46 protein-coding genes, 1 tRNA gene and 2 pseudogenes are annotated in these 43,491 nt (G+C 70.8%); 28 read left to right on the top strand and 21 right to left on the bottom strand.

Going from position 1 to position 43,491, the window contains the following annotated elements:
- A pseudogene (locus AB0J40_RS37960) lies at nt 1-421 on the top strand (glycosyltransferase family 2 protein); the annotation flags it as partial.
- 52 nt (nt 422-473) lie between these two features.
- Here the strand turns inward: AB0J40_RS37960 and AB0J40_RS37955 are convergent.
- Nucleotides 474-719, bottom strand: coding sequence for a hypothetical protein (locus AB0J40_RS37955; protein WP_364463422.1), 246 nt, complete (start codon nt 717-719; stop codon nt 474-476).
- 105 nt (nt 720-824) lie between these two features.
- Here AB0J40_RS37955 and AB0J40_RS37950 point away from each other — a divergent pair, with 105 nt between their 5' ends.
- From AB0J40_RS37950 to AB0J40_RS37910, 9 genes are all read left to right on the top strand, one after another.
- Nucleotides 825-1,589, top strand: coding sequence for an ESX secretion-associated protein EspG (locus tag AB0J40_RS37950; protein ID WP_364463419.1), 765 nt, complete (start codon nt 825-827; stop codon nt 1,587-1,589).
- 131 nt (nt 1,590-1,720) lie between these two features.
- On the top strand, nt 1,721-2,143 hold the full coding sequence (locus AB0J40_RS37945) for a hypothetical protein (RefSeq protein ID WP_364463416.1): 423 nt from the start codon (nt 1,721-1,723) through the stop codon (nt 2,141-2,143).
- A gap of 10 nt (nt 2,144-2,153) precedes the next feature.
- Nucleotides 2,154-2,729: a DUF3558 family protein gene (locus tag AB0J40_RS37940; protein WP_364463413.1), complete on the top strand. Its 576-nt coding sequence runs from the start codon at nt 2,154-2,156 to the stop codon at nt 2,727-2,729.
- A 10-nt stretch (nt 2,730-2,739) separates the two neighbouring features.
- On the top strand, nt 2,740-4,218 hold the full coding sequence (locus AB0J40_RS37935) for a hypothetical protein (protein WP_364463410.1): 1,479 nt from the start codon (nt 2,740-2,742) through the stop codon (nt 4,216-4,218).
- Nucleotides 4,219-4,322: 104 nt separating this feature from the next.
- The gene (locus AB0J40_RS37930; RefSeq protein WP_364463407.1) at nt 4,323-4,823 is read left to right on the top strand and encodes a YbaB/EbfC family nucleoid-associated protein; all 501 of its coding nucleotides are present in this window, start codon (nt 4,323-4,325) and stop codon (nt 4,821-4,823) included.
- Nucleotides 4,824-4,831: 8 nt separating this feature from the next.
- Nucleotides 4,832-5,638 (top strand): WXG100 family type VII secretion target, encoded by an 807-nt coding sequence (locus AB0J40_RS37925; RefSeq protein WP_364463404.1) that lies wholly within the window; start codon nt 4,832-4,834, stop codon nt 5,636-5,638.
- A gap of 1 nt (nt 5,639) precedes the next feature.
- The gene (locus AB0J40_RS37920; RefSeq protein WP_364463401.1) at nt 5,640-6,980 is read left to right on the top strand and encodes a hypothetical protein; all 1,341 of its coding nucleotides are present in this window, start codon (nt 5,640-5,642) and stop codon (nt 6,978-6,980) included.
- Entirely contained in the window at nt 6,964-7,374 is a 411-nt protein-coding gene (locus tag AB0J40_RS37915) for a hypothetical protein (protein WP_364463398.1), read from the top strand. Before AB0J40_RS37920 ends, AB0J40_RS37915 begins: the two co-directional genes overlap by 17 nt.
- On the top strand, nt 7,371-8,339 hold the full coding sequence (locus AB0J40_RS37910) for a hypothetical protein (protein ID WP_364463395.1): 969 nt from the start codon (nt 7,371-7,373) through the stop codon (nt 8,337-8,339). Before AB0J40_RS37915 ends, AB0J40_RS37910 begins: the two co-directional genes overlap by 4 nt.
- Here AB0J40_RS37910 and AB0J40_RS37905 read toward each other — a convergent pair.
- Genes AB0J40_RS37905 through AB0J40_RS37895 form a run of 3 tightly spaced genes read right to left on the bottom strand, consistent with a single transcriptional unit; the run spans nt 8,333 to nt 11,016 of the window.
- Nucleotides 8,333-9,241, bottom strand: a complete 909-nt coding sequence (locus tag AB0J40_RS37905) for a glycosyltransferase family 2 protein (RefSeq protein WP_364463392.1) — start codon at nt 9,239-9,241, stop codon at nt 8,333-8,335. The genes AB0J40_RS37910 and AB0J40_RS37905 overlap by 7 nt on opposite strands.
- Complete coding sequence (locus AB0J40_RS37900; protein WP_364463389.1) at nt 9,241-10,056, bottom strand: ABC transporter ATP-binding protein; 816 nt, start codon at nt 10,054-10,056, stop codon at nt 9,241-9,243. Before AB0J40_RS37900 ends, AB0J40_RS37905 begins: the two co-directional genes overlap by 1 nt.
- Nucleotides 10,057-10,062: 6 nt before the next feature.
- A complete protein-coding gene (locus AB0J40_RS37895) occupies nt 10,063-11,016 on the bottom strand; it encodes an ABC transporter permease (protein WP_364463386.1) in 954 nt (317 codons plus the stop codon).
- 144 nt (nt 11,017-11,160) lie between these two features.
- Between AB0J40_RS37895 and AB0J40_RS37890 the strand changes: the two genes are divergently transcribed.
- The 4 genes from AB0J40_RS37890 to pseI are packed head-to-tail and all read left to right on the top strand — an operon-like array spanning nt 11,161 to nt 13,784.
- Nucleotides 11,161-11,787 (top strand): hypothetical protein, encoded by a 627-nt coding sequence (locus AB0J40_RS37890; RefSeq protein ID WP_364463451.1) that lies wholly within the window; start codon nt 11,161-11,163, stop codon nt 11,785-11,787.
- 32 nt (nt 11,788-11,819) lie between these two features.
- Entirely contained in the window at nt 11,820-12,254 is a 435-nt protein-coding gene (locus tag AB0J40_RS37885) for a hypothetical protein (protein ID WP_364463383.1), read from the top strand.
- 1 nt (nt 12,255) lies between these two features.
- Nucleotides 12,256-12,708, top strand: coding sequence for a GNAT family N-acetyltransferase (locus AB0J40_RS37880; protein WP_364463380.1), 453 nt, complete (start codon nt 12,256-12,258; stop codon nt 12,706-12,708).
- 26 nt (nt 12,709-12,734) lie between these two features.
- Entirely contained in the window at nt 12,735-13,784 is a 1,050-nt protein-coding gene (gene pseI, locus AB0J40_RS37875) for a pseudaminic acid synthase (RefSeq protein WP_364463377.1), read from the top strand.
- On the opposite strand, the gene AB0J40_RS37870 is transcribed toward pseI, so the two are convergent.
- Both AB0J40_RS37870 and pseB read right to left on the bottom strand, forming a co-directional pair.
- Nucleotides 13,781-14,911 carry an aminotransferase class I/II-fold pyridoxal phosphate-dependent enzyme gene (locus AB0J40_RS37870; RefSeq protein WP_364463374.1) on the bottom strand — a complete coding sequence of 377 codons (1,131 nt, stop codon included), beginning with the start codon at nt 14,909-14,911 and terminating at the stop codon, nt 13,781-13,783. The two genes, pseI and AB0J40_RS37870, sit on opposite strands and share 4 nt — an antisense overlap.
- Nucleotides 14,904-15,887 (bottom strand): UDP-N-acetylglucosamine 4,6-dehydratase (inverting), encoded by a 984-nt coding sequence (gene pseB / locus AB0J40_RS37865; RefSeq protein WP_364463371.1) that lies wholly within the window; start codon nt 15,885-15,887, stop codon nt 14,904-14,906. The genes AB0J40_RS37870 and pseB overlap by 8 nt, the downstream gene beginning before the upstream one ends.
- Nucleotides 15,888-15,928: 41 nt before the next feature.
- Between pseB and AB0J40_RS37860 the strand changes: the two genes are divergently transcribed.
- From AB0J40_RS37860 to AB0J40_RS37850, 3 genes are read left to right on the top strand one after another with little or no spacing between them, the layout of a single operon-like run.
- Nucleotides 15,929-16,675, top strand: coding sequence for a glycosyltransferase family protein (locus AB0J40_RS37860; protein WP_364463368.1), 747 nt, complete (start codon nt 15,929-15,931; stop codon nt 16,673-16,675).
- Entirely contained in the window at nt 16,672-17,631 is a 960-nt protein-coding gene (locus AB0J40_RS37855; protein WP_364463365.1) for a spore coat protein, read from the top strand. The genes AB0J40_RS37860 and AB0J40_RS37855 overlap by 4 nt, the downstream gene beginning before the upstream one ends.
- A 16-nt stretch (nt 17,632-17,647) precedes the next feature.
- Entirely contained in the window at nt 17,648-18,793 is a 1,146-nt protein-coding gene (locus AB0J40_RS37850) for an epoxide hydrolase family protein (protein ID WP_364463362.1), read from the top strand.
- 115 nt (nt 18,794-18,908) lie between these two features.
- Here AB0J40_RS37850 and AB0J40_RS37845 read toward each other — a convergent pair.
- The 3 genes and pseudogenes from AB0J40_RS37845 to AB0J40_RS37835 form a co-directional block, all read right to left on the bottom strand.
- A pseudogene (locus AB0J40_RS37845) lies at nt 18,909-19,069 on the bottom strand (IS30 family transposase); the annotation flags it as partial.
- Nucleotides 19,042-19,284, bottom strand: coding sequence for a helix-turn-helix domain-containing protein (locus tag AB0J40_RS37840; RefSeq protein ID WP_364463449.1), 243 nt, complete (start codon nt 19,282-19,284; stop codon nt 19,042-19,044). The gene AB0J40_RS37840 and the pseudogene AB0J40_RS37845, both read right to left, overlap by 28 nt.
- A gap of 366 nt (nt 19,285-19,650) precedes the next feature.
- Nucleotides 19,651-20,226, bottom strand: a complete 576-nt coding sequence (locus AB0J40_RS37835) for a bacterial proteasome activator family protein (protein WP_364463359.1) — start codon at nt 20,224-20,226, stop codon at nt 19,651-19,653.
- Nucleotides 20,227-20,360: 134 nt separating this feature from the next.
- On the opposite strand from AB0J40_RS37835, the gene AB0J40_RS37830 reads away from it, so the two are divergent.
- On the top strand, nt 20,361-21,560 hold the full coding sequence (locus AB0J40_RS37830; RefSeq protein ID WP_364463356.1) for a cysteine desulfurase-like protein: 1,200 nt from the start codon (nt 20,361-20,363) through the stop codon (nt 21,558-21,560).
- On the opposite strand, the gene AB0J40_RS37825 is transcribed toward AB0J40_RS37830, so the two are convergent.
- On the bottom strand, nt 21,557-22,534 hold the full coding sequence (locus AB0J40_RS37825; RefSeq protein ID WP_364463353.1) for an NAD(P)H-quinone oxidoreductase: 978 nt from the start codon (nt 22,532-22,534) through the stop codon (nt 21,557-21,559). The two genes, AB0J40_RS37830 and AB0J40_RS37825, sit on opposite strands and share 4 nt — an antisense overlap.
- 82 nt (nt 22,535-22,616) lie before the next feature.
- On the opposite strand from AB0J40_RS37825, the gene AB0J40_RS37820 reads away from it, so the two are divergent.
- On the top strand, nt 22,617-24,158 hold the full coding sequence (locus tag AB0J40_RS37820) for a M28 family metallopeptidase (RefSeq protein WP_364463350.1): 1,542 nt from the start codon (nt 22,617-22,619) through the stop codon (nt 24,156-24,158).
- A gap of 49 nt (nt 24,159-24,207) precedes the next feature.
- On the opposite strand, the gene AB0J40_RS37815 is transcribed toward AB0J40_RS37820, so the two are convergent.
- Entirely contained in the window at nt 24,208-25,137 is a 930-nt protein-coding gene (locus tag AB0J40_RS37815; RefSeq protein ID WP_364463348.1) for a neutral zinc metallopeptidase, read from the bottom strand.
- A 509-nt stretch (nt 25,138-25,646) separates the two neighbouring features.
- Between AB0J40_RS37815 and AB0J40_RS37810 the strand changes: the two genes are divergently transcribed.
- Nucleotides 25,647-26,120: a MarR family transcriptional regulator gene (locus AB0J40_RS37810; RefSeq protein ID WP_364463345.1), complete on the top strand. Its 474-nt coding sequence runs from the start codon at nt 25,647-25,649 to the stop codon at nt 26,118-26,120.
- 36 nt (nt 26,121-26,156) lie between these two features.
- On the opposite strand, the gene AB0J40_RS37805 is transcribed toward AB0J40_RS37810, so the two are convergent.
- From AB0J40_RS37805 to AB0J40_RS37795, 3 genes are all read right to left on the bottom strand, one after another.
- Nucleotides 26,157-26,243: transfer RNA gene (locus AB0J40_RS37805), tRNA-Ser, on the bottom strand.
- A 518-nt stretch (nt 26,244-26,761) separates the two neighbouring features.
- On the bottom strand, nt 26,762-27,601 hold the full coding sequence (locus AB0J40_RS37800) for a patatin-like phospholipase family protein (RefSeq protein ID WP_364463342.1): 840 nt from the start codon (nt 27,599-27,601) through the stop codon (nt 26,762-26,764).
- Nucleotides 27,602-27,631: 30 nt separating this feature from the next.
- Nucleotides 27,632-27,913, bottom strand: a complete 282-nt coding sequence (locus AB0J40_RS37795) for a DUF2277 domain-containing protein (RefSeq protein WP_364463339.1) — start codon at nt 27,911-27,913, stop codon at nt 27,632-27,634.
- A 102-nt stretch (nt 27,914-28,015) separates the two neighbouring features.
- Between AB0J40_RS37795 and AB0J40_RS37790 the strand changes: the two genes are divergently transcribed.
- A complete protein-coding gene (locus AB0J40_RS37790; RefSeq protein WP_364463336.1) occupies nt 28,016-28,957 on the top strand; it encodes an Ldh family oxidoreductase in 942 nt (313 codons plus the stop codon).
- On the opposite strand, the gene AB0J40_RS37785 is transcribed toward AB0J40_RS37790, so the two are convergent.
- Complete coding sequence (locus AB0J40_RS37785) at nt 28,954-29,178, bottom strand: RNA-binding S4 domain-containing protein (protein ID WP_364463333.1); 225 nt, start codon at nt 29,176-29,178, stop codon at nt 28,954-28,956. The genes AB0J40_RS37790 and AB0J40_RS37785 overlap by 4 nt on opposite strands.
- Before the next feature lie 7 nt (nt 29,179-29,185).
- Nucleotides 29,186-29,989 carry a trypsin-like peptidase domain-containing protein gene (locus tag AB0J40_RS37780; RefSeq protein ID WP_364463331.1) on the bottom strand — a complete coding sequence of 268 codons (804 nt, stop codon included), beginning with the start codon at nt 29,987-29,989 and terminating at the stop codon, nt 29,186-29,188.
- Nucleotides 29,990-30,126: 137 nt separating this feature from the next.
- On the opposite strand from AB0J40_RS37780, the gene AB0J40_RS37775 reads away from it, so the two are divergent.
- Nucleotides 30,127-30,945, top strand: a complete 819-nt coding sequence (locus tag AB0J40_RS37775; RefSeq protein ID WP_364463328.1) for an SDR family NAD(P)-dependent oxidoreductase — start codon at nt 30,127-30,129, stop codon at nt 30,943-30,945.
- A 91-nt stretch (nt 30,946-31,036) separates the two neighbouring features.
- Entirely contained in the window at nt 31,037-31,660 is a 624-nt protein-coding gene (locus AB0J40_RS37770) for a hypothetical protein (protein ID WP_364463325.1), read from the top strand.
- A 4-nt stretch (nt 31,661-31,664) separates the two neighbouring features.
- On the opposite strand, the gene AB0J40_RS37765 is transcribed toward AB0J40_RS37770, so the two are convergent.
- Together AB0J40_RS37765 and AB0J40_RS37760 are read right to left on the bottom strand one after the other, a co-directional pair.
- Nucleotides 31,665-32,324 (bottom strand): response regulator, encoded by a 660-nt coding sequence (locus tag AB0J40_RS37765; RefSeq protein WP_364463323.1) that lies wholly within the window; start codon nt 32,322-32,324, stop codon nt 31,665-31,667.
- Complete coding sequence (locus tag AB0J40_RS37760; RefSeq protein WP_364463446.1) at nt 32,321-33,904, bottom strand: sensor histidine kinase; 1,584 nt, start codon at nt 33,902-33,904, stop codon at nt 32,321-32,323. Before AB0J40_RS37760 ends, AB0J40_RS37765 begins: the two co-directional genes overlap by 4 nt.
- A gap of 192 nt (nt 33,905-34,096) precedes the next feature.
- Between AB0J40_RS37760 and AB0J40_RS37755 the strand changes: the two genes are divergently transcribed.
- The 4 genes from AB0J40_RS37755 (at nt 34,097) to AB0J40_RS37740 (ending at nt 37,771) form a co-directional block, all read left to right on the top strand.
- Nucleotides 34,097-34,903: an ABC transporter ATP-binding protein gene (locus AB0J40_RS37755; protein WP_364463320.1), complete on the top strand. Its 807-nt coding sequence runs from the start codon at nt 34,097-34,099 to the stop codon at nt 34,901-34,903.
- Nucleotides 34,893-35,777, top strand: a complete 885-nt coding sequence (locus AB0J40_RS37750; protein WP_364463317.1) for an ABC transporter permease — start codon at nt 34,893-34,895, stop codon at nt 35,775-35,777. The genes AB0J40_RS37755 and AB0J40_RS37750 overlap by 11 nt, the downstream gene beginning before the upstream one ends.
- Before the next feature lie 13 nt (nt 35,778-35,790).
- A complete protein-coding gene (locus AB0J40_RS37745) occupies nt 35,791-36,840 on the top strand; it encodes an ABC transporter substrate-binding protein (RefSeq protein WP_364463314.1) in 1,050 nt (349 codons plus the stop codon).
- Nucleotides 36,841-37,060: 220 nt separating this feature from the next.
- Nucleotides 37,061-37,771, top strand: coding sequence for a G1 family glutamic endopeptidase (locus AB0J40_RS37740; protein WP_364463312.1), 711 nt, complete (start codon nt 37,061-37,063; stop codon nt 37,769-37,771).
- A gap of 1 nt (nt 37,772) precedes the next feature.
- On the opposite strand, the gene AB0J40_RS37735 is transcribed toward AB0J40_RS37740, so the two are convergent.
- Together AB0J40_RS37735 and AB0J40_RS37730 are read right to left on the bottom strand one after the other, a co-directional pair.
- Nucleotides 37,773-38,381, bottom strand: a complete 609-nt coding sequence (locus AB0J40_RS37735; protein ID WP_364463443.1) for a hypothetical protein — start codon at nt 38,379-38,381, stop codon at nt 37,773-37,775.
- Between the two features lie 91 nt (nt 38,382-38,472).
- Nucleotides 38,473-41,382, bottom strand: coding sequence for an AAA family ATPase (locus AB0J40_RS37730; protein WP_364463310.1), 2,910 nt, complete (start codon nt 41,380-41,382; stop codon nt 38,473-38,475).
- A 446-nt stretch (nt 41,383-41,828) separates the two neighbouring features.
- On the opposite strand from AB0J40_RS37730, the gene AB0J40_RS37725 reads away from it, so the two are divergent.
- Complete coding sequence (locus AB0J40_RS37725) at nt 41,829-42,932, top strand: S1 family peptidase (RefSeq protein ID WP_364463307.1); 1,104 nt, start codon at nt 41,829-41,831, stop codon at nt 42,930-42,932.
- Nucleotides 42,933-43,028: 96 nt separating this feature from the next.
- Here AB0J40_RS37725 and AB0J40_RS37720 read toward each other — a convergent pair whose 3' ends face one another.
- Nucleotides 43,029-43,433 carry an SsgA family sporulation/cell division regulator gene (locus AB0J40_RS37720; RefSeq protein ID WP_364463304.1) on the bottom strand — a complete coding sequence of 135 codons (405 nt, stop codon included), beginning with the start codon at nt 43,431-43,433 and terminating at the stop codon, nt 43,029-43,031.
- Nucleotides 43,434-43,491 lie beyond the last annotated feature (58 nt).

Below are 43,491 nucleotides of genomic sequence, written 5' to 3'. Positions count from 1 at the left end.
CATCCGCGACGCCTACCCCGAGACCAAACGCTACAAGGCCACCGACGTCCCGGGCATCGCCTCCAACGACATCGGCATCATCAACAGCGCACCGCGGCCCAGCATGCAGCGCCTGGTGCTGATCAAGCGGATCCTCGACCGCGTGCTCGGCCGCAGCCGCTTCGGCCTCGGCGCGGTGCCGATCGACGAGGCGAACTGGTGGCACATCGCGCTGTTCGACACGGCGGTCGTGACGGACGCGAACCAGGAAGGCGTCCGCGTCCGCTCGTACGACAAGGTCAAGATGTTCGACCTGGCCAAGCGCGGCGCGAAGGTGGTCCAGCGGCTGCGCAAGGAAGGCGCGGCGGTGCAGGAGCAGTACAAGCGCGCCATGCCGGAGCTGACCTCGCGCGAGAACTGGAAGCGCCTGTACAAGCTCTGAGCTTCCGGCCGAAGGCCGCCTCACGTTCGTCGTGAGGCGGCCTTCGCCGTGTCTAGCCGTGCATGCCGAAGACGGTGCTCTTGCGGGTGAGGTCGTCGACGTACGCGGCGGCGACGTGGGCGAAGTTGATCGCGACCGCCGAATGGTCCTTGGTGGTCACCGTCTCGACCGCGCCGGCCTTCACCAGCTGGGTGAGCCGGCCCGCCAGCTTGGCGGATTCCTCGGTCGTCAGTGCGAACAGCAGCGGCTCCCCGCCGGTGGCGAGGTGCAGCACGAGTGCGGGTTTCGGATCGGCCATGCGTCCATCGGACCAGCGGCGATCTCGCCCGGGCAAGCGGGTTCGCCGAGAGCGGATGGACTACCGTTTCGGCAAGTCCGGATGAACCGCGGGGGGATGGAAGCGATGCCGCACTCGTTCTCGCTGTCACTGGCAGCGGTGGACATCCTGCTGGAGCAGCTCGGCCTCGGTCGCGCGCCGACGCCGTTCGAGGTCCCGCACGTCGGCACGACGGTCGAGCAGCGCGCGATGATCCGCGACGCCGTCGTCCGCGACCTGAACGGGCGCGGGCTGTGGAGCCGCGGCCGCCTCGACGCGGACGCGGAGCTGGCGCTGGCGACGTTCGTCCGCGGCAGCGTGGCGATCAACGCGGCGGCCGAGCTGGGCGACCGCCACCTGTTCGCCCGCGTCGCGTCCGACGGCCAGTTCGCGGTGCTGGCCAAGCAGGAGGAGAACCTGATCGTCTTCGAGGAGGTCCGCCCGACGGGCATCGTCCCGGCGATCGTCGACCTGCTGCCCCTGACCCCGGCGGCGCCCGGCCAGTCGGTCACCATTTCGCGGCCGGCGGAGCAGCCCCGCCACCAGCGCCGCGACGACGCGTACGACCCGTTCGCGGGGGTGAGCGGCCCCCGCTCCAGCGGTGGCGGCGGCGGTCCCCAGCTCCGCATGATCGAGCGGGTGTTCCAGGAGCCGAAGAAGCGCGTGGGCCAGTTCACGGCCCAGACGCGCGGCGGGACGTTCCCGCCGTTGGCCTGGTTCGACACGGAGTCGGGCCGCTGGCTGATGTCGTCGAGGGCGGCCGCGGACGGCCAGCGCTGGATCACGTACGCCCCAGCCGACAACGCGCGGCTGGCCCAGCAGCTGTACGCCCAGCTCGAGGGCCAGTTCTGACGGTCCGGGAACCGGCGGTGGGCGTTCGACGTCCAACGGTGAAGATCGGTGAACAGCCGTTGCGCAGGGTGCCCGGCTAGTAGACTTCCGGGTGCACACGCACGGGCGAAGCGATACGGGGTGGAACAGCGATGTTGATGGCCGATGGCGGTGGCGGCGGCTCGTTCGCGGACGTCATGAACCTCGGCGCCATCCAGGGCGTCACGGCGGAGACGCAGAAGCTGGTGGACGCGGCCAAGGGCGGCGGCTTCAAGATCACCCCGGAGGGCGTCAAGCCGATCCGGGACGCCCTGACCGACCTGGTCAACGACCTCGCGGACCTCCAGTACAAGAGCTTCGTGCTCGACCAGGAGCCGCAGCTCGGCAACCACCCGTACGGGCACACCGTCGCCAAGCACGACCAGAAGAGCGCGTCCCAGGCCGAGGGTTCGGCCACCCGTGTCCTCCAGCAGCTCGCGCAAGTCGCGAAGCAGGCTGATGAAGCGCTCGCCAGGGCCGCGGGCCTGTACAAGGAAACCGAGAACCAAGCTTTCACTTCGCTCCAGACCAAGTAGGCCCTGAGGTATGTCGAAACTTCTCGTTCGCGTTGTTCTTCCGCTGGTCGCCGGTGGTGCGTTGCTGGCCGGGTGCACCACCACCCAAGAAGGAACGGCGTCGCCCGCTCAGTCGCCTTCGGCGAGTGAGCCGAGCTCACCGGAAAGTTCCTCCTCGGGTGGCGGCGGGACCCAGTCGATCACCGACGCCTGCTCGCTCCTCGAGATGAGCGACCTGAGCAGCTACGGGAAGTTCCACGACCCGGTGAAGCAGACGATCGGCGGCGCGCGGTCGTGCAGCTACCGGCAGGAGATCGCCTCGGCGAGTGACGATTCCAAGGTGATCGGCGTCGGCATTCGCGATACCGCGTCGGTCGCGCAGGTGAACGACAACGGTGGCGGCGTGGTCGACAAGGACATCAACGGCAGGAAGGCGAAGGAGGCGCCCGGCGACGCGACCTTGCCCGCCTGCACGCTCGCCATTCCGGTGGGCGACGCGTCGCGGGTGGACGTGTCGCTGACCGGTGCCGATTCCGCGGAAGAAGCCTGCCAAATCGCCGAAGCGGTCGCGAAGGCCGCTGTCGAACCGCGGCTGCCGAAGGGATAGGGGAACCCAGATGACGACGCGACAGGGTCCGCCGCCGAAGACCGCGGACAAGACGCCGCAAGAAGTCCAGGACATGGCGCCCGCGGAGCGCGACGCCTACCTGCAGCAGAAGGCGGAAGAGGGCGTCGACCCGGGCAGCTGGTTGTTCGGTCCGGTGCAGCAATGGATCGCGCAGGCCAAGGCGAAGAACCAGTCCCAGGAGATGGGCGACAAGAACGTCGCGGACGCCACCAAGGGCCGGGATGTCGAGTACGTCCAGGGCCTGAACGCGCCGAACGCGGACTACAAGGGCACTGACCACACGCAGCTGCAGGCGTTCCTGCAAAGCAATCTCGACGTCGATCAGGTTTCCGAGGTTTCGACCGCGTACCACGAGGTGCACAAGGTCTTCGAGAAGTTCGCGACGTCGATGAACACCGCGGTCAACGCCTCCAAGGGAACCTGGGAAGGCGCCGCGGCGCAAAACGCCCAGCAGTACTTCACGACGCTTGGCAAGTGGTCCGACGCCAACTCGCAGAACGCGAAGCTCGCCTCGGAGACCATCTACGACCAGGGCCAGGCCGCGGCGACGGCCAAGAACTCCATGCCGGCCCCGATCCCGTTCAGCTGGAGCGACGAGTTCAAGTCCTGGGCGACGTCGAACCCCTTCAGCCTGCCCGACAACGTCGACAAGTCCCTGCAGAAGCAGAAGGACAGCCAAGCGGCGCACGACCAGGCCGCGAGCGTCATGGCGACCTACGACAAGAACCTCTACGAAGCCGCGTCGAAGCAGCCGGCCTTCGCGCCGCCGCCCAGTTTCAGCACCGGTGGGGGCTCCGGTGATCCCAACGGCACCGGGGACAAGAACGGCATCGACAATCCGGGCAGCGTGAACATGCCGGGGTCCAACTCGGTGAACACGCCGAGCGGCAGCAACAACTTCGCCACCGGCAACATCCCCGGCAACCTCGGCGGGCCGGCCGGCCACCTCTCCGGTCCCGGCTCGACGACCGGTGCCGGGCTTCTCCCGGCCGGCACCACCACGCCGTCGAGCTTCACACCGGGGACGATTCCCGGCGGGTCGACGTCGAACCCCAACCAGTCGTTCGGTGGCATGCCGCCGATGAGCCCGATGCCCATGGGCGGGATGAACTTCGGCGGGGACGAGGCCTACAACTCCAAGGTCGGCGGGGGCGCCGGCCGGGGCGGTGGGTTCGGTCCCGGTGGCTCGGGCGCCGGCAACGCCACCGGCGCGGGTGCCGCGTCGGGGGCGGCGCGGCCGGGTGGCATCGGTGCCGCCGAAGCCGCCGCCGGGCGCGGGATGGGCGGGCTCGGCTCGGGCAGCGCCTCCGGACGCGGCGGGATGGGCGCGGGCGGCATGGGCCGCGGCCAGAAGGGCGAGGGCGACGAGGACACGGAGCACTCGCGGCCGACCTACCTCGTCGAGGGCGACCCCGACGAGGTCTTCGGCACGGACCTGCGCACCGCGCCGCCGGTCATCGGCGAATAACGGACATAACGGAAACGGCCCCGGTGAACCGGGGCCGTTTTCCCTTTGTGCTGGTCGTGGAACCAGTAGCCTTCGCCTCGCGTCGGACACCGCGGAGGCGAGCGATGACACCTGAGGAATGGCTGGCGGGCTTCGAAACGAAGATCGCGGACGTCCAGGCTAAGGCCGAACAGTTCCGCGTCGGGCTGGAGGCCGCCGGGACGACCGTCGCCTCGCCGGACGGCACCATCCGCGTCGGCGTCGCCCCGAACGGTTCGCTCACCGACCTGCAGCTCACCGACTCCGCGCTGGCCGGCAAGTCCGGCGCCAAGCTCGCGGAAGAGATCCTCAAGCTCGCGCGCAAGGCCCAGCGTGGCGCGGCCGTCAACGTCGCCGCCGCGTTCGCGCCGCTGGGCGGCGACTCCGAGGCGATGCACATGGTCACCGGGTACGTGCCGCCGGAGGAGCCCGAAGAGCCGCCCGCGCCGGAGCCGGTCCGGGAACGCCGGCTCTGGCAGCACGACGAGCCGGAAACCCCGCCGCCACCGCCGGTCCGGCGCCCGCCGCGGCCGCCGCGTGACGACGATGACGACTTCGGGGACAACACGTTCATGCGCCGGGACTGAGGGGGACCATGACCACCGCGACTTCGGGTGCCGGCATCGTCGACACCTACGCCGGGCTCGTCGATTCGATCAAGTCGGATTCGGAATCGGAGGGCGAACACGTCCTCGGGGTCGCGGTGAGCGCGGCCGGCGCGGTCGTCGACACCGTCGGCGCCGCGATCGACCCGCTCGGCGCGATCCTCAACGCCGGCGTCGGCTGGCTGCTCGAGCACGTCAGCTTCCTGCGCGAGCCGCTCGACGCGCTGCTCGGCAACCCCGACGAGATCAACGCGAACGTCGACCAGCTCAAGTCCGCCGCGGCCGAGATGCACACCCTCGCCCAGGAGCACCGCGACGACCTCCGCAGCGTCGCCGAGTGGACCGGCCAGGCCGCCGACGCCTACCGCGACAGCCTCACGAAGATGGCCGAGGAGCTGGAGTCGCTCGGCAAGACGCTGGACGGCACCGCGGCCGTCGCGGGCATCTCCGGGATGCTCGTCTGCACGTTGCGCGGCATCGTCTTCGGGCTGATTTCGTCGGTGATCGCCGAGCTGATCCGCGACGCGCTGATCGCGGCGGCCTCGGCGGTGGTGACGTTCGGCGGGTCGATCGCGGCGTTCTGCGGGGTCGCGTCGGCTCGCGCCGCGGCGACGGCGTCGAAGATCGCCGGCAAGATCAGCAAGCTCCTGGAAGGCTTCGCACGGCAGGGCGGCCGGCTGGCCAAGCTGATGGAGGCGATGGAGAAGCTGACCAAGGGCCTCGACCGGTTCTCCACGGTCGGCGGCCTCGCGATGGGTGCGTACCAGGCCGCGAAGCCGTACGAGACGGAGGCGTGAGATGGCGACTCACCACACGAGTACGCCGCACCACACGAGCACGCCCCACCACGTCGACACGTCGCCGACGCACCACGAGACGTCGAACCCGCACCTCACCGAACCGCGCCCGGCCCACGAGTCACACGCGCCGGCGACCGGCCACGGCGGCGGGTACGGCGTCCACACGGACTCGCTGAGCACGATGGAGGGCCACCTCGGCCGCACGAAGGACAAGGTCCACGCGGTCGGCCGGACGGTGGCGGGCGCGAACTTCGGCGCGAAGTCGATGGGCGTCATCGGCTCGGGCATGACCGGCACGCTCAACGGAACGGTGAGCGCGGCCAAGGAGCACGTCGCCCGAGCGGGCAAGGCGGTCGAGGACGCGGGAGCGCGCACGAAGGCGGTCCGCGAGCACTACCAGACGACGGAGGCGAACAGCGCGGCCGCGATCGCGGCGGCGGGCAAGCCGGTCGACGCCCCGCCGGTGAAGGCGGCCGGAAGCGGCGGCAACCCACCACCACCGGGCTCGAACCCGCCACCGACGCACCCACCGGACGGCGGCGGCGGAATGCGCAACAACCAGGGCCACCACGCGAGCGACGACGAGCTGCGCGGCCAGTACACGCGCGAGTCGATGCAGACGCGCCCGACGTCCACGGACAACCAGATCCGCGACGCGGCGAGCAGGCTGGGCTACGACCCGGACCAGCACCTGGCGATGACCCTCAAGCCGACGGCGGACCTGACCCCGGCCCAGCGCGCGGAGATCGTGGCGGTCCGCAACGAGCTGAGGGCCAACCCGGGCGAGATCATGACGAAGGTGGTCAAGCCGGAAATGGGTGAAGCGACGCTGCAGAACAAGACCAGCTACGTGGAGCTGAGCAGCGGCGACACCAAGAAGTTCGATCCGGGGCAGGTCGGCGGGTCGGTCGCCCGCGGGAGCGACACCGCCCAGTACGGAACCCCGGCCGAATTCCGCGACAAGCTCGCGCTGGACGACCAGGGCGCCGGGTGGACACCGATCGAAGACGGTGCGCCGCACGCCTATCAGCTCAGGTACCCCGGCGACACGAACTCGATGGAGACCAGCTTCGGCGGCACGGACGCCAGGACCGCGCACGAGATGCAGGTGCTGTCCGGCCAGTCGGCGCCACGTCCGTGGGACCCGCCGTTCCTCGGAACGGGTTACACCGGCGGCGGGGTGCCGGAGTGGATCCAGACGCGAGCCGACTACGGTGGCCGGGCCGAGATGTACCTCGTCCACGCGGACGGGACGGAGTCCTTGGCCGGGGTGTACCTCCCGGACCGGGGTTGGTTCGACGTACGTGGCCGAGGAGGCTCCAGTGCCGCAACACCGTAGGATTTCCCCCCTCGACTACGCGGTGTTCGAGGGCGAGGTCTACTCCGCTGCCACCCGGGTGCCGGCCGACGTGCAGCTCTACCGGGACGGAACACCCTGGCGGCTGGTCCCGATCGCCGATCTCGACGAGCGGTACACCGTTCGCACCTACGGCACCTTTCTCGGACACGAGTTCGAGATCTACAGCGAAGAAGGCGACACGTACTTCATCGGAGTGGTCGGGCGGGGCGATGGGCACTGGCTCGCCGAAACCTGGGCCAAGCCGGAGGAGCACCCCGAGGTGAACTTCCAGCGGACGGACCAGTTCACCTTCGAGGCCACAGTCCCGAAGGACATGGTCACCAACCTGCGTGAAGAGCGCACCGACCACCTCGATGCCGGAGGAAGCCGATGAGTCCTGACGCTCCCGCCGGTCTCCTCGGCAACACGGTCGTCCAGCTGCCGGTCAAACCCGGACTCGTCGGCCTCTACCTGGGCAACGTGCTCGTCCCCGGTCGCTTCGAACCGCACCGGGTCCAAGGGTTCGCCGGCCGCCTCGAGGACGTCGCCGAGCTCGACACCGCCGCCATGGTCCGGAACTACGGCCTCGGCAAGATCCCCGGCTGGGGCCCGCTCGACGAGCTCTACCTCCTCCGCTTCACCGCCGGCCACACCTTCCCGTTCCGCACCTCCTACGGCTCGACCGACCGGGAAATCGCGCAGGAGCTGGGAACCGCCCGCGTCTACCCGCCGCCGTACCTCGGGACGGGGTACTTCCCCGGGGTCGACCACCCGCTGCCCGAATACGTCCTGCGGTTGGTCGAACTCCCCGTCGGCGCCGAACTCCTCGTGCGCCGCGCCGACAACACCGAAGAACGGCTCGCGCAGTACCACAGCCGGAAAGTCGGCTGGATCCCCGACCGAAAGGACGTTTTCGGCGAGGCCGCGTTCTTCCCGCCGCCCGTGCCGCTGCCGCCGCTCGTGCGGCGTGGCTACACCGCCCGGTACCGCGGTGGTGACTTCGACGCCGAGTTCGCCGGTCCCGCGCGGGTCGTCCTGCACCCGCTGCCCGGCGCCGCCGCGCCCACCGACTTCGGGGAGACCTACGGCTTCCGGATGAAGGCCGTCGACCAGGTCGAGCTGGACGAGCTCACCTTCGTGCGGACACTGTGCCGGTGGCGCGGTGGCACCTTCGAGCTCCTCGGCCGGACGCGCGACTCCGCCGACCTGCACCTGGCCGACGAGGACTACCTCACCGCGCGCGACCTGGGACTGTCGGAAGTGGACTACCGCGTGTGGCGCAAGACCGTGCCCGCCAACGAACTCACCGACGTCCGGACCGAAGCCGTGCCGGTGCCGCTCGAAGGGCAGTTTCAGTAGCGGTAGAACTTCTCCGCGCGGCCCTGGCGCACCAGCTTCAGCCACTGCAGGAACGCCTTCGGGTCGCGCTTCACGCCCACGAAGTACAGCCCGAACCGGACGATCTCCAGCGCGCCGATCTTGCGCATCCCGGGCTGGGACAACAGGTACCCGCGGTTGCGGTACGTGTAGTACCGCTTGACCTCGTTCTCCGGGTCCTGCGCGTGGAACTTGCCGCCCAGCATCGGCTTGAACTCGTCCGAGCCGTCCGGGTGCAGGTACTTCGTCTTCAGCGACGTGCCGAACGGCAGCCCCGACCGCACCAGCCGCCGGTGCAGCTCGACCTCGTCGCCGCGGAAGAACAGGCGCAGGTCCGGCACGCCCACGACGTCCAAAGTGGACGCCCGGAAGAGCGCGCCGTTCATCAGCGACGCGATGCCGGGCAGGAAGTCCACGCCCAGCTCGGACTGCGACCGCTTCCACGTCAGGCCGCGGCGCAGCGGGAACGCCAGCTTCTCCGGGGCGTCGATGTTGGACACCACCGGCGAAATCTCCGCCAGGCCCCGCTTTTCCGCTTCCTCCAGCAGGATCGCCAGCACGTTCTCGTCGGCCGGGCGGCCGTCGTCGTCGGCCAGCCAGACCCAGTCCGCGCCCAGCGACAGCGCGTGCAGCATGCCCAGCGCGAACCCGCCCGCCCCGCCGAGGTTGCGGTGCGACGGCAGGTACGTGTGCGGCAGCGGGTAGTTGTCGACGACTTCGCGGGCCGAGTCGTCCGGTCCGTTGTCCACCACCACCAGGTGGTCGACCGGCCGGGTCTGGGCCGCGATGATCTTCAGCGAGTCCGCGAGCAGCTCGCGCCGGTGCCGCGTGACGACCACGCCGACGACCGCGCCGTCGGGCAGCTGCCGGGTCTCGCTGGTCATCATTCCCCGCCGTTCGTCGTCGCCACCGGTTCGATGCCCAGGCGCTGCAGCGTTTCCTTGCTCATGTCCTGGAACGGGTCGCGGCCCTTGTAGCCGGTGAGGACGTCCCGCAGCGAGCCCTGCTGCTTGATGTGGCCTTCGTCCATCCAGAGCGCCGAGTCGCAGAGCTCGAACAGGAACTCGTCGGCGTGGCTGGCGAACACCAGGATGCCCGAGCGCTTGACCAGGTCCTTGAGGCGGTCGCGCGCCTTGTTGAGGAACGCCGCGTCGACCGCGCCGATGCCCTCGTCGAGGATCAGGATCTCGGGGTCGATCGAGGTGACGACCCCGAGCGCGAGCCGCACGCGCATACCCGTCGAGTACGTGCGCAGCGGCATCTGCAGGTAGTCGCCGAGCTCGGTGAACTCCGCGATGTCGTCGACCCGCTTCTCCATCTCCTTGGCGGTCATGCCGAGGAAGAGGCCGCGGATGATGATGTTCTCCTCGCCGGAGATCTCCGGGTCCATGCCGATGCCGAGGTCGAAGACCGGCGCGATCTTGCCCTGGATCCGCGCGGAACCGCGGGTCGGCTCGTAGATGCCGGCGAGCAGCCGCAGCAGCGTGGACTTGCCCGCGCCGTTGTGCCCGACGAGCCCGACCCGGTCGCCTTCGCGGAGGTTGAGGGTCACGTCGTGCAGGGCTTCGATGATCGGCACCTTGGTGTCGGTGCCGATCTTGCCGCCGACCTTGCCGAGGACCCGCTTCTTCATCGACCGGGTCTTCGCGTCGAAGATCGGGAAGTCGACGAAGGCGTTCTGGACGTCAATGCTGACCATGTTGTGTCACACCCAGTAGGAGACGCGGGCACGGTAGTTGCGCATCGCGACGAGCGCGAGCGCCCAGCCGACGATGGTGATGGAGCCGACCACGATCCAGTTGCCGAGCGTGAACGACTGCCCGATCAGCGGCGCGCGGACCACCTGCATGAAGTGGTACAGCGGGTTCAGCTGGATGATCGGCAGCACCCACGAGATGCCCGCGCGGGTCCCGCCGGAGAGCAGCTGGTCGACCGGCCACACGATCGGCGTGCCGTAGAACAGCAGCTGGATCAGCGAGTTGATGACCTGCGGGATGTCGCGGAACCGGGTCGAGATGATGCCCAGCAGCAGCGTCACCCAGCCGGCGTTGAGCGCCAGCAGGAAGAAGCCGGGGATGGCCAGCAGGATGTTCCAGCTGAGGCCGGGGTGGCAGAACAGGTCCTTCGCGCAGAGGCCGTGCGGGTCGCCCAGCGAGTACGGGTTGTCCAGCGCGGTGAAGAAGATCGCGAGGATGGCGACGTACACGATCATGTTGTGCGCCAGCAGCAGCGACTGCCGCCACACCGTGCGCAGCATGTACACGCTCAGCGGCGCCGGGAGCTGCTTGATCAGCCCCTCGTTGGAGATGAACGTCTCCATGCCCTCGGCGAGGCAGCCGCTGATGAAGCCCCACAGGATGAAGCCCGTGGACAGGTAGGGCAGGAACACCTGGATCGGGGAGTTGAACAGCTGCGAGTACAGCAGCCCGAGCCCGAGCGCGATGACGGCCTGGCTGATGGTGATCCAGAAGGGCCCGATCACCGAGCGGCGGTAGCGCTGCTTGATGTCCTGCCAGCCGAGGTGACCCCACAGCTCGCGGGCGCGGAAACCGGCCTTGATGTCGGCGAAGGCGCGCGCGAACGTCTTGCTGTCCGACGTCGGCGGCGCCGACGCGGCAACGGGGGAGTTCGCGGCCTGAACCGTGCTGGTGGCATGCACGTGGACGAGGGTACCGATGTGGTGCGCGGCGTCCGGGCCACCCCGCCCGTGTGGTAGACGTTAGGCACCGCTACGCGGCGAGGTGTGTCCTGCGTGCTGGTACTTTCTCGGCTTATGACTGCTGCTCTCGGCGCGGCGAGCTTGATGGTCAACCTGCTCGCGGCGTACGCCGACCGGCCCGACCCGCGCTCGGTGGCCGTCGTCGGAAACCAGCCGCTCCCGCCCGACCCCCAGCGGGCGAAGGCGATCGACGCGTGCGACCTGGTGATCCGCGTCAACGGCTTCGTCGTCGACAAACCGGGCGAGGAGATCGTCGGCTCGCGGACGCACGTCGTGGTGTTCAACCGGGCGATCCGGGCTACCCCGTACGTCTTCCAGGACTACCGCAAGCGCCTCTACCTGCTGGTCGAGCCCGGCCGGATGCACTGGGAGCCGGAGGACGTGCCGGGCTGGTGGCCCGCCGACCTCGGCGCCGTCCCGGTGCCGAACCGCGAGGTCGTGCTGCCGCTGTCGGACGCACTGGGCCTGCCGACCCGCGACGAGCCGACGTGGTCGACCACCGGCACGCTGGCCGCCTGGATCGCCCGGACGTCGTTCCCGACCGCGCAGCTCGTGCTGACCGGGTTCTCCTTCATCGACAACCCGGACCAGACCTCCTGGGAGCACGCCGCCGGCGACTCCTGCATCGTCGGCCCGGAGCACCAGATCGCCGCCGAGGGGCGGCTGCTGGATTCCTGGACCAAGACCGGCGACACCACCCTCCTGCGCTAGACGCGCGTCCCCACCCACGCAAAGGACCACCCATGGCAGTGCAGAAGCTCGGCAGAGGCCTGATCGACCGGATCGCCAAGCTCATCGACTTCCGCGTCGACGACCGCACCCGCGGGCTCGCCGACCGCGTCAACAACCTCGAGCACGCCACCGCCGACCACCGCCGCCGGCTGGACAACGCCGAGCACAGCCTCGAGCAGGCCCGCGGCGACCTCCGCTGGACGCGCGCCGAGCTCGACCGGCTGATCCCGCACGTGGCCGCGCAGGAAGGCCGCCTGGAGACGCTGCGCGAGTCGATGTCGCTGGTGCCGAAGGCCGATTCGGCGGAGATCGCCGAGGCGCGCACGCTGATCGAGGAGATCCAGCGCCAGCACGCGCAGATCCGCGTCCGGCTCGCGGGCATCTCCCGCTACGAAGACCGGCTGCGCCGCATCGAGGACCGGGTCCAAGAGCCCGTCAGCCAGTAGCTTGCGCGCCAGGGAAGCCACCGAGGCCGACGCCGAGCTGCTGCTGGGCTGGCGCAACGACCCGAAGACCCGGCAGTCGTCGCGGTCGACGGCGGTGGTCGCCCTGGACGAGCACCTCGCGTGGCTGCGCGGGGTGCTCGCGGACCCCGGCCGGCTGCTGCTCGTGGTGGACCACGACGACGCGCCGGCCGGCACCGTCCGGTTCGACCGGCGCGACGGTGACGGCTGGGAGGTCAGCATCACCCTCGCGCCGGAGCAGCGCGGCCGTGGCTTGTCCGGCGCGGTGCTCGCCGAAGGGGAGCGGGTGGCCCGGGAGCGCCTCGGCGTCCGGGTCGTGCTGGCCGCCGTGCACCAGGAAAACACCGCGTCGGCGAAGCTCTTCGAACGCGCCGGCTACGTCGAAGCCGCGCCTGCCGTGAGCGGCTTCCGGCAGCTGCGCAAGACTCTGAGCTGACCCGCAGTCCACCCCGGGGAGGCACCATGCACGACATCCGGATCGGCGCGCACTCGATCGGTCCCGGTCACGCGCCGTTCGTGATCGCCGAGATGTCCGGCAACCACAACGGCGACCTCGATCGTGCGCTGGCGATCGTCGACGCCATCGCGGAGACCGGGGCGCAGGCGGTCAAGCTGCAGACCTACCGCCCCGACACGATCACCATCGACGTGGACACCCCGGCGTTCCGGATCGGTGCTTCGCACGAGCTGTGGGGCGGGGAAAACCTGTACAAACTGTACGAAAAGGCGCACACGCCCTGGGAGTGGCACGCGCCCCTCTTCGAGCGCGCCCGGTCGCACGGCCTGGAGATCTTCTCCAGCCCGTTCGACCCGACCGCGGTCGAGCTGCTGGAGTCTCTCGACGCGCCGGCGTACAAGATCGCGTCGTCGGAGATCGTCGACCTGCCGCTGGTCGAGCTGTGCGCTCGCACGGGCAAGCCGCTGGTCATCTCCACCGGCATGGCGAACGTCGCGGAGATCGACGCCGCGGTCCGCACCGCGCGGGAAGCGGGCAACGACCAGCTGATCGTGCTCGGCTGCACCGCGAGCTACCCGGCGTCGCCGTCCGAGAGCAACCTGCGCGGCCTGCCGCTGCTGGCGGGCCTGACGCAGTCGCTGGTGGGCCTGTCCGACCACACGCCGGGCATCGGGGCGCCGGTCGCGGCCGTCGCGCTGGGCGCGGTGGCGATCGAGAAGCACGTCACGCTCGCTCGCGCCGACGGCGGCGTCGACTCGGAGTTCTCGCTGGAGCCGGCCGAGCTGGCCGCGCTGGTCACCGAGACGCGCCGCGCGTGGGAGGCGCTCGGGCAGCCCGTGCTGGGCCCGCGCGAGAGCGAGAAGGAGGGCCTGCGGCTGCGCCGGTCCCTCTACGTCGTCGAGGATGTCCGCGCCGGCGACGAGGTCACCGCGGCCAACGTCCGGTCGATCCGGCCCGCCGGCGGCCTGGCCCCGGCCGAGATCACCAAGGTCGTGGGGCGCACCTTCCGCGTCGACGCCGCGAAGGGCACGCCCCTGACCTGGGACCTGATCTAGAAGAACGCGCGCACGGCGTCGACAACGCGATCGACGTCGGCGTCGGTCAGCGACGGGAACAGCGGCAGCGACAGCTCCTGCTCGTAGTACGCCTCGGCGTTCGGGCAGAGGCCGCGCCGGTAGCCGAGGTCCTCGAACACCGGGTGCCAGTAGGCCGGGATGTAGTTGACCTGGACCCCGATGCCGGCGCCACGCAGGTGCTCGAACAGCGCCTTGCGCCGGCCTTCGAGGACGCGCAGCGGGTAGAGGTGCCACACGGGATCGGCGCCCGGGCGGCTCGGCGGCGTCGCGACGCCGTCGACGTCGGCCAGCGCCGCGTTGTAGCGGGCGTGGATCTCGGCGCGGCGCTTCTTGAATTCCGCGAGCCTGCTCAGCTGGCTGGACCCGAGCGCGCAGAGGACGTCCGGCAGGCGGTAGTTCAGGCCGAACTCGTGCACCTCCTGGTGCCAGCCGCCTTCGTCCGGGTAGCGCTGCTCGGCGCGGTCGCGGACCAGGCCGTGGTTGCGGAACTTCCGCGCCCGGCCGAGCAGGTTCGCGTCCGGCGTGACGACGGCGCCGCCTTCGGCCGTCGTGAGGTTCTTGGTCGGGAAGAACGAGAACGTCGTCAGGTCGGCGATCGAGCCGACCGGACGGCCCTGCCAGGAGCCGCCGACGGAGTGCGCCGCGTCCTCGAGCAGCAGCGCGCCGGCGTCGTGGGCGGTCTTGGCGAGCGCGTCCAGTTCGGCCGGATGGCCCGCGTAGTCGACGGCCGCGACGACCTTCGTGCGGTCGGTCACCGCGGCCTTCGCCGCTTCGACGTCCAGGTTGCCGGTGTCGGCCTCGACGTCGGCGAAGACCACCTTCGCGCCGTGCAGGGCGGCGGTCGCGGCGGTGGCGACGAACGTCATCGGCGAGGCGACGACCTCGTCACCGGCCTTGAGGCCGGCGGCCGCGTAGGCGACGTGCAGCGCCGCCGTGCCCGAGGTGACGGCCACGGCGGGGGTTCCGCCGGTGTGCGCCGCGAGGTCGTTCTCGAACTGCTGGACCGCGGGGCCGGTGGTCAGCCAGTCGCCGCGGAGGACGTCGACGACGGCCTGGATGTCCTCTTCGCTGATCGACTGGCGGCCGTAGGGGAGGAAGTCAGGCATGCTGCTCGACCAGTTCGCGCAGCTCCTCGCCGTTCAGCCAGAGGTCGTTGGTGTCCGAGCGGTAGGCGAAGCCCTCCGGCATCGGCGTGCCGTCGGCCGGCGGCTGGAAGCCCCAGCCGGCCAGGTGCGGCTGGACGACGTAGCGGTCCTTGAGCTGGACCGTCCGGCGCGCGTCGTCCGGGGCGATCATCTCCTCGTGCAGCTTCTCGCCGGGGCGGATGCCGACCTCGTGCATCTCGCTGCCCGGCGCGATCGCCTGGGCCAGGTCGACCAGCCGCATGCTGGGGATCCGTGGCACGTACAGCTCGCCGCCGTGCATCTGGTCGAAGGAGTCGACGACGAACCGCACGGCCTGGGGCAGCGTGATCCAGAACCGGGTCATGTCCTTGTGCGTGATCGGCAGCGACTCGCCCTGCTCGGCCAGCTTGCGGAAGAACGGGATGACGCTGCCGCGCGAGCCCATCACGTTGCCGTAGCGGACCACGGAGAAGCGCGTCACGTGCGCGGCCGCGTAGTGGTTGCCGCTGATGAACATCCGGTCGGCGCACAGCTTGGTGGCGCCGTAGAGGTTGATCGGGCTGGACGCCTTGTCCGTCGAGAGCGCGACGACCTTCTTGACGCCCATGTCGATCGACGCCTCGATGACGTTCTGGGAGCCCATGACGTTGGTCTGGACGAACTCGAACGGGTTGTACTCGCCGGTGTCGACCTGCTTGAGCGCGGCGGCGTGCACGACGTAGTCGACGCCGTGCATGGCGCGCTCGAGCCGGCGCCGGTCGCGGATGTCGCCGATGAACCAGCGCAGGCGCGGGTCGTCGCCGAACAGCTGGCGCGTCTCGTACTGCTTCAGCTCGTCGCGGGAGAGCACGACCAGCCGGCTCGGGTTCAGCTCGGCGAGCGCGTGCGCGATGAACGCCTTGCCGAAGGAACCGGTCCCGCCGGTGAGCAGGATGCTGGAGCCATCCAGCTCGGACATCGTTGACCTCCGCGTTTCGGTGACTGTGGCCGTCGGCCATCATGTCACCCATGCGTGGAGCGCCCGTGGTCAACGCCGTCATCCAGGCCCGGTCGTCGTCGACCAGGCTGCCCGGCAAGGTGCTGCGCCCGCTCGGCGGCCGCAGCGTGCTGGGCTGGGTGGTCCGGGCCGCGGCGGCCGCGCCCGGCGTCGACCAGGTGGTGGTCGCGACCTCTTCGGACGCTTCGGACGACGACGTCGCTTCGGAAGCCGCTCGCTGCGGGGCCGCGGTGGTCCGGGGGCCTTTGGACGACGTCCTGGAGCGGTTCGCGGTGGCGTTGCGCGAGCACCCCGCCGATGCCGTGATCAGGCTCACCGCCGACTGCCCGCTGCTGGACCCGGCGCTGATCGGCCAGCTCGCGGCGCTGTGGCGGGCCCAGCCGTCGCTGGACTACGTGAGCACGACGCTCGTCCGGACGCTGCCGCGCGGCTTCGACGCCGAGCTGGTGCGCGCTTCCGTGCTCCGCGAGCAGGTGGCCGGCGCTACCGGAGCGGACCGCGAGCACGTCACCTCGGGCATCTACTCGCAGCCGTTGCGCTATTCGTGCGCCGGAGTCGTGGTGAGCCCGGCGGCCGACGACCTGCGCGTGACGCTCGATACGGCCGAGGACTGGGAGCTGCTGTCCGCGATCGTGACCGAGCTGGGTGACCGGGTCGGCGACTGGCGGGCGGTGGTCGCGCTGCTGCGGGCGCGGCCGGACCTGGTGGCGCTGAACGCGCACGTCGAGCAGAAGAAGGTCGGCCGGTGAGGTTGCTGCTCCGGGCGGACGCCTCGGGGTCGATCGGCGTCGGTCACCTCTCGCGGATCGTCGCCTACGCCGAGCGGGCGGTGGCGCGCGGCTGGACGGTCGCTTTCGCGGGCAGTGTCGAGAACGCAGAGTGGCTCGCTGCCCGCCTCGACGAGCTGGGTGTCGCGCGCGTGCCGTTCGCCGCGGCCGGATTCGACGCCGTGGTCGTCGACCACTACGGCCTGGGTGACCTGCGCGAAGAGGTCAACGCGGTCGGCGCGCTCTTGGTCTCGATCGAGGATGACGTCTTCGGCCGCCGTCCCGCCGACATCGTCGTGGACTCGGGCTTCGCGCCCGCGCCCCGGCCTGACGACGGCTCGGACGTCTTGTTGCGCGGAATCGAGTATGCGCCGCTGCGGGACGTCGTACTGGAGACGCGCCGCGCACCGACGGGTCCGCCACCCCACGTCACGGTCGTCCTGGGCGGCGGGGCGCAGTGGTCTTCGACGATCGAGTTGCTGCTTCGCGCGCTTCGCGACACGGAACTGCCCTTCGTGGCCAACGCGCTGGTGCGCGGGGAGCCCGCACTGCCTTCGCTGCTCTCGGGGCAGTCGATCCGGATCGCCCCGCCCAGCCCGGCGCTGCCGGAGTTGTTCGCGACGGCCGACGTCGCCGTGAGCGCGGCCGGGATGACCTTCGTGGAGCTGTGCCGCCTCGGCGTTCCGACGGCCGTGGTCCAGCTGGTGGACAACCAGGAGCCGGGCTACCGGGCGGCGCTCGACCTCGGCTTGGCGGCGGGGCTGGGCCACGCGGAGACCCTGGCGGATCGCCTGTCTTCGGTGACGGCGACGCTGCGTTCGCTGCTGTCCGACGCCGCGCTGCGCGAGTCGCTGTCGAAGAAGGCGTCGTCCACAGTGGACGGTCGTGGGGTCGACCGGGTACTGGATCGCATCGAGGACCGGATCTGTCCGCGATAGGTCCTACCGTCGAGGTATGACGATCTCGCCGTTCCGCATCGACGTTCCCCAGACCGATCTCGACGACCTCCGCACGCGGCTCGCGAACACGCGCTGGCCCGACCAGCCCGCCGACGCCGGCTGGCGGCTCGGGGCGCCCGTCGACTACGTGCGTGAGCTGGCCGAGTACTGGCGCACCGGCTTCGACTGGCGGGCGCAGGAGGAGCGGATCAACGGCTTCCCGCAGTTCACGACGTCGATCGACGGGACGACCGTGCACTTCCTGCACGTCGTCTCGCCGGAGCCGGACGCCACGCCGGTGCTGCTGACCCACGGCTGGCCGGGCTCGATCGTCGAGTTCCTGGACGTCATCGGGCCGCTGACGGACCCGCGCGCGTACGGCGGCGACCCCGCTTCCGCGTTGACGGTGGTCGTGCCGTCCATCCCGGGCTACGGCTTCTCGGGGCCGACCCCGACGCCGGACTGGGGACCGGACCGGATCGCGCGCGCGTTCGCCACGCTGATGACGATGCTGGGCTACGAGCGCTTCGGCGCCCACGGCGGCGACTGGGGCGCGATCATCTCGCGTGAGCTGGCGGTCCAGTTTCCCGCGCGGCTGCTCGGGATCCACGTGACGATGCTGGCGTCGGCGGTGCCGCGGTCGCCGGCGGACCTGGAGGGCCTGACCGGCGACGAACTGGCCGCCGGCCGCCGGTCCCTGGAGAAGGGCCAGGCGTTCTCGGCATCGGGCACGGGGTACGCGATGATCCAGGCGACCAAGCCGCAAACGCTTGCGTACGGCCTGCACGACTCCCCGGCGGGGCAGCTGGCGTGGATCGCGGAGAAGTTCCGTTCGTTCTCGAACACCTCGGTGGACCTGATCGACCGCGACGACCTGCTGGCGAACGTATCGATCTACTGGTTCACGCAGACGGCGAACTCATCGGCGCGGCTGTACGCGGCGTTGACGGGCGGCTGGGGAGCACCGCCGGCGTCGAACCCGGTCCCGACGGGGGTGGCGGTCTTCCCGGACGACATCGGCCTGCCGATCCGGACGCTGGGGGAGAGGACGGACAAGATCGTGCGCTGGACGGAGTTCCCGAAGGGCGGGCACTTCCCGGCGCTGGAGGAACCGGACGCGCTCATCGGCGACATCCGGGAGTTCTTCAGCTCACTGCGCTGAGGGGCCACGAACTGGGAAAGCGGCCCCCGCTCGGCGGTTTCCAGCGGTCACCGCTGCTGGTGGTGGGTGGTGTTGAGTAGCTGTGTCATGCGTTCGGCGGCGTGGACGGCGAGGTCTTGGGGAAGTGCAGGCGCAGCAGGCCGTTGGTGCCGCGTTGCCGGGGGCGTGTGGGTCGCAGAAGTGGACCGGCATGTTCGTGGCCGCGGTGAACTGGCCGGGCAGGCGCATCTCGCTGCCCTGGTCCCAGGTCAGCGGCCGGCGCGGCTGCTCGGGCAACGTCTGGATCTTGGCGACCGGGGCGTTGCGGACCGCGGTCGGGGTGTAGCCCTCGGGCATGTCCCGTCGGGTTGCTGGTTGCGGTGCAGCTCCCGGCTGACAGTGGAGACCGGCCGGCCCGGCTCGGCCGCGATCATCCGCAGCGAAATCCCGGGTTCGCGGGCCCGGTCAGCGATCCGGATCCGTTCGTGCAGGCTCAGAAACCGCGACGACACCACCGGCGCCGCTTCGGCCTCCGCTGCTGCTGCGGCGCGTCGGGCGGTGGCTCTCCACCGTTTCGGGGGGCGGTAGTTGATCCCTCCCCCGGTCGGCTTCCCGGCTGCCAAAGCAGGTCGCCCGCTCCTCGATCAACGGCCTGCCACGCCGCTCAGCGCGCCGACCCGGCTCGGTCTCGATCCAGCCTGGACCTGCGCAACTCCTGAAGACTCAGGTGTTGCAACCACCGCTGGAAAGCGGCCCCCGCCCTTCCCTGGGGGGGCGTCCCCTGGTCCAGTCTACCGGCGCCCAAGGACAAAACCCGCCGCAAAGCGAGTTGTCCACAGAGGTTGTCCACAGGCCCCCCGGTCTGTGGACAACCTCCGTCAGAGGTACTGGCCCGTCCCCGAAATCCCCGGCCCGTGGCCGCCGTCGTGTCCATGCCCAGCCGCGGACGGCCCCGCCGGCAACCCCCGCCGCATCTGCTCGAGCTGGACCCGGGCCGCCATCTGCTGGGCGAACAGCGCCGTCTGGATTCCGCTGAACAGCCCCTCCAGCCAGCCCACCAGCTGCGCCTGGGCGATCCGCAGTTCCGCGTCCGACGGCGTCGAGTCGTCCGTGAACGGGCGGACCAGCCGCTCCAGCTCGTCCTGGAGCTCCGGCGCCAGGGACGCCGCCAGCTCCTTCACCGACGTCTGGTGGATTTCGCGCACCCGGTTGCGGGACGCGTCGTCCAGCGGGGCCGCGCGGACCTCCTCCAGCAGCTGCTTGATCATCGTGCCGATGCGCATCACCTTCGCCGGCTCTTCGACGAGGTCGCCGACCGACTCCTGCTCCCCGTCGGAGGCGGGCAGCTTCGCCGCGCCCACCGGGGTGCCGTCCGGGCCCACGACCACCACGTGGGGTGAAGATTCCTGGCCAGCGTCACCGGCTGTGAAGTTCGGCTCGGTCATGTGCTCCATCCTGGCTTGCGTCCGCCACGCTCCGCGACACCCGAGGGGTGTCCGTCTCCGAGCGTAGCGGCTGAACGGGTTCCCGGTGGCTCTCCACCCAACCCCGGACGCACGGCGAAACCGCACGTCCGTACGGTGTCCCCATGGCGTTCGACGTCGCTCGTATCCGTGGGCTCTTTCCCGCGCTGGGTGACGGCTGGATTCACTTCGACGGCGCCGCCGGAATGCTGGTCCCGGAACAGGTCGCTTCGGCCGTTTCCACGGCGATGCGCGCCCCGGTGTCCGGGCCGGGCGGAGCGTTTCCGGCCTCACAGCGCGCGGAAAGCATCGTGACCGCGGCCCGCCGGGCCGTGGCCGACCTGGTCGGGGCCGACCCGGCCGCCGTCGTGCTCGGGCCCAGCGCGCCGGTGATGCTGCGCCGGCTCTGCGACGCGCTCGCCGAGCGCTGGACCATCGGCGACGAAGTCGTCGTGTCGAGGCTCGACGAACAGGCCAACCTCGCGCCGTGGCAGCGGGCCGCGAAGCGCGTCGGCGCCGTCGTGCGCTGGGGTGAGATCGACATTGAAACGTGCGAACTGCCCGCGTGGCAGTACGAGCAGCTCGTGTCGGCGCGCACCAAGGCCGTCGCCGTCACGCTCGCGTCCGGGTCCGTCGGCACCCGGCCGGACGTGCCGACCATCATCGAGTTCGCCAAGCGCGTCGGCGCGCTCGTCGTCGTCGACGCCACCTACGCCGCGCCGTTCCTGCCGCTGGACATCAACGCGCTCGGCGCCGACGTCATGGTCGTGTCCGCGCAGGCCTGGGGCGGCCCGTCGGTGGGCGCGCTCGTCTTCCGCGACCCCGAGCTGATCGAGCGGATCCCGTCGGTCTCGCTCGACCCGATGGCGCGCGGCGCCGCCCGCCTCGAGCTGGGCCCGCACGCCTACCCGCTGCTGGCCGGCCTGATCGCGTCGATCGACTACCTCGCGGGCCTCGACGACGCCGCCACCGGGTCACGCCGCGAGCGGCTGGTCACCTCGCTCGGCTCGGCGAAGTCGTACCACGCCGGCCTGCTCGCGCAGCTGTCGACGGAACTGCTGTCGCTGCGGCACATCATGGTCATCGGCAACGCGATGCGCCGCATCCCCGCGCTCGCCTTCGCCGTCGCCGGCAAGAAGGCGCCCGAAGTCGCCGAATACCTCGCTTCGCAGGGGTTGTGCGCCTTCGCCGACGACGGGACGGCGGGCGTTTTCGCGTCGCTGGGCGTCGGAGAAGTGGGCGGCGCCGTGCGGATCGGGCTCGCCCACTACTCCAACGTCTTCGAGATCAACCAGCTCGTGCGGGTGCTCGAAGAACTGCGCTAGGACTTCGCCGCCAGCAGGACCTTGCCGAACACGCTGCCCTCTTCGAGGACGCGGTGCGCGGTCGCGGCTTCGGCCATCGGCACGACCTGGCCGACGATCGGCTTCACCAGGCCGTCGGCGACCAGCGGCCACAGCCGGTCGCGGACGTCGGCGACGATCGCGGCCTTCTGCTCCAGCGGCCGGAAGCGCAGGCCCGCCGCGAACACCGACGCCCGCTTGCCGAGCAGCGCGCCGACGTTCAGCTCCCCCTTCACCCCGCCCTGCATGCCGATGATCACCAGGCGGCCGTCCTGGGCCAGCGCGTCGACGTTGCGGCCGAGGTAGGACGCGCCCATGTTGTCGAGGATGACGTTCGCGCCGCCCGTCTCCTTCTTGATGACCTCGACGAAGTCCTGGTCCTTGTAGTTGATCGTGATGTCGGCGCCGAGCTGGCGGCAGCTCTCGAGGCGGTCGGCCGAACCCGCGGTGACGGCGACGGTCGCGCCCAGCGCCTTGCCGACCTGGATGGCGTGCGTGCCGATGCCGCCGGCGCCGCCGTGGACCAGCAGCACCTCGCCTTCGGTGAGCTTCGCGTGCATCACGACGTTCGCCCACACCGTGCAGGCCACCTCGGGCAGCGCGGCCGCCGTGATCAGGTCGATCTCGCCCGGTACCGGCAGCAGCTGCCCGGCCGGGACGGCGGCCTTCTCCGCGTAGCCGCCGCCCGCGAGCAGCGCGCACACCTCGTCGCCGATGTTCCAGCCTTCGACACCTTCGCCGAGTTCCGCGATCGTCCCGGAGCATTCGAGGCCGAGCGTTTCGCTCGCCCCGGGCGGCGGCGGGTAGTGGCCTTGGCGCTGCAGGAGGTCGGCCCGGTTCACCGCGCTCGCCGCGACGTCCACCAGCACTTCGCCGGGGCCGGGACGCGGATCCGCGACCTCCGCCCACTCGAGAACTTCCGGGTCACCTGGTTCACGGATGGTGATCGCGTACATGTGTCGACTGTATCCCGGGGGCCGAAGTTCCCGCCGAATGACGCATTGACGTACTTCTCATTCGGAACAAAGGTGAGCAACCATGTCACTCTTCCGAAAGAGATTCCTCCCGCCGGCGGCCATCGCCGCCGGCGCGACGCTGGCGCTTGGCCTCACCCCGGCCGCCGCCGCGACGACGGTCCCCGACGGTCCCGCACTGGCCAAGCAACTCGTCAAGAAGGTCGACGTCAACGGCGTCAACCGGCACCTGATCGCCCTGCAGCGGATCGCCGACACCAACGGCGGCACCCGGGCGGCCAGCACCGCGGGCCACCAGAAGTCCGCCGAGTACATCGCGACGAAGCTCGAAGCGGCCGGCTTCCAGGTCACCCGCCAGGAGTTCCCGTTCACCTACTCCGAAACCCTGGCCGAGAAGCTGACCGCGGGCGGCCAGAACGTCCCGGTGATCGCGATGGAGTACACCGTCTCGACGCCCGTCGGCGGCATCACCGCGCCGCTTTCCGTGGTCGCGGTCGACGACACCAGCGGCTGCGAGGCCACCGACTACACCGCGGACGTCGCGGGCAAGATCGCGCTGATCAAGCGCGGTGGCTGCTCGTTCGCGCAGAAGCAGCAGACCGCCGCGGCGGCGGGCGCGGTTGGCGCCATCGTCTACAACAACACCGACGGCGACCTGAACGGGACGCTCGGCGGCCCGGAGAACGCGAAGATCCCGACCGGCGGCGTGACGGCGGCCGCAGGGGCGCAGCTGGCCACGCTCGGCGGGCAGAACGTGACCCTGGAGCTGCGCGCCTTCCAGGAGGCGCGGACCAGCTACAACGTCATCGCCGAGACCAAGACCGGCCGCAAGGACAACGTCGTGATGCTGGGGTCGCACCTCGACAGCGTCCCGGCCGGCCCGGGCATCAACGACAACGGCACCGGCTCGGCAACCCTGCTCGAGACCGCGCTGCAGCTGGGGAGCAGCCCGAAGGTCAACAACGCCGTCCGCTTCGGCTTCTGGAGCGCGGAGGAGTTCGGCCTGATCGGCTCGACCTACTACGTCGACCAGCTGAGCTTCGAGCAGCAGCTGGACATCGCGCTGTACCTGAACTTCGACATGATCGGCTCGCCGAACGCCGGGTACTTCGCCTACGACGGCGACAACTCCGACGGCGTCGGCGCGGGCGCCGGCCCGTACGGCTCGGCGCAGATCGAGAAGACCTTCGTCGACTTCATGCAGGCCGCGCGGGGTGTGTCGCTCGAGGGCACCGACTTCACCGGCCGCTCGGACTACGGCGAGTTCATCGCCGTCGGCATCCCGGCCGGCGGCCTGGACACCGGCGCCGAGGTGCTGAAGACGCCGGCGCAGGCGGCGAAGTGGGGCGGCACGGCCGGCATCGCGTTCGACCCGTGCTACCACCAGGCCTGCGACAACCTGGGCAACATCGACCGGGTCGCGCTCGACCGCAACGCGGACGGCGTCGCCTGGGCCCTCGGCGTCTACGCGACGAGCACCGAGAGCATCAACGGCGTCCAGCCCGGCCAGGCCAAGTCGAAGTCGCTGACTGCGCAGAAGCGGTCGACCCAGCGGTCCCTCACGGCGCACGCCGTGTCGGGTGACCCGCACGCGCTGACCGCCTGAGCACAGAACGAAGGGGCCGTCCCGGGTGGGACGGCCCCTTCTTCGTGGCTCAGCCCAGATTGCTGGTGCCGAAGGTGTCGCAGCGGGCCGGGTCGCCGGTCTGGAAGCCGGTGGTGAACCACTTCTTGCGCTGCGCGGACGTGCCGTGGGTGAACTTCGAGCGGTCGACCTGGCCGCCGCCGAGGTTCTGCTGAATGTAGTCGTCGCCGATGCGGGACGCGGTGTCCAGCGCCGACGCGATGTCGTCCTGCGTGACGTCGGTGATCAGCGGCTTGCCGCTCTCGGTCGGCGTCGTCGAGGCGTGGTTGCCCCAGACGCCGGCGTAGCAGTCGGCCTGCAGTTCCAGGCGCACCGAACCGGACGTCGGGCCGGTGCCGGTGCCCTTCTTCGACGTCCCGAGCAGGTTCTGGACGTGGTGGCCGTACTCGTGGGCCAGCACGTAGGCCTCGGTGAAGAGGCCGCCCTGCGCGCCGAAGCGGGACTTCAGCTCGTCGAAGAAGGACAGGTCGATGTAGACCTCGGAGTCGGCCGGGCAGTAGAACGGGCCGGTGTCGGAGGTGGCGCTGCCACAGCCGGTGCGCACGCCGCCGTTGAAGAAGTTCGTGGGCGCCTTGCGGTAGGTCGAGCCGGAGCGGGAGAACTGCTGCGTCCAGTAGTCCTGGACGGAGTTGACGATCGCGACGATCGCGCAGTCGTGGTTCTTGTTGGCGTCCGCGCCGGTCTTGCACTCGCTCGCGAGCTTGGAGTTGTCGACCTGCTGGCCGGAGCCGACGCTGCCGAGCCCGCCGCTCAGGCCGTTCCCGCCGCCGATGCTCACGCCGCCGAGCTGGGAGAGCACGAAGTAGATGATCAGCCCGACGACGCCCAGTCCACCGCCGCCGAGCGCAACACGGCCGCCGATCCCGCCGCCGCCTCCACCGCTTCCGCGCAGGTCCTGGACTTCGGAGGCGTCCAGGCCGGCGTCGTCGTCGAATCTCACCGGCAAATGGTAACGAGCCTGGGCCCGACCGTCGCGCTGGCGGCCGAACCCAGGCTCTGTACCGAGGTTTGTCTTTGGTCGAGCGGTTGGCCGCGTCGGGGCCGGCGTTCAGGCGCTGTCGTCACGACTGCCGAGGTCGTGACCTGACACAGGCCCGATCGACGCCGTATGCGTGAACGCATGGAAGCCCGCGCGTAGGTGGCTGTTCGCAATCGCGCCCGGCCCGTTTGTGAACCGTTCCGGTCGCGGGGACACAGCCGGCGGTCAACCGCGAGAATCACCCGCCACGCAACCACCTGACCTCTCCCGGCGGGGAGCCGGGCCGGCACGTCACCGTCGCCGCGCCCTACCCTGGCCGACCATCCGCCGACAAGCAGAATGCGCCTTTTCCGGCCGAGTCTCAACCTTTTCGTAACCCCACCTTCGGGCGATGTTGCGGTGGCGTTTTCAGCCGCGCGCAGTTCGGACTCGGACCGCGCGGTCCCTTGATCAGCGTTCTAGGCTGCCTTATGAGCGAGGAGCGGCCTGTGCGTTGGTTGAACGAAGCCGAGATGGCGGCGTGGCGCTCCTACATCGTGGCGACCCTCCGGCTGCGGCAGCGGCTGCACCGCGAACTGGCCGAGCGGCACGACGTGTCGCTGACCGACTACGAGGTGCTCGTCTGCCTGGAGATGCAGGACGGCTACCGGATGCGGATGTCGGAGCTGGCGGTGCTGATGGGATCGACGAAGAGCAGGCTCTCCCACCAGGTCGGCCGCCTCGAGGAAGCGGGCGTCGTCCGGCGCGTGCGCGACCCGGAGGACAAGCGCGGGGTCATCACGGAGCTGACGGAGGAGGGCAAGGCCCTGCTGGAGAAGGCGGCACCGACGCACGTGGAGGGGGTGCGCGAGCACCTGATCGACCTGCTGAGCCCCGAGGAACAGGCGACGATCGCGGCGGCGTTCGACCGGGTGCTGGGCCACTTGTCCGAGGTGGAGGGCTGAACCCGGGCGCGGCTACTCCGCGCCCGGGGTCCGGAGCGGTAGCGGTGGGATTCGAACCCACGGAGAGGTTGCCCCCTCGCATGTTTTCAAGACATGTTCCTTCGGCCGCTCGGACACGCTACCTCGCCCCACGAGGGTAGCCGACGAAGTTCGCGGAGCTGCCCGGGCGGGCTTCGGGACGGGGCGCGATGGGCTTGCCGCGGGCGGATGTGGTTGCCCAGGCCCGGGTTCCGGTGGGGGCGGGGTTGCTTTGGCGGCTGCAGGCAGGGGGACGGTCGGCGGCTGCCCGGCCCGGCGCTGATTGGCCTGGCCGGCTCTCGGAGCGCTTCCCGGCTCCGCACGCACCGGCGGCTCGCCGCACCCCCCCCGGTAGACAGGGACTTGGCTGCACACTTCCCGCCCGCCGTGGACCGCGGGTTGCAGCACCCGGCCTGCCGCCGACCCTGGCTCCGCCGCCGACCGCGGGCCGCGCAAACCCTGGTCCCGCCGCAACCCCGGCTCCCCTGCGACCCCGACCCTGCCGCCGACCGCGGCTCCGCTGCGACCGCGGCCCTGCCGCCGACCGCGGCCCCGCCGCAATCGCGGCTCCGCCGCCGACCCCGGCCGCCGCAAAACCCTGGCGCAGGCCCCGCCCCGCCGGCCTACGTCCAGCTGAGCGTCAACGCCGCCCCCTGAGCCCGTCCCGCCTCCGCCGCCGGGGTTCGCGTTGCCGGGTCCAGCGGGTTCTCGCCGATCGCCGCCACCGATGCCTCGTCCGGGGTGATCAACGTGACCTCCGCACCCGCCGTCCGCAAATCCTCCAGGACCTCCAGCAGCGGCTTCTCCATCGGCAACGGCGCGTCCACCCCCAGCGGCGACACCACCGTCACGCGCGTGTACCCCGTCGCGTAGTCCGCGTTCTCCGCCGATCGGACCCCGCCGTCCACGTACCGCCTGCCGTCGATCGTCACCGCCGGCCAGATTCCCGGGACCGCGCAGCTCGCCGCCACCGCGTCCACCAGGGACACCCCTGATGCCTTGTCGAACCGGCGGGGCTCGCCGGTCGAGGCGTCCACCGCCACGATCACCAGCCGCTGCTCCGGCCACTCGTGCACCGGCAGCCGCGCCTCGATCACCGCTCGGCGGTCCACTTCGGACACCGTCTCGGCCGCCAGTGCCATTTCGCCGATCGCGCGGCGGATCTCGGCCGGGTTCGTCGAGCCCGTGACCGCTTCGCCGAAGGCCGCGGCGAACTTCTCGAAGTCGATCTCCGCCGGGATCTCCCGTGTCTGCCGCGCCGGGTCGACCTGGCGCGCGTACAGCTCGTCCAGCGCCGTCCCGCTCGTCACCTGCGCCGCGACGACCGAGCCCGCCGAGGTCCCGACGAGCAGGTCCGCGCCCGTCAGGTCCTGGCCGTGCTCGGCCAGCCCCGTGAGCAAGCCCGTCGTCCACGCGATCCCGGCGACCCCGCCGCCACCCAAAACCAAAGCCTGTCCAGCCATGCGGGCAGCCTAGCGACGGGGTCCGACAATTTACGGCCGCTTGAGCGCCTGGGCCGCCATCCGCGCCCGGACCTCGGGGCGGCGCAGCGGTGGCACGGTCGCCGGTGGCTGACGGCGCGCGGGCAGCTGCTCGAGCAGTTCCGCGGTGATCCGCGTGATCTCGGCGACCGCCGCTTCGAACGGCTCGCGGGTCGCGTCCGACAGCGACTGCACGCCGGTCACCTTGCGGACGTACTGGCGGGCGGCGGCCTCGATCTCCTCGCCCGTCGCGGCGGGCTCGAGCCCCCGGAGAGTGGTGATGTTTCGGCACATGCCGCCCAGGGTACGTCGCTTCGGACGTCCCGATCACACGGTCGGGTAGGGCCGGGCGAACCTCGTTGACGCCCTGACCCGCGCTTGGGCAATGTCGGGGAAGTGCCTCTCAGACCGCGTCCCTTCCGCTCCGCCCGCCCCGAACCCCGCATCCTCGAAGAAGAAACGCCGGAAACCCCGATCCCCGAACAGGCCTGGCCGAGGGTGCGAGCCGACGAGCTGGTCACCCTCGTGGCACACGTCTTCGCCGCGCACGGCTTCCCCGAAGCGCGCGCCCGCATCGCCGCGGAAGCGCTCTGCCACGGCGATCTGACCGGCTCGCCGGACACCGGCGTCGCCGACCTGACCCGCGTCCACCTGCCCCTGCTGGAAGCCGGGCTCGTCGTGCCGCACGCCGAGCCGCTGATGATCGCCGACCGCGGGGCCGCCGCGCTGCTCGACTACCGCCGCGCGTCCGGGCTCTGGGCCGTCGGCGACGCCATGGACCGGGCGGTGGCGCGGGCCGGGCGCTTCGGCGTCGGGCTCGTTTCGCTGCGCGGGATCGGGCCGTTCGGCCGGGCCGGGCACCACGCCGCCCGCGCGCTGCCGCACGCCATGATCGGGCTGGTGCTCGCCGCGGGCGGGGAACCCGGCCAGCCGATGAACCCGCTCGGCATGGCCGCGCCCGGGGGCGCGTACCCCGAGTTCGTCTTCGACATGGACAAGCCGGGTGAGGAAGCCGCCGGCCTGACGCTGCTGGTCGAGGTCCTCGCCGGCGTGCTCTCCGGCGTCGCGGACCACGAACACGACACCGGCCTGCTCGTGCTGGCGATCGCGCCGACGACGCTGCGCAGCGCCGACGGCTTCTACCGGGCGGCCAGCGCGCTGTTCGGCAGCATGCTCGGCTGGGAGGGCGGCGCGCCGATCCGCTACCCCGGCTGGCGCGAGGCCCAGCACCTCGAGCAGTGCCGGGCGCTGGGGGTGCCGCTGCCCGGCCCGGTGCGCCGCGAGCTGGACGCGCTGGCCGCGTCGATCGGCCTGCCGCCGCTGACCAGCGTCGGTTAGGACACCAGGACGACCTTGCCGCGGTCCTTGCCGACCGCCACGACGTCGCCGTCGGTCAGCTGGCGGCCGCGGCGGGTCTCGACCTCGCCGTTGACCGTGACCTCCTCCGCGTCGATCAGGTCCTTCGCGTGGGAGCCGTCTTCGGCGAGGCCGGCGAGCTTGAGGAACTGGCCGAGCCGGATGGGCTCGCCGGTGATGGGTACGTCGACGGGATCGCTCATACGCGCATCATGCCCGTGCGGTCGTCTGCCGGTAGAGGGCCTGGACGTCCGTGTCGAAGTAGCTCGAGTACGACGTGTCCGGGTCGTCGCCGCCGTACTCGAAGCCGCCGATGACGCCGACGACCGTGCCGAGGCGGGTCTTCGGGTCCTCCGCGGTGACCCACGGGCCGCCGCTGGTGCCGGTCGGGAAGCCCACGCAGTCGACTTTCAGCTGGTAGGTGTCCTGCCGGCTCGTGGTGTTCCGGCAGACCGCGGGCACCTCGGAGTCGTCCGGGTAGCCGGTGAGCGTGATGGCCTGTTCGAACGCCGTGCCGGTCGCCAGGGTGTTCGCCCCGACCAGGCTTTCCAGTGGTTTCGTGGCGCCGGCCTGGTGCGCGGTGGCGAAGCCGACGTCGAGGTCCGGGTCCGACGAGGAGCTCCAGCCGGGCGCGACGAGCTCGTCGCTCACCGTCCAGTAGCCGAACGGCGCGACGCCGTCGTGGTAGCCGGGCGCGAAGGTGACGCCGGTGAGGTAGCCGCCGCCCTCGCCGTCGTGGATGCAGTGGGCCGCGGTCAGCAGCACGTCGCCCTGGTCGCTGTGGACGACGCTGGCGGTGCAGTAGTGCGCGCCGTCGAGGAACAGCGCGCCGACCGCCGGGCTGGACCCCGTGGGCAGGTCGGGTGTCGAGACCGGCGCCGCTTCGACGACCCCGGTGTCCGGCGGGGTCGCGCTCGCGGTCCGCGCCGGCCGGGTCGCGAAGACGACGAAGGCCGCGCCGAGCAGCAGGACCGCGGCGAAGATGAGCAGGACGGCGGGCCGCCGCACGCGCATCGCCTCCTCGTCGCTCTCACCGGGGCACCGACCCCATCACCTTAAGGTGCCGGAGCGACACGATCAGCGCACCCACAGCAACCTCACAGCCGCTAGTATCCGTAACTCGGGAGTAACACCAACCGGGCGGAGGGCCGATGAAGCAGTTCGCGGGCAAGGTCGTGGTGGTCACGGGAGCCGGTTCGGGGATCGGGCGGGCGCTCTCGCTCGAGTTCGCGCGCCGCGGGGCGCGCGTCGCCCTCTCGGACGTCAACGCCGCGAACGCGGAGGAGACCGCGAAGCTCGCCGGCGACAACGCCCGCGCGTACCCACTGGACGTCGCCGACCGTGCCGCCGTGCTGGCCCACGCCGACGAGGTCGCCGAGGAGTTCGGCCGCGTCAACGTCGTCGTGAACAACGCGGGCGTGGCGCTGGGCGCGACCGTCGAGGAGATGACCTTCGAGGACTACGACTGGCTGATGGGCGTCAACCTCGGCGGCGTCGTGAACGGCACGAAGGCGTTCCTGCCGCACCTGATCGCCTCCGGCGACGGGCACGTCGTGAACATCTCCAGCGTCTTCGGCTTCGTCGGGGTGCCGACGCAGAGCGCGTACAACGCGGCGAAGTTCGCCGTCCGCGGATTCACCGAGGCGCTGCGCGAGGAAATGCTGATCGCGCGGCACCCGGTCGCGGTGAGCTGCGTGCACCCCGGCGGGATCAAGACGAACATCGTGCGCAACGCGCGCAGCATCGCCGACGACCAGGAGCAGGCCGCCCAGGGTTTCGAACGGATCGCGCGGACGACGCCGGAGAAGGCGGCGCAGACGATCCTGCGCGGCATCGAACGGAAGTCGGCGCGGATCCTCATCGGACCGGACGCCTACGTCATCGACGCCATCCCGCGCGTGCTGGGCTCGGCGTACCAGCGGCCGCTGGCGGTCCTCGCGCGCATGGGACTCAAACAAATGGGCAACTGAGCTTTCACTCATTGGGGTTGCCTTTCTGACAGCGTCGTCCGAAATGGTCCAGAATGCGTGAGGTCCGCCAGTCCCGTCCCGGAGGTCCCCGATGCTTCGCACCGCACCGCGCAGTGCGACCCGTTCGTCCAGCGACCGCACCGCGGTGGAACTGCTGGACCGCACCGGAATCGTCGCCGCGAGCCTGCCGCGGCGCCGTCGCACCGACGACGACGTGCCGGCCGCCGAGCCGATCTTCACCCGCACGCCGGTGTGCGACCAGGACCTGCGGCCGAAGTCGGTGGTGATCCGGCGCCGCGCCCGCACGTGGCTGGGCAGCGGCGCCGCGGTGCTGCTCGTCGCGGCCGGCTGGCTGGCCGGCGGCCTGGCCACCGGCAGCCTGTTCGGCTCGGCCCCGGCCGACGTCGCCCAGCTGGACGCGCGCCCGGCCGTCGCCGAGGCACCCGCGCCCCAGCCGCAGCCCCCGCAGGCGCCGGTGGCCACGCCGGCCCCGACGACCGTGTACGTGCCGGTGCCCGCGAAACCGGCCGAGAAGAACGTCCAGGCGCAGGCGAAACCGAAGAAGAAGCAGCCGGAGACCGACGAGGCCCGCGTCGACCTGCCGTCGCCGACGCCGACGTCGGCCAACCTCGTCCAGTCCTGGGTCGGCGTGGCCGAAAGCATGATGCAGCAGTACCAGTACCGCGCGGACACGACGACGACCACGCGCCGCTGACGTCTCAGGCGTCGCTCCAGCGGTATTCGTGCTCGGGTCGCCCCGTGGCGCCGTAGCGCAGGCGCATCTGGACGGTCCCCGACTCGGCGAGCGCCGTCAGGTACCGCTGCGCCGTCGCCCGCGCCATGCCCAGCTCGCCCGCCACCTCCGCGGCCGACAGCGGCCGCCCGGCACGCCGCAGCTGTTCGGAAACCAGCCGGGACGTCGCCGTCGACTGGCCTTTCGGCGCCGACGTGCGGTCCTGGTCGTGCAGCACGCGGTACGCGCGGTCGACGTCGTCCTGGGCCAGCGCGCGGTCTTCGGCGAGCAGGCCGCGGAAGCGCGCGTACGACGTCAGCCGGTCCGCGAGCTGGCGCGTGGTGAACGGCTTGATCAGGTAGTTCAGCGCGCCGGCCCGGATCGCCGCCGCGACGGACGCGCTGTCGGTCGCCGCGGACAGCACGATCGTGTCGGTCTGCAGCTCCGGCAGCACCGCGAGGCCGGACTCGTCGGGCAGGTAGACGTCGAGCAGGATCAGGTCGGGCGCCAGCTCGCGCACCCTCGCCCGTGCCTCGGCGGCGGTGTGCGCGGTGCCGACCACCGCGAAGCCCTCGACCTCCTCGACGAACCCGGCGTGCACCCCGGCGACCCGGAAGTCGTCGTCGACGATGAGCGTGCGGATCATCCGTCCTCCGTCAGCATTCCGGGCAGTTTCGCGACGAACAGGGCACCCGTCTCGGCGTCGCCCGGACCGGCCAGCCAGACGTCGCCGCCGTGGGCGCGCGCGGCCTGGCGGGCCAGCGCCAGCCCGAGCCCGTGGCCGGGCGCGATCTTCGTCGAGACGCCTTCGTCGAACAATGTCCCCCGCAGGTCTTCCGGCACGCCGGGCCCACTGTCCACAACGGACAGGTGCAGCGTGTCGCCCTCGGCCAGCAGGCTGATTTCGACGGTCGCGGGCCGTCGCGGACCCATCCGGGCGGCGTGCAGCGCGTTGTCGACGAGGTTGCCGATCACGGTGTTCGCGGCGATCGGGTCGGTCACGGTCGTGGGCACCCACGTGTCGTCGGCGAGCTTGAGCGTGAGCCCCTTTTCCTGCGCCTGCTCGGTTTTCGCGACGAGCAGCGCCTGCAGGTACGGGTCGGCGACGGCGTCGCCCAGCTCGCTCGGCCGCGCCGACGGCGAGTCCGTCAGCGTCTGCAGGTACTCGACGGCCTCGGTGTGGTGGCCGAGCTGGAGCAGCCCGTAGAGCGTGTGGAGCCGGTTGGCGAACTCGTGCCGCTGCGCGCGCAGGCCGTCGGAGAGGGCGCGGATGCCGTCGAGCTCACGGGTGAGCGTGTCGAGGTCGGTGCGGTCGCGGAAGGTCAGCACCGTGCCGATGTCCCGGTCGTCCAGCCGGACCGCGCGCGAATTGACCACCAGGACGCGGTTTCCGGCCACCGCGAGGAGGTTGTCGACCGGCCGTCCTTCGGCGACGGCCTTGTGCAGGCGCGGCGAAAGCTCCAGTTCGGAAAGGCCCGCGCCGAGCGGGAGTTCGGTGCCGAGCAGGCGTTCGGCCTCGTCGTTGCGCACCGAGACGCGGTTCGCCTCGTCGACGGCGAGCACGCCTTCGCCGATCCCGTGCAGCACGGCTTCGCGTTCGTAGAGCAGCTCGGTCAGCTCGTGCGGTTCGAGGCCGTGCGTGACGCGCCGCAGCCGCCGGTTCAGCAGCGCCGACGCGCCCGCGCCGAGCAGCAGCGCGCCGCCGGCGAACAGCAGCGTGATCACCAGGAGCTGGTTGAACGCGCCGGTCGGATCGGCCACGTCGAAGCCGACGCTGACCTCGCCGACGACCCGCTGGTGGCCCGGCGCCCAGATCGGCGTCTTGCTGCGGACCGACAGGCCGAGCGTCCCGCTCTGCACCGCGCTGACCTCGTCGCCGCCGGCGAGGGCCACGTCCGGGGGCGTGCTGACCGGCTTCCCGATTTCGCTCGGCGTCGGGTGCGCGAGCCGGATGCCCTTGTCGTCGGTGATCACGACGAACAGCGCGTCATTGGCCGCCGTGACGGCCAGGACGCGTTCCTCGAGGGCCCCGCCGGGAATCTTGGCGGCCGCGTTGGCGACGACGACCGGGTCCGCGGCGACGGACTTCGCGATGGCCAGCGCCCGGCGGCCGTACTGGTCGGTGAGCGTGTGGCTCAGCAGCACGCTGACCAGCGCGACGCCGATCCCGACGACGAGGAGGACCACGCCGATCTGCAGCAGCAGCACCTGCCTGCTGAACCGCATGCGCGGGAAGAGCGCCCACTTTGGCATGGCTCGGAACCATACCCCCTGGTCAGCGCCGTGCGCTAAATGAGCAAAACATTCAGAACGCACAGCTCGCGCGGAGAACGTCGACAAGCTTCACCTCGACGCAACGGCTGCTTAACGTCCCTTCCCAACGTGAGCCCCACCACGTGACGAAGGAGTCACCTCCCCATGGTTCCCCCACTGATCGAACTCACCGGAGCCACCAAACGGTTCCCGAGCGGGTCCGGTTCCGTGCACACGGCCGTCCGCGACCTGACCATGACCGTGCAGCCCGGCGAGTTCGTCGCCGTCGTCGGCCCCACCGGGTGCGGCAAGTCGACGACGCTCTCGCTGGTCTCCGGCCTGCAGCCGCCGTCCGCCGGCCGGGTGCGGGTGAACGGCGAGGACGTGAAGTCCATTCCGGACGGTGTCGGCTACATGTTCCAGACCGACGCGGTGATGCCGTGGCGTTCGGTGCTGGACAACGTCGCTTCCGGCCCGCGCTTCCGCGGTGTGCCGAAGGCCGAGGCCCGCGCGCAGGCCGTCGACTGGATCGCCCGGGTCGGGCTCGCCGGGTTCGAGAAGTACTACCCGCACCAGCTCTCCGGCGGCATGCGCAAGCGCGTCGCGCTGGCCCAGACCCTGGTCACCAAGCCGAAGATCATGCTGATGGACGAGCCGTTCTCGGCGCTGGACGTCCAGACGCGGGCGCTGATGCAGGACGAGCTGCTGCGGCTGTGGTCCGGTTCGGGTGCGGCGGTCATCTTCGTGACGCACGACCTCGACGAGGCGATCGCCTTGGCGGACAAGGTCGTCGTGCTCACGACGTCGCCGGCGACCGTGAAGGACGTCTTCGAGATTCCCCTGGAGCGGCCGCGGAAGGTCGAGGACCTCCGGCTGACCGAGGAGTTCCGCAAGCTCTACGCGGACATCTGGGAATCGCTGCGCAGCGAGGTCGACAAGGCCCGCGAGAAGGGAGCGACCAATGTCGCTTGAGACTCCCGCGGCCCCGGCCGCTTCCCTGCCGGTGCTCGAAACCGAGCAGGACATCCTGACGAAGGCGAAGCGGGCCACGTCCCGGCGCAGGCGCAACACCTGGCTGCTGCGGCTGGCCCTCGTGGTCGCCTGGCTCGGCAGCTGGGAGCTGACCGCGACCTACTGGATCGACCCGTTCTTCTACTCCAAGCCGTCCCGCATCTGGGAGCGGCTGAGCCAGTGGGTCACGAGCGGCACCGACTTCGGCTCGCTCTGGTACCAGCTGTGGGTCACGGTCGAGGAGGCGCTGGTCGGCTTCGCGATCGGTGCGGTCGCCGGCGTGATCTTCGGCGTGATCCTGGGCCGCAGCCAGTACCTGGCCGACGTGCTCGCGCCGTTCATCAAGGCCGCCAACGCGGTTCCGCGCATCGTGCTCGCCTCGCTGTTCGTCATCTGGTTCGGCCTCGGGCTGGCGTCGAAGGTCGCCACCGTCGTCGTGCTCGTGTTCTTCGTGGTGTTCTTCAACGCCTTCACCGGCGCCCGCGAGGTGGACCGCAACCTGATCGACAACGCGCGCATCCTCGGCGCCGGCCGGATGCAGGTGATCAAGGCGATCGTGCTGCCGAGCGCGACGTCGTGGATCCTCTCGTCGCTGCACACCGCGTTCGGCTTCGCGCTGATCGGCGCGGTCGTCGGCGAGTACGCCGGCTCCAAGGCCGGCATCGGCTTCCTCATCTCGAACGCGCAGGGCACGTTCGACTCGGCGGGCATCTACGCCGCCATGATCATCATCACCGTCGTCGCACTGGTCGCCGAGTGGGGCATCGGAAACCTCGAGAACCGGCTGCTGCGGTGGCGGCCCTCGATGTCCACCTCCAGCCAGACCGTCATCTGAAAGGACCGAATCGATGAGGATTCGCCGGATCGCCGTCGCGGTCACCGCGCTGACCGCGGTGGCCGGCCTGACCACCGCCTGCCAGGACTCCCGCACCGCGGCGACGGGCGAGGGGGGCAAGCCGAAGGTCACGATCATGGTCGGTGGCCTGGAGAAGGTCATCTACCTGCCCGCCATGCTCACCCAGCAGCTCGGCAACTTCGCCGCGCAGGGCATCGACGTCGAGCTGCAGAGCGAGCAGTCGGGCGCCAACGCCGAGACCGCGCTCGTCGCCGGGCAGGTGCAGGGCGTGGTCGGGTTCTACGACCACACGATCGACCTGCAGGCCAAGGACCAGTGCATCAAGAGCGTGGTGCAGCTGGCCAACATCCCGGGTGAGGCCGAGGTCGTCGGCACCAAGCACGCCGACGCGATCAAGAGCTCGGCCGACTTCAAGGGCAAGAAGCTGGGCGTGACGTCGCTCGGGTCGTCCACCGACTTCCTGACGAAGGCGCTGGCGGCCAAGGCGGGCGTCGGGGCCGACCAGTACACGCCGGTGAAGGTCGGCGCCGGGCAGACGTTCATCGCGAGCCTGGACAACGGCGGCATCGACGGTGGCATGACGACCGACCCGACGATCGCGCAGCTGACCAACACGGGCAAGGCGAAGGTGCTCTACGACCTGCGCACGCCCGAGGGCACGAAGGCCGCGCTGGGCGGGCTGTACCCGGCGTCGTCGCTGTACATGAGCTGCGACTTCGTGGACCGCAACAAGGACGCCGTGCAGAAGCTGGCCAACGCGTTCGTGGCCACGCTGAAGTGGATCGGCCAGCACAGCCCGGAGGAGATCGCGGCGAAGATGCCGCCGTCCTACAGCGGCGGTGACAAGGCGCTGTACGTCAAGTCCATCAAGGACAGCATCGGGATGTTCAACGGCGACGGCAAGATGGACGCCGACGGCGCGAAGAACGTGCTCGAGGTGCTTTCCAGCTTCTCGAAGAACGTGCAGCCGAAGAAGGATTCGATCGACCTGTCGAAGACCTACACGACCGAATTCGTCGACGCGGCCGCGAAGCAGGGCTGAAGCCCCGCTCACCTGACCGGGCGGTAGGTGAGCGTCATGGACCCGTGAAGGCCTTTTCCCCCGCGAAGGCCTTCACGGGTCTTTTCGTTCAAATCCGGCAAATTGGTGAGTATTTCCCGGAATGTGAAGACCCTTCGAAAGTAGCTACCTTCTTTTCGGTGCGGCTCCAACACTTGGGGACACGGTTTTCCCGGTCCCCATCGGTGAACGGAGTCCCCGCATGTCCCGAATCCTCGCGTCGCGTGCTGCCCGCGTCCTCACGGCGGTTGCCGCTGCTGCCGCCGGCTTGGCTGTTTCCGGCACCGCGCACGCCGCGGTCGAGTACGGTTCGCACTTCCACGGCCACCAGTTCTCCGGCGGCAACTGGGGTGGCTACGTCAGCTTCGGCAGCTTCACGACGGCGACGGCGAGCTGGACCGAGCCGTCGGTGAGCTGCACCTCCACCAACGACCTGTTCGCGCCGTGGGTCGGCATCGACGGCGACGGATCGTCCACAGTGGAGCAGACCGGCGTCGAGACGGACTGCTCCAGCGGCCGTCCGGTGTACTCGGCCTGGTACGAGATGTACCCGGCCGCGCCGGTGTACTACAACGTGTCGGTCAGCGCGGGCGACCACATCACCGCGACCGTGACCCGCACCGCCACGAACACCTACCGGCTGGACCTGTCCGACACGACCAAGGGCTGGTCCAAGTCCACGACGAAGTCGCTGACGTCGAAGCACGCGTCGGCGGAGGCCATCATCGAGTCGCCGACGGACTCGTACCCGAGCATCTCGGGCGGGATCACGTTCACCGGCGTCAAGTTCAACGGGACGAACCTGGCCTCGACCGGCCCGTCCGCGCTGAACGCCGACGACCGCGGCCGGTACACGTGGATCCCGGGCGCCATCGGCTCGGACGGCCAGAGCTTCACCATCTCGCGGCACTGAGTCACTTCAGGTTGTTGATGGCCCACGACACCACCATCACCGCCAGGATGAGCGAGATGACGGCTTGCAGCATCATCGTCATCTTCGCCCAGATCCGCAGCGGCATGACGTCGGTGGGGCTGAAGGCGGCCGCGTTCGTGAACGAGAAGTAGAGGTAGTCCAGGTAGGACGGCTCCCAGTCCCGGTGCGCCAGGTCCGGGTCGGCCATCTGCGGGAACTGCAGGTCGGGGAACTCCGCCCGGCCTGCAGCCCGCCTGCCGGGGCCACCGCGGTCGAACTCCCAGTACCAGAGCGAGAAGGCGACGATGTTCGTCCAGTAGACGATCCCGCCGGTGACCAGCACGGCACCGGCGCGGTCGCCGATCGAACCGGTCGCGATGTTGTAGACCAGCGACACGGCCGAAAACGCGTTCACGGCGGTCACCGTGGCGACGAGCAGCAGCGAGATGACCCGTTCGACGGCGCTGAACTGCGTCATCCGGCCCGGGTTGGCGAGCAGCAGCGCGACGACGAGCAGCCCCGAGACGGCCGGCAGCAGCCACCACGGGTGCAGCGCCATGTCGTCGGGCAGGACGACCTGCAGCACGAGAGTGGCGACGACGACGCCCATCGCGGGCCAGCGCGTCTCCCCGGAGGTCCGCCGGCGCCAGGCGGGAAGTGCCTCTTCTGTCACGCGCCCAAAGTAGGACGACCCGGCCCGGCTAGCCAGCCGGTGCCGTCGTCACCTCGCCCGGGAGCTTCCTCGCCACGTCCGTTCTCGACCGCGCACCCAGCTTCCGCAGCACCTTCGCGACGTGCTGTTCGACCGTGCGCGGGGAGAGGAACAGCCCGTCCGCGATCTCCCGGTTCGTGCGGCCCTCCGCGAGCATCCGCGCGACCTCGCGTTCCCGCGGTGACAACTCGCTCCCGTACCCGCGCCGCCCGCGTTGCGAAGGCGCCCATGCGCCGTGCTCGCGCAACTGGTGACGGCAGCGTCCGGCGTCGCGGGTGGCGCCCAGCTGCTCGTACGCCTCGGCCGCCGCGGTCAGCTCCTCGACGGCGTCCCGGTTGCCCGCGGCGAGGCGGCACATCGCCGCCCGCTCGCGCATGGCCGTCGCCGGGTAGGGCATCGGCAGCGCCGCGTACCCCGACGCGGCTTCGTCGAAGAGCGTCGCCGCGGCCAAGTGCTTACCCCGCGCTTCGAGCAAGACCGCCCGGCCGGCCACCAGCGCCGCCGCGGCGACCGGTGCGTCCCGGCCTTCGATGCCGCGGGCGAAGGCCTCGACCACGCTGTCGGCCTCCGGCCAGCGCCCGGCCCGCGCGTATGCCTGGGCGGCCGCCGGGACCAGCGCCGCCGCCCAGATCCAGACGCCCTTGCGTCCGGCCGCGGCCACCGCCGTGTCGGCCGCCGCACACGCGCCGTCGACGTCGTCGGTCGCCAGCAGCACCGAGATCAGCACCCCGGCCGCCGACAGCACGACCGGGATCGGCCCGCGGTCCGGCGCGTGCACGCTCGCCGCGGCCAGGTGCCGTTGCGCGGCGGCGAACTCGCCGCGCACGGCCGCGAGCCCGCCGAGCACCAGCGACGACTCCATGACGATCGGGCCCAGTTCCGGGTAGCTGTCCCGCAGCTGCTCGGCGGCTTCGGCGAGGCCGCTCCAGCGCCCGCGCACCCAGTCGAGCCGGACGCGGGTGCCCTGGATCAGGCCGATCGCGTACAACGCGCCCGCGTCGGTCGCGCGCCGGACGCCCTCGGTCACCAGCCGTTCCGCGCGGTCGAGGTGGCCCGCCCACGACTGGCCGTCGGCGAGGTTGCACCACAGCCGGGCCAGCTGGACGCGCTCGGCGACCGTGCCGACGGTGTCCGGGAGCGCCTCGAACTCCGCCCACGCCGAGCCGTCGCCGACGTGCGACGCGGCCGCGATGCGGTCCACGGTCAGCGCGAGCCGCAGCTCGGGGTCGTCGAGCCGCTCGTACACCTCGCCCGCGCGGGCGCGCCAGGATTCGTGCCAGGACAACGGCGTCAGCCCGTCGATCGGCTGGGCGAGCAGCGTGATCCCCCGCGCGGCGAGGTCGGGCCGGTCGGTCAGCTCGCCGACCGCGCGCTCGACCTCGAGGCGCCCGCGGCCGAGCCCGCCGATGGTCCGGACCTGCAGCATGCCGAGGCTCAGCCGGATCGAGCCGCGGACCGACGGCGGAAGCGGCACTTCTTCGAGGACGCGCTGGAGCGTGCCGATCACGTCGGGTCGGAAGCCCCGCAGCGCGACCTGGCTCAGCTTGCCGGCGACGCGCCCGATGTCGGACTGCGCCGGGCCGGGCTCGGCGAGCACCGACTGCAGGAGGTCGATCGCGCGGGACGTCTCGCCGCGCGTGACGGCCTCGTCCGCGGCGGCTTCGGCGTAGTGCCGCCACTGGTCGACGCGGCCGGCCGCGCGGGAATGGCGCGCCAGCAGCGTCAACGGCGGGGCCGGTTGCGCGGCGAGCACGCGGATCGCCTGCGCGTGCAGCAATGCGCGTTCGGGTCCGCTCACCGTGTCGTAGACCGCCTTGCGCGCCAACGGATGCCGGAAGCCGTACTTGCTGTCGCCGACTTCGCCGAGTACGCCACCGGACAACGCGGCGAGCAGCGCCGTGCGGAGAGCGTCGTCGGACAGGCCGGCCAGCTCACCGAGCACGGCGGCTTCGGCACCGACGCCGAGCACCGCGGCCGCGCCGGCGAGCCGGACAGCGGTGTCCGGCAGCGCGGAAAGCCGTTCGGTGACGGCTTCCCGCAGCAGCACGGGGACTTCGAGGTTCTCCAGCATCCGGTCGGAAAGGACTTCGCCGACGGGCAGCCGCTCGGCCGCTTCGCGGAGGGCCCGCAGGGTTTCCTCGACCACGAACGGGATCCCGGCGGTGCACTCGTGCAGCTTCGCCGCGAACTCGTCGGTGACGCGGGGCAGTTCGAGGATTTCGACCGCGAGCGCGCGCACGGCGGCGACGTCGAGCGCACCGAGCGCGACCCGCGCGGAGTGGACGGCCGGGTCGGTCCGGAAGGGGGCACTCCAGGTCACCGCCCCGGCGTCGGTCGTCGACCGGTAGGTGGCGACCACCGCCAGTTCCGGCGGCATCGAGCCGGCGAGGAACCGCATGAGGTCGCGGGTGTCTTCGTCGGCCCACTGGAGGTCGTCGATCAGGACGAGCGTCGGTCCGCAGGCCTGCAGGAGTTCCCGCACCGCGCGGAAGACGCGGTGGCGTTCGGCGACCGGATCGGGCAGTGGTTCGGGGCGCTCGGGAAGCGCTTCCGCGAGCTCCGGCAGCAGTGGCCGCAGCACGCCGGTGAGGGGGCTGAGCGGTCCGAGCGGCGCGTCGCCGGCCCCGTGAAGCGCTTCCAGGACGGGGCCGTAGGGGAACGGTTCCCGCAGCGGCTGGCAGGCGCCGGTGAGCACGCGGCCGCCGTCGAACTCCTTGCGGCGCCCGAGCTCCCCGAGCAACCGGGTGCGGCCCATGCCGGGTTCGCCCTCGATCAGGACGGCGGCCGGGCGCCGCTTGAGCACGTCGACGATGGCGTCGAGCTCGGTGTCGCGGCCGGTCAGCCGGGCGGGTCCCGACCGGACGCTCACCGTGGTGGGGCGGGGAGCCGTGAGCCACATGTCGCGCCCTCCTCGACCTACCGGGGTGTGCGCGGGAGCCTAAGCAGCGCTCGACGCTCCGTAAACCATTAACCGAATAGGTGGTCAGTACCACCGTCACACGTCCGCCTACCCGCTGTCACCGGTTTGCCGCCGGATCCGCCGGTCTTGCGTCACTGCGCGTGCGAAACGTCGGTGATTCGCGCGTTCCGGCGGTGCTTAACACGTTCAGGGTGGCGGGATGACTACTGAAAGTAGTTCACGGAAACCCTACTTAAGGACCTGTCCGACCGGGTGACAGTCGTCCGGTCGGAGCGCTTGGAGCAGGGGATTCGTCCGGAGTGAATGCGTATACGCATTCGCCGGGCGCCCGGATTGCACCGTAACGCCCACTGCGGGGACGCTCACCCGGGGGAGTACCACTGCGTGGCCGGTGCAGAGCCGCGCGTAACCACCTAGGGAGAAGCATGAAGATCGCCAGACTCTTCGGTGCCGCTGCCGCCGCGGTGACGATGACGGGTGCGCTCGTCGCGGTCGCCGTCCCCGCGTCGGGCCAGGACCTGCTGAACCCGGACATCGTGCCCGCCATGCAGCGCGACCTCGGCCTGACCCACGACCAGGTGCTGACGCGGCTGAAGAGCGAAGACGTCGCGAACAAGGTCACCGAGGCCGTCAGCGCGACGCTCGGCGACGCGTTCGGCGGCGCCACCTACAACGCCGCCACGGGCAAGGCGCACATCCAGACGACGGACGCCGCGTCGGTCGCCAAGATCCAGGCGGCCGGGGCCGAGGCGGAGGTCGTGAAGTTCAGCGCCCGCCAGCTCGACTCCACTGTGGACAGGTTCAAGGCCCTCGACAGCTCGGCGCCGTACGCGATCACCGGCTGGGGCGTGGACTCCGTCACCAACCGCGTCACGCTTTCCGTCCTGCAGGGCCAACGCGCCGCGGCCGACGCGTTCCTCACCCGGTCCGGTGTGGACAGGTCGTCGGTCACGATCCTCGACGCGACCTCGAAGCCCACGCTGCACGCCAACATCCGCGGCGGGGACGCCTACTACATCGGCGGCTCGGCGCGCTGCTCGGTCGGTTTCGCGACCACGACCGGCTTCGTCACCGCCGGCCACTGCGGCGCGCTCACCGGCGGCGGCTCGCTGACCGGGTCGAACGGCGCCGCGCTCGGCAGCTGGATCACCTACCGCTTCCCGGGTGTCGACTACGCGGCGGTCCGGACCAACAGCAGCTGGACTCCGGTCGCGCAGATGAACAACGGGACCGCGGTGCGCGGGTCGTCGAACGCGGCGACCGGCTCGTCGGTCTGCAAGGCCGGCTCGACCACCGGCTGGACCTGCGGCACCATCGGCGCGAAGAACCAGAGCGTCCGCTACTCCGAGGGCACGGTCAACGGCATGACCGCGACCAACGTCCGCTCGGCGGCCGGTGACTCCGGCGGCGGCTTCATCGCCGGCAACTACGCGCAGGGCATCCTGTCCGGCGGCAACACCAGCGTGACGTACTTCTACCCGATCGCCGGCGCGCTGTCCGGCACCGGCACCACCCTGAAGACCAGCTGATCCCTTTTCGGAGAAGCGAAAGGGCGGGTTTCGAGTGCCTCCAGCGCACTCGAAACCCGCCCTTCGTCCTCGCCGCGGGATTGGGAGGTTCGGGGGTCAGACGTTGCTGATCTCCTCGATCAGCCCGTCGACGTCGAAGTGCGCGCTCTCTTCGCCGAGCGGCACCAGTTCGAAGGAGGCATCGAGGAACGTGCGGACGTCCTCGACTTCGAGCTCGAACGACGCGTAGCCGTCCGGTGACTCGATTTCCAGGGTCATGAAGTCTTCGTCCTCGGACAGGTCCGGGCGGATCCGGACGTCACCGAGGCCCGCCGGCTCGTCGAGGCCGGCCACCAGGAGGTCACGCGCGAAGGTCCACTCGATCCACCGGCCGCGCTCGGTCCGGAACGCCACGGTGACCGCGAAGGGCTCGTCGGCGTGGTAGGACAGGCGGGACAGGACGGGCGTGGTGCTTTCGTTCAGCACCACGAACTGGCTCTGGTGAATGGCGTCGGTCTGCATGGCCCCTCCTGGAGTCCGGTGGCGGTTCGCGCGGCGCGAACTGTTCGAGGAGGAGATG

Source organism: Amycolatopsis sp. NPDC049691, from assembly GCF_040675005.1.
Classification (GTDB): domain Bacteria; phylum Actinomycetota; class Actinomycetes; order Mycobacteriales; family Pseudonocardiaceae; genus Amycolatopsis.
This window is presented reverse-complemented; position numbering and strand designations above follow the sequence as displayed.

Bases quoted from the DNA above. Each gene is read 5' to 3' on its own strand.
- AB0J40_RS37955 (WP_364463422.1), bottom strand. From the start codon at position 719: ATGGCCGATCCGAAACCCGCACTCGTGCTGCACCTCGCCACCGGCGGG.
- AB0J40_RS37950 (WP_364463419.1), top strand. From the start codon at position 825: ATGCCGCACTCGTTCTCGCTGTCACTGGCAGCGGTGGACATCCTGCTG.
- AB0J40_RS37945 (WP_364463416.1), top strand. From the start codon at position 1,721: ATGTTGATGGCCGATGGCGGTGGCGGCGGCTCGTTCGCGGACGTCATG.
- AB0J40_RS37940 (WP_364463413.1), top strand. From the start codon at position 2,154: ATGTCGAAACTTCTCGTTCGCGTTGTTCTTCCGCTGGTCGCCGGTGGT.
- AB0J40_RS37935 (WP_364463410.1), top strand. From the start codon at position 2,740: ATGACGACGCGACAGGGTCCGCCGCCGAAGACCGCGGACAAGACGCCG.
- AB0J40_RS37930 (WP_364463407.1), top strand. From the start codon at position 4,323: ATGACACCTGAGGAATGGCTGGCGGGCTTCGAAACGAAGATCGCGGAC.
- AB0J40_RS37925 (WP_364463404.1), top strand. From the start codon at position 4,832: ATGACCACCGCGACTTCGGGTGCCGGCATCGTCGACACCTACGCCGGG.
- AB0J40_RS37920 (WP_364463401.1), top strand. From the start codon at position 5,640: ATGGCGACTCACCACACGAGTACGCCGCACCACACGAGCACGCCCCAC.
- AB0J40_RS37910 (WP_364463395.1), top strand. From the start codon at position 7,371: ATGAGTCCTGACGCTCCCGCCGGTCTCCTCGGCAACACGGTCGTCCAG.
- AB0J40_RS37905 (WP_364463392.1), bottom strand. From the start codon at position 9,241: ATGACCAGCGAGACCCGGCAGCTGCCCGACGGCGCGGTCGTCGGCGTG.
- AB0J40_RS37900 (WP_364463389.1), bottom strand. From the start codon at position 10,056: ATGGTCAGCATTGACGTCCAGAACGCCTTCGTCGACTTCCCGATCTTC.
- AB0J40_RS37890 (WP_364463451.1), top strand. From the start codon at position 11,161: ATGGTCAACCTGCTCGCGGCGTACGCCGACCGGCCCGACCCGCGCTCG.
- AB0J40_RS37885 (WP_364463383.1), top strand. From the start codon at position 11,820: ATGGCAGTGCAGAAGCTCGGCAGAGGCCTGATCGACCGGATCGCCAAG.
- pseI (WP_364463377.1), top strand. From the start codon at position 12,735: ATGCACGACATCCGGATCGGCGCGCACTCGATCGGTCCCGGTCACGCG.
- AB0J40_RS37870 (WP_364463374.1), bottom strand. From the start codon at position 14,911: ATGCCTGACTTCCTCCCCTACGGCCGCCAGTCGATCAGCGAAGAGGAC.
- pseB (WP_364463371.1), bottom strand. From the start codon at position 15,887: ATGTCCGAGCTGGATGGCTCCAGCATCCTGCTCACCGGCGGGACCGGT.
- AB0J40_RS37860 (WP_364463368.1), top strand. From the start codon at position 15,929: ATGTCACCCATGCGTGGAGCGCCCGTGGTCAACGCCGTCATCCAGGCC.
- AB0J40_RS37850 (WP_364463362.1), top strand. From the start codon at position 17,648: ATGACGATCTCGCCGTTCCGCATCGACGTTCCCCAGACCGATCTCGAC.
- AB0J40_RS37835 (WP_364463359.1), bottom strand. From the start codon at position 20,226: ATGGAGCACATGACCGAGCCGAACTTCACAGCCGGTGACGCTGGCCAG.
- AB0J40_RS37830 (WP_364463356.1), top strand. From the start codon at position 20,361: ATGGCGTTCGACGTCGCTCGTATCCGTGGGCTCTTTCCCGCGCTGGGT.
- AB0J40_RS37825 (WP_364463353.1), bottom strand. From the start codon at position 22,534: ATGTACGCGATCACCATCCGTGAACCAGGTGACCCGGAAGTTCTCGAG.
- AB0J40_RS37820 (WP_364463350.1), top strand. From the start codon at position 22,617: ATGTCACTCTTCCGAAAGAGATTCCTCCCGCCGGCGGCCATCGCCGCC.
- AB0J40_RS37810 (WP_364463345.1), top strand. From the start codon at position 25,647: ATGAGCGAGGAGCGGCCTGTGCGTTGGTTGAACGAAGCCGAGATGGCG.
- AB0J40_RS37800 (WP_364463342.1), bottom strand. From the start codon at position 27,601: ATGGCTGGACAGGCTTTGGTTTTGGGTGGCGGCGGGGTCGCCGGGATC.
- AB0J40_RS37795 (WP_364463339.1), bottom strand. From the start codon at position 27,913: ATGTGCCGAAACATCACCACTCTCCGGGGGCTCGAGCCCGCCGCGACG.
- AB0J40_RS37785 (WP_364463333.1), bottom strand. From the start codon at position 29,178: ATGAGCGATCCCGTCGACGTACCCATCACCGGCGAGCCCATCCGGCTC.
- AB0J40_RS37780 (WP_364463331.1), bottom strand. From the start codon at position 29,989: ATGCGCGTGCGGCGGCCCGCCGTCCTGCTCATCTTCGCCGCGGTCCTG.
- AB0J40_RS37775 (WP_364463328.1), top strand. From the start codon at position 30,127: ATGAAGCAGTTCGCGGGCAAGGTCGTGGTGGTCACGGGAGCCGGTTCG.
- AB0J40_RS37770 (WP_364463325.1), top strand. From the start codon at position 31,037: ATGCTTCGCACCGCACCGCGCAGTGCGACCCGTTCGTCCAGCGACCGC.
- AB0J40_RS37765 (WP_364463323.1), bottom strand. From the start codon at position 32,324: ATGATCCGCACGCTCATCGTCGACGACGACTTCCGGGTCGCCGGGGTG.
- AB0J40_RS37760 (WP_364463446.1), bottom strand. From the start codon at position 33,904: ATGCGGTTCAGCAGGCAGGTGCTGCTGCTGCAGATCGGCGTGGTCCTC.
- AB0J40_RS37755 (WP_364463320.1), top strand. From the start codon at position 34,097: ATGGTTCCCCCACTGATCGAACTCACCGGAGCCACCAAACGGTTCCCG.
- AB0J40_RS37750 (WP_364463317.1), top strand. From the start codon at position 34,893: ATGTCGCTTGAGACTCCCGCGGCCCCGGCCGCTTCCCTGCCGGTGCTC.
- AB0J40_RS37745 (WP_364463314.1), top strand. From the start codon at position 35,791: ATGAGGATTCGCCGGATCGCCGTCGCGGTCACCGCGCTGACCGCGGTG.
- AB0J40_RS37740 (WP_364463312.1), top strand. From the start codon at position 37,061: ATGTCCCGAATCCTCGCGTCGCGTGCTGCCCGCGTCCTCACGGCGGTT.
- AB0J40_RS37735 (WP_364463443.1), bottom strand. From the start codon at position 38,381: ATGGGCGTCGTCGTCGCCACTCTCGTGCTGCAGGTCGTCCTGCCCGAC.
- AB0J40_RS37730 (WP_364463310.1), bottom strand. From the start codon at position 41,382: ATGTGGCTCACGGCTCCCCGCCCCACCACGGTGAGCGTCCGGTCGGGA.
- AB0J40_RS37725 (WP_364463307.1), top strand. From the start codon at position 41,829: ATGAAGATCGCCAGACTCTTCGGTGCCGCTGCCGCCGCGGTGACGATG.
- AB0J40_RS37720 (WP_364463304.1), bottom strand. From the start codon at position 43,433: ATGCAGACCGACGCCATTCACCAGAGCCAGTTCGTGGTGCTGAACGAA.